Here is a 57,305-nt window from a genome sequence, read left to right as displayed (position 1 = left end):
CGTAGCCGCCGTTTTTCAGCTTGTCGGCATTGAGCAGCACCTTCGACTGCCAGGCGCCCTTGCTGAAATCGAAACGCAGCGCTTCGAGGGCGCCGAAGAAAGGCTGGTAGCCGAACGACAGGAAGTCGGCCTTGACGGCGATGCTGTGCCCCTCGGGCGCGGCGCTGTCGAGATGGAACTGCGCATGAAAGACGTTCTGCCTGGCCGGCTCCGGCGCCAGCAGGCTGGCCACGGTTTTCTCGGCCGTGCCATCGCCATCCTTGCCGTCGGCACCGCCATACAGCATGCCGGGATGGGACAGGATGACCAGGCGCTGGCCGTGCGCGGCAAACAGCAAGGTGCGCTGGTAAGCGTAATTGAGCGCATACACGGGCACCTGGCCGCCATCGACGCGCAAGCTGCCGGCCACGCGCATCTGCGTGTCCTTCAAGGCGATCTTGCCCGCTTCCTCGAGCAGGCGCGTCAACTGGCTGCGCGATACGGCGATGGCGAAATGCTTGAGCGAGCCGTCGGCGTCGCGCCACAAGGCCACTTCCGCCGGCTGGTCCAGCACCATGCGCAGCAGCTGGTCGCCCCATCCCAGCTCATGTTCGTAGGCGATGCGGCGCAGGCTGCCCTTGAGCCCCAGCCGGTCTTCGCTTTGCTCGTAGTAGAACAGGAAATCCTCGCGCAGCACGTCGCGCGCCAGCGGCACCGTCAGCAGGTCGCGCGGCAAGGTCGACAGGCTTGGCGTCCGGACCAGCGCGTCGGGCCTGGATAAATCCAGCTTCAGGCTGTTGACCGGCCCCATCGCGCCCCAGCCAAACACCCGGTAGCCGACCAGCGCGGCAGCCACCAGCGCCACCCCGGCAAGCGCCCCGATCAGGACTTTTTTAGTGAGTACTTTTTTCGCCAGCACCGTGTATCCCTTTTCACCTGCCATAGCATTGCCAAGTTAGTAATTATTGACAAATGGTAACATGGCGTACCCGGCCGCGACGCACCGGTGACGCGACAGCGTAAAATAGCGGTTTCGCCGTTTCAATCGCCTCTCATGACCATCCTGCTCTCCACCCTGAACGCCCGCTACACCCACGCTTCGCTGGGATTGCGCTATTTGCTGGCCAACATGGGCCCGCTGCAGGCGCAAACGCGGCTGCAGGAATTCGTCATCGGCACCAAGACAACGGAACTGGTCGAGCGCATCCTCGTCAACAAGCCGCGCATCATCGGTTTTGGCGTATATATATGGAACGTCGAGGAAACGACGAAGCTGGTCGCCATGCTCAAGCGCGTGGCGCCCGAGGTCATCATCGTGCTGGGCGGGCCGGAAGTGTCGCATGAGGCGGGCGAGCAGGAAATCGTCAAGCTGGCCGACTACCTGATCACGGGCTGGGGCGACGTCACCTTCCCCAAGCTGTGCGGCGAGATCCTCAACGGCCCGAAACCGCTGATGAAGATCCACGCAGGCGTGCAGGCGCCGCTGGCGGAACTGCAGCTGCCCTACTCTTTGTATACGGACGACGATATCCGCCACCGCACCATCTACGTGGAAGCGTCGCGCGGCTGCCCGTTCAAATGCGAATTCTGCCTGTCGGCGCTGGACAAGACGGCCTGGCCCTTCGCGCTGGAGAACTTCCTGGCCGAGATGGAGTCCTTGCATGCCCGCGGCGCGCGCCTGTTCAAGTTCGTCGACCGCACCTTCAACCTGAACATCAAGACCAGTTTGAAGATCATGCAGTTCTTTTTGGACAAGATCGAGGCGAATCCGGACGATCCGATCTACGCCCACTTCGAACTGGTGCCCGACCACCTGCCCGATGCCCTGAAAGAAGGCATCAGCAAATTCCCGCCCGGCGCGCTGCAGTTCGAGATCGGCATCCAGAGTTTCAATCCGGACGTGCAGTCGCTGGTCAGCCGCAAGCAGGATAATCAAAAGGCGGCCGATAACATCCGCTGGCTGTGCGAGGAATCGAACGCCCACCTGCACGTGGACCTGATCGCCGGCTTGCCGGGCGAGGATGAAGCCAGTTTCGCGGCCGGCTTCAACAAGCTGGTGGCATTGAAGCCGCATGAAATCCAGTTCGGCATCTTGAAACGGCTGCGCGGCACGCCGATCATCCGCCACACGGAGAATTTCGGCATGGTGTTCGATCCGCACCCGCCCTACACCATCCTGGCGAACAAGCAGCTCGATTTCATGAGCATGCAGCGCCTCGTGCGCTTCGCCCGCTACTGGGACCTGGTGGCCAACTCGGGCCGCTTCGCCAATACCGTGCAATGGATGCTGGGCGATGCGCCATTTGAAAACTTCATGGACTTTTCGAACTGGCTGTACGCCCATACGGACGCCACCCACCGCATCGCCATGGAGCGCCTGGCCAAGCTGGTGGCGCAATGGCTGCAAACGCGGGGCATGAGCGCGGTCGAGGCCAATGCCCTCGTGGCCAGCGACTATGCGGGCGGGGCGCAGGCCACCGCGCATGCCAAGCCAGCCGAAGTGAGCACTAGCAGCGCCAAGGTGCGCCCGGACATCGCCTTGCCCCAACGGCAGGCGCGCCACCTGGCGTCCTGACGGGCCGGTGATCGAACATCGGTGGCGGTCTGCGCCATTCTCCCTTAAACTGACACGATGCCGACTGTACAATCGCCGAAACTGACCCTCTCCCAGACCAGCTCCCAACAGGGAGCCATCGTGACCGCCAGCGGCACCTGGCAGGTGCACGCCCTGGCGCATGACAATGCGATCAAGGCCATCGATGCCCAGCTTAAGCCGCTGCAGGGCGACGCCGGCACCCGCTGGGACCTGTCGCAGATCGACAGCATGGACCATATCGGCGCCCAGCTGTTCTGGAATGCCTGGGGCAGGCAGCGCCCGGCGCAGCTGACCCTGGCGCCATCCCAGGAAGAGTTTTTCAAGCGCATCGAAGAAACGGGGCCGCTGCAAACGCCGCCCTCGCGCGCCAACCGCTTGACGCCCGTGATGAAGCTGGGCATGGCGATCCTGCTGTTTTTCGAACATTTAAAAGGCTTCATCGCCCTCGTGGGCCAGGTGACGCAGGATATCGGCCGCTTCGCGCGCCATCCGCTGCGCGGGCCGTGGCGCGAAATTTCCGCCAATATCTTCCACGCGGGCTTCCAGGCGCTGGGCATCACGGCGCTGGTCGGCTTCCTGATCGGCGTGGTGCTGTCCTACCTGTCGGCGCAGCAGCTGCGCGCCTTTGGCGGCGACATCTACCTGGTCAACCTGCTGGGCATGAGCATCATCCGCGAACTGGGGCCGCTCTTGGCGGCCATCCTCGTGGCCGGGCGCTCCGGCTCCTCCATCACGGCCCAGCTGGGCGTCATGCGCGTCACGGAAGAGCTCGATGCCATGCTGGTGATGGGCATTTCGCACGGTTTCCGCCTGATCATGCCGAAAGTGCTGGCCCTGGCCATTTCCATGCCCCTGCTCGTCATCTGGACGGATACGGCCGCGCTGATCGGCGGCATGGTGGCGGCCAAGGTGGAACTGAATCTGTCGGCGCGCTATTTCATCCAAAAGCTGCCGGACGCCGTGCCGCTGGCCAACTACATGATCGGCCTGGGCAAGGGCGTCATCTTCGGCATGCTGATCGCCCTCGTTTCCTGCCACTTCGGCCTGCGCATCAAGGCCAATACGGAAAGCCTGGGACGCGGCACCACCACCGCCGTCGTCACGGCCATCACCGTGGTGATCCTGGCCGACGCCGTGTTTGCCATCGTCTTCAATGGAGTGGGCTACTGATGGCGGACGACAACGATATCGCCTGCAAGGTGAGCGGCGGCCAGGACGGCCAGTTCAACCTGCATGGCAGCGCGCCCGTGGTGGAAATCACCAATCTGTGGACCAAGTTCGGCCGCACCGTCGTGCACCAGGACTTGAACCTGGAAATCGAACGCGGCGAAATCCTGTCCATCGTGGGCGGCTCCGGCACGGGCAAGACGGTGCTGCTGCGCCAGATGCTGGGCCTCGAACACCCGGCGCGCGGCTGCGTCAAAGTCTTCGGCGAAGATATCAACAAGGCAAGTTCCGACCAGTTGCAGCAATTGCGCAACCACTGGGGCATGCTGTTCCAGCAAGGCGCGCTGTATTCGGCGCTGACCGTGTTCGACAATGTGGCCCAGCCGATGCGCGAACTGCGCGTGCTGCCCGAGGCTCTGATCCACGACGCGGTATTATTAAAGATGAATATGGTGGGCCTGGGGCCGGAACATGCGCTGAAGATGCCGTCGGACTTGTCGGGCGGCATGATCAAGCGCGTGGCCTTGGCGCGCGCCCTGGCCCTGGAGCCCAAGCTATTATTCCTCGACGAGCCCACGGCTGGCCTGGACCCGGACTTGTCGGAAAGTTTTGTAGCGCTGATCCAGTCGCTGCACCGCGAGCTGGGCTTGACGGTGGTGATGGTCACGCATGACCTCGACACCCTGTTTGCCCTGTCCACGCGCATCGCCGTGCTGGCGGAAAAGCACGTGATCGCCCTCGGCCCCACGCGCGAGGTGATCGAAGTCGATCACCCGTTCATCAAACAATTTTTCCTCGGCGACCGCGGCAGGCGCGCGCTGGCCGTCCTCGATGAAAAACAGGCGGCAGACCAGGCCGCGCAGCCAGGCGCCAGCGCCGGCACCGACAAGAAAGCGGAGAATTAATGGAAAACAGATCACATGCCCTGATGACGGGGTTTTTCACGCTCACCCTGCTGGTGGCCGCCATCCTGTTCGGCGTCTGGTTCAACCGCGACCGCGTGGAACGGGTGCCCTACCTGCTGGCCACCACCCTCTCCGTGCCGGGCCTGAACCCGCAGGCGACCGTGCGCTACCGTGGCCTGGAAGTGGGCAAGGTCGACGCCATCGACTTCGACACGCAAAAAGCGGGGCAAATCCTCGTGCACATCAGCGTGGCGCCCGATACGCCCGTCACGAATACCACGTTCGCCACCCTCGGCTACCAGGGCGTGACAGGCATCGCCTATATCCAGCTCGACGACGAGCACGTCGGTTCCAAATTATTAGGCACCAGCAAGGACAAGCCGTCGCTGATCCCCCTGCGCGCCGGCTTGCTCGACCAGCTGGAAAAGCGCGGCAAGCGCATCCTCGACCAGGCCGAGCAGATCACCAACAAGGTCAACAATCTGCTCAGCCCCGACAACCAGGCGGCCATGCTGGGCGCCTTCAATGAAGTGGGCAAGGCAGCCAAGGCTTTCGGCGCCATTCCGCAGCAGCTGGAACCGACCCTGACGCAATTGCCGCAACTGACGGAACAAACGCGGCAAACCTTGACGGCCGTCAGTACGGCCAGCAAGAATGTGTCCGACCTGACGGCAACGTGGAAAAAGCTGGGCAATGACATCCAGGCGCCCGGTGGCGTGCTCGACAAGGTCAATGGCACGGTCGACAGGGTCGGCAACTCGGTGGAAACGGTGGCCAACGGCGTGTCGCTGGAAGTCTTGCCACAAGTCATAGAACTGAGCGGCGAAGCGCGTTCCTCGATGCGCGCCCTGAAAACCACCATGAGCACGCTCAATGAACAGCCGCAGAGCATCCTGTTCGGCGCCCCAGACATCCCGCCCGGACCGGGCGAACCCGGTTTTTCGGCGCCGGGCAAATAAGGAGAACACAGCATGCAGATTTCACGCAATGTCAGCGTAGTGGCCCTGGCCACGGTATTCCTGCTCGGCGGCTGCGCCAGCCGTGGCCCCGTCCCCACGTTCTATGACTTCGGCCCGGCGGCGCCGCTGGCGGCCATGCCGCCCGGCACGCCGCCCGTGCCCGTACTGGTGATTGCCGACGCGAATGGCCCTTCCTGGCTGGACAGCCAGCGCATGTATTACCGCCTGCTGTACGCCGATGCGCAGCAATCGCGGCCGTATGCCTACAACCGCTGGAACACGCCGCCGCTGCAACTGCTGAGCCAACGCCTGAAAACCCGCGTCGCCCAGAGCGGCGTGAAAGTGCTGTCGACCACGGATGCGGCCGCCGGCGTGCCCCTGCTGCGCATCGACGTCGATGATTTTTCGCAAAACTTCGACACGCAGACGCAAAGCAGCGGCCACGTCTCGCTGCGCGCCTCGCTGTTCCGCGGCCACCGCCTGCTCGACCAGAAAACCTTCAGCCGCAGCGGCCAGGCCGCCAGCGCCGACGCGCAAGGCGGGGCGCAGGCACTGGCGTCGGCATCGGACGCCGTCGCCGCCGACCTGCTGGCCTGGCTGGGCACGCTGAACTTGCCGAAAGAATGACGGCACCCGCAGCCCCCGCCAGCCCGCCAGCGCCGCGGCCCCCGGCACGCTCTTCGCCCGTCTCGCGCGCGACCCTGCTCGCCTACGTCTTCCTGATCGTGTATGCGAGCTGGTTCCCGTTCACGGGCTGGCACAGCAATGGTCTGTCGCCGCTGACCTTTCTGGAAAACACGCGCATGCCCCGCTACTGGACGGGCTTTGACGTGGGCATCAACGTCGTCGGCTATATTCCGCTGGGCGCCCTGCTCGTATATTCGCTGTTTCCCCGCATCACCGGTTTCCTGGCCGTCGTCGTCGCCAGCCTGTGCGGCGTGTTCATATCCGGCAGCATGGAAGCCGTGCAAACCTACCTGCCCAGCCGCGTCTCGTCGAATCTCGACTTTTACACGAATACGGCCGGCTGCTGCCTCGGCGCCATCATCGGCGCCTTGACGGCGCGCAAGCTGCTCGACCATAGCCATTTGTACCGGTTGCGCCAGCGCTGGTTTGCCCAGCACGCCAGCCAGGGCCTCGTGCTGGTGGCGCTGTGGCCACTGGCGCAAATCTACCCGCAAGGCTATCTGTTCGGCCTGGGCCAGCTGCTGCCCATCCTGTCGGACTGGTTTTCCACCCTGATGGGCATGGATATCGACCTGGCGTCGTACCTGCGTCCCGACGCGATATTAACAGTTGAACAATATTGGCTATCGGAAACCATCATCACGGCGTGCGGCATGACGGGCGCCGTGCTCACCTTGCTGTGCCTGCTACGCCGCGCCGCGCCCCGCGCCGTGCTGATGCTGGCCCTGATCGCCGCCGCGCTCGTGGTGCGTTCGATGGCCAGCGCGCTGCTGTTCTCGCCGGAAAACGCCTTCGTCTGGATCACGCCGGGCGCCCAGGGCGGCTTCTTGATCGGCCTGATCATGCTGGGCGGCCTGGCGTTCGCACCGCACGTGGCGCAGCGCCGCATCGCGGCCGCCACCTTGATGCTGAGCCTGGTCATGGTGAACACGACGCCGATCAACCCATATTTCATGTCGACCTTGCAAGGTTGGGTGCAGGGAAAGTTCCTCAACTTTAATGGCGCGGCGCAATTCCTGGCCCTGCTGTGGCCCTTCATGGCCCTGTGGTTCCTGTGCCTGCCCTCGCACCGCCTGAACCGGCAGGACGATGCGCAGCGCCAGCGTCGCGAAGACCACTCATAAGCGCTATCATGGCGCATTGATGAATCAGCAGGAGAATAGTATGAGCGACGCACCGTATTTTGAACGCCACGTTTTTTTCTGCATGAATAAACGTGAAGACGGCCGCAACAGCTGCGGCGACCATGGCGCGGAAGCGGCGCAAAAGCATTGCAAGCGCCGCATCAAGGAACTCGACATGAATGGCGCGGGCAAGATCCGCATCAACCAGGCCGGCTGCATGGACCGCTGCGAAGAAGGCCCGCTGCTGGTCATCTACCCCGAAGCGACCTGGTACACCTATGTCGACACCAGCGATATCGATGAAATCATCGATACGCACCTGGTGGGCGGAAAGATCGTCGAGCGCCTGAAAATCTGAGCCCCATCTTTAATCTTAATTTAAGCCTACGCCACCAGTATGAGCATCATGAACAGAAACTCGGAAAAATTTACCCTCGCCGGCCATGCAGGCAGCATGGAAGGCTTGCTCGATTTCCCGGCAGACACCCCGCGCGGCATCGCCCTGGTGGCCCATCCGCACCCGCTGTATGGCGGCACGATGGATAACAAGGTCACGCAAACCCTGGCGCGCGCCTTCGTCGCCCTCGGCTATGTGGTGGCGCGCATCAACTTCCGCGGCGTCGGCGCCTCGGAAGGCGTGCACGACCATGGCGCGGGCGAGACGGATGACATGCAATTGCTGTATGAACACATGCGCGGCCTGTACCCTGGCTTGCCCGTGGCCCTGTCCGGTTTCTCGTTCGGCACCTTCGTGCAATCGAAACTGCAGGAACGCCTGGCCGCCGCCGGCACGCCGGCCGAGCGCCTGGCGCTGATCGGCAGCGCGGCCGGCAAGTGGGCGATGGCCGATATTCCCGCCGACACCATCTTGATCCACGGCGAACTGGACGACACTATCCCCCTGTCCGCCGTCTTCGACTGGGCCCGTCCACAAGACATTCCCGTGATCGTGATCCCTGGCGCCGACCACTTTTTTCACCGCAAGCTCAATCACATCAAGAACCTCGTGATTGCGCTGTGGCATGGTGACAAACCCGCAATCGCAGCGGATGATCATTGAAGTGTGGGCTTACTCCCGCCTCCACGGCTATAATTGATCCGTTTTTTCCACGCGGCCATGCATGCAGCAACGGCATGGCCCTCAGCCTTCATCTTTTTCGCAGACCAGCCTCCATGAAAAAACTTTTAGCGGCACTGGCCTCCAGTGTATTTTTCCTATCCGCCGCCCACGCCCAGAGCGTCCCCGCACCGACCATCGCCGCCAAATCCTGGCTGTTGCTTGACGCCACCAGTGGCCAGATCATTGCCTCGCAAGATCCGGACGCCCGCATCGAGCCGGCGTCGCTGACCAAGATCATGACGGCTTACCTGACGTTTGCCGCCATCCGCGAAAAGAAACTGGCGCTGGACCAAAAAGTGAATGTGTCCGTGCGCGCATGGAAAGTCGACTCGAGCAGCTCGAAGATGTTCATCGACCCGGCCACGCCCGTGTCGATCGACGACTTGCTGCATGGCCTGATGATTCAATCGGGTAACGACGCCGCCGTGGCGCTGGCTGAAGCCGTTGCTGGCGATGAAGGCACGTTCGTCGTGCTGATGAACCGCGAAGCGCAGCGCATGGGGATGAAAAACACGCGTTTTGCCAATCCGCATGGCTTGCCTAGCCCCGATAATTTTTCCACGGCGCAAGACCTGTCCGTGCTGGCCCAGCGCGTGATCGCAGACTATCCGGAATTCTACAAAATCGATTCGATCAAGAGTTTCACCTACAACAAGATCACCCAGCCTAACCGCAACCGCCTGCTGTGGCTGGACCCAACCGTGGACGGCATGAAGACGGGCCACACGGAAGCGGCTGGCTATTGCATGATCGCCTCGGCCCGCCGTCCGGGCGGCACCGGCGAGCGCCGCCTGATCTCCGTGATGCTGGGCACCTCGTCCGACCAGGCCCGTACGCAGGAAAGCCAGAAACTGCTGAACTGGGGCTTCCAGAACTTCGATACGGTCAAGCTGTACTCGAAAGGCCAGGCCGTAGCCACGCCGGAAGTATGGAAAGGCTCGAAAGGCACCGTGAAAATCGGTTTCGCGCGCGATGTGCTCGTCACCGTACCGAAAGGCACGGCCGCCAAGATGAAACCGGTACTGGAACGCAAGGACCCGCTGGTCGCTCCGCTGGCCGAGAACGCCCCTGTCGGCAAACTGAAAATGATGGTCGACGACAAGGTTCTGCTGGAACTGCCTGTCGTGGCGCTGGAAACCATCAACCAGGCCACCATCTTCGGCCGCGCCTGGGATTCCATGCGCCTGTGGATGAAGTAATGTTCACTCAGTAATTCGCAACATACAAAAATGCCCGCAGATGCTGCGGGCATTTTTTTCGTCTTGCGCTACGTCAAATTACTTCAGCGGTGCATCCTTCAAATGCGGCTTGCGCGCCACGGGCGGGAAGGTGCCCGGGCGGCCGGCGGCAAACGTCGCTTCCGTCTGCGACGCTGCCACCGGCACGGACAGCTTGCGCACCTTGGCCACCTGCGCCGCCGTCACGGGCGTGCCGCGGTTGCCCCAGCTGGTCTGGATGAAGGTCACCACCTGCGCGGTCTGCTCGTCATTGAAAATGTCCGCATACGGCGCCATCGTCAGCGCCGACGGCGCCGTGCGCGTGGCGGGCACGGCGCCGCCCGACAGCACGATGTTGATGGCCGAGGTCGGATCATTCGTCTGCAGCACGGCATTGCCGGCCAGCGCAGGGAATGCCTTGTCGTAGCCCTTGCCGTCGGAACGGTGGCAGCCGGCGCAGCGGTCCAGGTACAACTGCGCGCCTTTCGAGTCGACGATACCGCTGAACAACTGCTTGCCCAATTTTTCATCCGCGACAAACGCGGGCGTGGCCGGATTCGATGGCGGCAGGGATTTCAGGTATGTCGCCATGGCCGCCAGGTCGCCATCCGTCATGTGCTGCATGGAATGGGCCACCACGTCGTTCATGGCGCCAAACGAGGCCGTATGGCTGTTGCGGCCCGTCTTCAGGAATTCGGCGATCTCCGCCGCGCTCCAGCGCGCCAGGCCGCCGCCATGCTCATTGCGCAGCGAGGGCACGGACCAGCCGTCGATCACGCCGCCGCCGGCCAGGAAGGTGGTGTTGCCCTCGTCCGTCAGCGATTTTTCCTGCATGCCCACGCCGCGCGCCGTATGGCAGGCGCCGCAGTGGCCCAGGCCCTGCACCAGGTAGGCGCCGCGCAGCAATTGCGCGTCGCCCGTGGCGGGCGCCTTGTATGGCTGCGGCGTGGGCGCGAAGGCCCAGCGCCAGATGGTCAAAGGGAAACGCATCGACAGCGGCCACGGAATGTCGGTCGCCTTGTTCGGCGTCGGATCCGCCTTCACGCCATGCATGAAGTAGGCGTACAGCGCCTGCATGTCGGCCTCGCTCAGGCGCGAGTACGACGGATACGGCATGGCCGGATACACGGTGTAGCCGTGCTTGGTCACGCCGGTGCGCATCAGCTTGTCGAAATCGGCAAAGCTCCAGTCGCCGATGCCGGCCTTTTTATCGGGCGTGATATTGGTGGAATACACCTTGCCGATCGGCGTTTCCATGCCCAGGCCGCCCGCGAACGGCTTGCCTTTCGTGCCGGCCGTATGGCAGGCGATGCAGTCGCCGGCGCGGGCCAGGTATTCGCCCTGGCGTATCAGCTGGGCGTTCGGGGTGGCGGTGGCGGTGCCAGCTGCGCTGGCGGACCAGGCGGCGCTGGGGGCACTGGCGGCGAGCGCCAGCAGCAGCGCGCCCACGGTATGGGTGAATGTGTTGTTCATCTTCTTGTTCTTTATCAAGCGACCAGGGGACGGGGATCTTTCAGGTATTGCTCGCGGATGGCCTTGGCCGACCAGTAGGTCAGCGCGCAAGCGAGGCCCGTCGGGTTGTAGCCGATGCCGACCGGGAACACGCTGGAACCGACGGCAAACACGTTGTGCACGTCCCAGCTCTGCAGGTAGCGGTTGACGACGCTGGTCTTGCGATCCGCGCCCATGGCCGTGCCGCCCGCCCAGTGCGTGGTCTGGTAATTGCGCAAGTCGAGGTGGTCGCCCACGTTCTTGACGGACACCTTGATCGATTCCGGATTCATGGCCTCGGCCACCTTCATCATCTTGTCGGTGACGAAACGGCTCATCTTGATGTCGTTTTCCTTCCAGTCGAAGGTAAAGCGCAGCAATTGCTGGCCATACTTGTCCGTGTAGGTCGGGTCGAGGTCGACATAGCAGTCGCGATACGTCATGTTGGCGCCGTGGCAGTCGAACGAGACCGTGTTCAGGTAGCTCTTCTTGACGGCCTTTTTCCAGGCCGAACCCCAGGCGGGCGTGCCGTCCGGCGTGGCGATACCCGAGATCGGCTTCGAGCCGGCCGGGTTGCACCAGGCAGGCGAACCGCCGACAAAGCCCAGCGGGCCATGGTCGAAATTGTCGCCATTCCAGTCGTCGAGCGCGACGCCGGTGCCGCCGGCGCCGATGAACGGGTTGGTATTCGTGTCTTCCTTGAAGAAGGTCTGGATGGTCGACATCATCTGGTAGGCGATATTGCGTCCCACCACGCCTTCATTGCTGACGGGGTCATACGGCTTGCCGATGCCCGACAGCAGGAACAGGTGCGCATTGTTGTAGGCAAACGCACTGGCAATCACCAGGTCCGCCGTCTGCTCGACGGCCTTGCCGTCCGCATTGATGTAGGTCACGCCCGTCGCGCGTTTTTTGCTGCCATCGAGGTTGATGCGCACGACGTTGCAGTTGGCGCGCAATTCGAAGTTGGCCACCATGCGCAGGGCCGGCATGATGTTGACGTTGGGCGAAGCCTTGGAATAGTTGTAGCAGGCGTAGCCGGAGCAGAAACCGCAGAAGTTGCACGGCCCCATCTGGCAGCCATACGGATTCGTGTACGGGCCGGACGCGTTCGACGAAGCATTGACGAACGGGTGGTAGCCGACGGCCTTGGCCGCGCGGCGGAACAATTCCGCCGTGTACGGCACTTTTTGCGGCGCCAGCGCGTAATTGTCGGAGCGGTCGCCCTCGAACACATTGCCGTCGCCGACGACGATGCCGTTCACTTTATACGCCTGGCCCGAGGTACCGAAGACTTTCTCGACGAAATCGAAGTGCGGCTCCAGTTCGGCGTAGGTCACGCCAAAGTCCTGGATCGTCATGCCTTCGGGAATGAATTTCTTGCCATAGCGGCGTTCGTAATGGCTGCGGATCTGCAGTTCTTCCGGCAGGACGCGCCAGTGCATGCCCGACCAGTGCAGACCGGCGCCGCCCACGCCCGTGCCGGGCTTGAACGCGCCGATCTGGCGGTAGGGCACGGCCACGCCCGTGATGCTGTGGCGGAAGGTGAACGTGCTTTTCGACATGTCCTGGAACAGCTTGCTGCGCTGGATGTAGGTGAGCTCGTCGAGGGTCTTCGGATAGGCGCCGTCCGGATAGGTGTCGCGGTACTCGCCGCGTTCCAGCGCGACCACGTTCAGGCCCGCTTCCGTCAATTCCTTGGCCATGATGGCGCCGGTCCAGCCGAAGCCCACGATCACGGCATCGACATGCTGCATTTTCAAATCGGGTTTGATATCACTCATGATGGTTTTTCTTTTTCTTTGATCGGGTACTGATGATTGAAAAGGTTCAGGGCAAGGCGCATTGCCGCAGGCAGTACGCTAGTACGACCGGGCAGTGCCACGCCGCATGGACTTTTTCAGGCGATGGAGACTGGCGGAAGAGGATATTTTTTCCCGTACTGTTCCACCCAGTCCATGTAATCGGCGCGCGCGCCAGGAAAGCCCACCATCTTCCAGGCCAGCATGTCCTTGTTGCCGCCATGCACGGGGTCGCAAAAATAGCCTTCGCGCGTGTTTTGCAGCAGCTGGTTGAAGAAGACCTTGGCTGGCACTTCGCCGATATCCAGGGTGCCCTTTTGCAATTGCGTGATGACGGCATCGCGCTCGGCCGTGCTCAGCTGCACGAAAGGCTTGCCGGACTGCTGCTTGACGGCCGTGTTCACGCCAGCCAGGGCGCTCTTGTACAGCTCGCGCGGCGCCATGTGGAACTGGTAGCCGAACTGTTCGATCGATGGCACGAACGGTGCCTGCATGTACCACAGCGCGCCATACGCGTAGGGCGTGTTCATCTGCAAGTCGATGAATTCATGCGCACCGGACTCCAGCGCGCCCGGCCCTTCGCCGTCGGCGGGGATCAGACGGTCGACCAGCGCCGTCAGCGTCGCCCATTCGGTGGCGTCAAAAAAGCGGGGCTTGTAGGCAGGCTGGTCCTTGGAGACGGCCAGGGCCAGGCCGCCGCCGGCGCCGGCCAGCAAGGCCACGGCAGGCGCAGCGCCGACGGCCTTGCGCAAGAAATTACGCCGGTGCGGCGAAATCCCGATGGTTTTCATAGGTTTTCCTCAGGCGGCGCGAACCGCCACAGTGATGGATGTGGGATCAGACAGAAAATGCGGGCATGCGCCGCGGAAAGTGCAGAGTTCACGTTGGACAGACTGGGATATCGCGGCGCTCATCTGTCAATCTCTTGGTTAGTTGACCAGCGTGATTGACAAGCAGTTGCTTTGCATTTACGGTGCGCATCGTACCATAATTAAAAGAAACATTCAGAGACAGGCTCAACATGCTTAAAAATGCGGCAGCGCCGCGTGGACGCCCGCGCAAGGTGGGCGTGGAAGATGCGGTGCTGGAAGCGATCGTCATGCTGGTGCGCCAGCATGGGCTCGACGCGGTGACGATACAGATGGTGGCCGACGCGGCCGGCGTAGGGCGCCAGACGATATACCGGCGCTGGCCGCGCCGTGAAGAGATGCTGCTCGACGCGCTCGTCAAGCGCACGGCGGAAAAGCTGCAGCGCGCGCTCGACATGCCGGAAGGCCAGGAAATCGAAGCCATCTGCGCGCGCATCTTCGACAACCTGAACGCCGATGGCCGTTTCACCTGCGATTTGCTGGTGCTGATTCACAACGATGCGGCGGCGCAACTGCGCTTTCGCGAACAGATCGTCGCGCCGTGGATCACCCTGGTGGTGCAACGTCTGCTGGGCATCGGCGTGCGCGCCGACCTCGACCTGCGCCTGTTCGCCTTCATGCTGCAATCGGCGCTCGTATACCAGATGCAGCTGGGCGGCCAGCTCGACGCGGCCTTGCAGGAGCGGTGCTGCCGCTTCATCCGCAGCATGCTGTAGCGTAGCTGGCTATAATCGTGGCGAGTCCTTCCTCGCCACCATCAGAAAGCCAGCCCATGAGCCATGTATTTCCCGCCAGCCTGCAAGCACCGCGCAGCCGTTTGAGCAGCAACGGTCCCGAACTGTCGCGCATCGTCGCCGGCATGTGGCGCATCGGCGAGTGGAATATGTCGGCGCAGCAAAGGCTGGCCTTCATCGAGCAATGCCTGGCCCTGGGCGTGTCGAGCTTCGACCATGCCGATATCTATGGCGACTACAGCGCCGAAGGCCTGTTCGGCGAAGCGCTGGCCCTGCAGCCGGGCTTGCGCGACAAGATGGAGCTGGTCAGCAAGTGCGGCATCAAGCTGCTGTCGCCGCACCGTCCCGGCCATGCCATCCAGCACTACGACACGAGCGCGGCGCACATCACCAGTTCCGTGGAGCACACCTTGCGCCAGCTGCAGACGGACCGCCTGGACTTGCTGCTGATCCACCGTCCCGATCCGCTGATGGATTTCGACGAGATCGCCGGCGCCTTCACGCAATTGAAAACGGCCGGCAAGGTGCTGCACTTCGGCGTATCGAATTTCAGCCGCCACCAGTTCGAATGCCTGCACCGGCGCTTCCCGCTGGTGACGAACCAGGTCGAATTTTCGCCGCTGCATGTCACACCGCTGTTCGACGAAACCTTCGACGGCTTGCAGGATGTGGGGGTGGCGCCGATGATCTGGTCGCCGCTGGCCGGCGGCCGGCTGTTCCAGGGAGGCGATGCGAATGTGGAGAATTTGCGCAATGTCATCAAGCAGATCGCCGACCAGCTGCAGCGTCCGTTTGCCAGCGTCGTCTTCGCGTGGATCATGCAACTGCCTTGCCGCCCCCTGCCGCTGACGGGCACGGGCCGCATCGAGGCCGTGGGCGTGGCCGTGGAAGGCACGCAGTTCACGCTCAGCCGCAGCGACTGGTTCGCCATCCTGCGCGCCGCCCGCGGGCACGAGGTGGCCTAGGATTTAATCGATCTCGTCCGGATCGTTGAAGACCTGCGGTAGCGCAATACCGCGCCAGCCCAGGTACCAGGCCAGGTTCAGCGCCAGGGTGGCGCCGATGTAGACGGCAAAGAAAAGCGCAAAGAAACTGGTCTTCAGCCACACCAGCAGGGCGATGGCGACGATCAGCACCAGCAGCGCGGCCAGGCTTTTCTTTTGCTTGGAGCTGGGGAAGCGCAAGGTCGACACCATCAGGCTGCCCACGCCGACCAGCAGCAGCATCAGCAGATAGCTGTGCAAGGTGGAATCGATGGGCGCCGGCCACGCCACCACCACGGCCGCCACGCAGGCGGCGCCGGCCGTGATCGGCATGCCGACAAAGTACATGGGGTCGGTACGCCCCACGTTCACATTGAAGCGCGCCAGGCGCATGGCGCCGCAGGCAACAAAGAAGAAGCTGGCCATGCCGCCAAAACGCAGCAGCAGCGGATCATGCACGCCCATCTGCACGAAACCATAGCAATACAACAATACCGCCGGGGCGCAGCCGAAATTCATCACGTCGGCGATGGAATCGAGCTGCACGCCGAACTGCGAGCTGGTGCCCGTGGCGCGCGCCACATAGCCGTCGAGCGCGTCAAAGACGCCGGCCAGCACCAGCAGCGCCGCCGCCAGCCGGTAGTCGGCCGGATCGCCGATGCCGGCGTTATCGACGGAAATGACGATGCTGGCAAAGCCGCACGCTATCGAAAGCAAAGTCACCATGCTGGGCAAGGCGTATTTGGCGCGCTGCAGGCGCGACTTGGGCAATGTGTTCAAATTATCGGCAATCAAAGAAATCGGGAATACAACAGCGGGATGGCAAACCATGCACTATGCTCATTCTACCCTGCGCCGCCACGGCAGCGTCCAGACACGAGCGCGCGACTTATCTTTTCATTGATGCTCTACGGCATATAAAAATGCCTTAGAATCGTTTCACAGGGTAGCCCGGCGGCCCCCACCCACTTATACAGGAGTCAGCTTGATTGCCTCGTCCCCGCGTTGGAAACACCGTATCCCGGCCCTCCTGATCGCAGCACTGCTGAGCGCCTGCGGCGGCGGTGGCGATAGCGGCGGCACCACTTCGTTAGCCACCTCGACACCAGCCGGGCAGCTGACACAGGAACCAGGCGCCCCGCTCGTCAGCAACAATATCGCCACCGATGGCTACAACTGGTTCAATTACCGGCGCAGCCAGACCGGCCTGTCGGTACTGTCGCGCAATGGCTTGATCGACAATGCGGCGCAAGGCCATTCCGCCTATCTGAACACCAACAATACAGTGGCCCATGAGCAAGTGCTGGGCAAGTCCGGCTTTACCGGCGTCAAGCTGGGCGACCGTCTGGCCAAGGCCGGCTACGTCGTCACTTCGCTGCAGGGCGAAGTCATCGCCGGCGCGGCCAACACCTCCGGCTTTTATCTGGCCGAAGAGCTGATCACGGCCATCTATCACCGCTTCGTGATTTTTGAACCGCTGTTCAAGGAGGGCGGCGCGGGCGCGGCCGTCAATACCAGCGGCTACGCGTATTTCACCACGGACCTGGCCGGCAACAGCAGCTACGGCCCCGGCTTGCCTGCAGGACAGATCGTCACCTACCCGTTCAGCGGCCAGCTGAAGGTCGCCACCAGCTTTTCCAGCAATAACGAATCGCCCGATCCCGTACCGAACCAGGACATCGTCGGCTATCCGATCAGCGTGCATGCCAACTACGGCGCGCGCATCAGCGTGACCGCCTTCAGCGTGCGCCAGCGCGGCAGCACCACGGACCTGGCGGTGCGCCTGCTGAAAAGCGACAACGATGCGCATACGCCCGTGTCGGCCGCCGCCATCATCCCGCTGGCGTCCCTGAACGCGAACACGGCCTATGACGTGAGTTTCATCGGCAAAGTCAATGGCGCGGACGTCACGCGCAACTGGTCATTCACGACGCGCTAGTCTGGCGGCGCATGGCAAGCGGACACGCTGTCGAGGGCGACTGGATGTAAAATAAGGGATATTGCATGAATGCAATTGACAAGTTTTGGGGCCCTCTGCACACCAGGCATGATGAAACCACACGCCACTTGCGAAGATGATGCCGCCCTCGCGGCGTCCGACATGGTCCGCATTCTCGATGTCGAGAACGGACTGGGCCGCATCATGGGCGACCGCATCCTGTACCTGAAAATCCTGCGCCGTTTCCTGCACGACCATGGCACCACGCCGTGCCAGATCCGCACCGAGTTCGACGCGGGCAATTATGCGTGCGCGCGCCTGAAGGCGCATACCCTGAAAGGCGCGGCCGGCATGATAGGCGCGCGCCACGTGCACAGCCTGTCGGAAACGCTGGAAGCGGCGCTGCGGGCGCAGGCGCCCGACCTGGAACGGCAAATGCTGCAACTGGAACTGGCGCAAGACCAGTTATTGAAAGCCGTCAGCAGCATGCTGGGCACGCCGGAAGACACGCATACGGCGGCGCAGGATGTGGCCCCCGATCCGGCCGCGCCCGCCATCCAGCTGCTGCTGGCGCGCCTGGCCAGCCATCTGCGCGAAGGCGACGGCGCCGCCATCGACATCCTGGAAAACTCGGCCAGCCTGCTCGCCGCCAGCCTGGGCGTGAACGTCTACCAGGAAGTGGCGGCCGCCGCGCACGAGTTCGATTTTGACGGCGCCCTGGCGGCCCTGCTGCGGCGCCGCTAGCGCGGCCCAGCCTCTGCTCAGCGGTTGTACTGCGCCTCTTCCGCATACGCCACGCCACAGCTCTTGCCGCAGAAGCGGCGCACGGCGTCGAGCGGCTTGTCGCAGTACCAACACGCGCCTTTCGGCGGCAAGGCCGCGATCAGCTCCGGCATGGCGGGCAGCGCCACCATCACCTCCCCCTCGCGTTGCACGACTTCCGGCTGTTTGCTGTCCATGGCGCTTCCTTTCCTAGCGGCACTGCAAGGCCGCTCAGCAAGATTACGTCAGCGCAGTTTTGAGCACATGACATTTCTCAACGGCGGCCACGCTTGCCCCTCATCGGCCATCTGAAATTTCCACACGACAACGTTGTCACTTAACACTACAATCGTCATTCCGTTCACTTGCCGCGTGCCCGCCATGAAACATCTTCCCCTGCTGTTCTCTTGCCTGCTGCTCACCGCCTGCGCCACGCGCGCGCCCACCGACTACACCCTCGCTTCGGGCGCCGAGCGCACGCCGGAACAATTGGCGGTGGTGTTCGAACACGCCGACCTGACCTTGCGCATCGAACCGCCCAGCCGCAGCATCGCCGGCGATGCCCGCCTGACCTTCCTGGCGACGCAGCCGATCACGCGTTTCGCGCTGGACCTGGACCGCAACCTGCCCATCGATGCCGTCGAGGTCGACGGCAAGGCGCTGCGCGCACAGGACTATGCCAACCCGCAAGGACGGCTCAACATCACCTTGCCCGCCACCATCGCGGCAGGCGCCCGCACCACCATCCGCGTCGTCTACCACGGCGTGCCGCACGTCGCCGTGAAGGCGCCATGGGATGGCGGCATGGTGTGGTCGAAGACGGCCGATGGCGCGCCGTGGATTGCCAGCGCCGTGCAAGGCGAAGGCTGCGACCTGTTCTGGCCCTGCATCGACCATCCGATGGGCAAGGCCCAGCTGATCGACCAGCACATCCAGGTGCCGGCGCCGCTGGTAGCCGCCGGCAATGGCATCGCGCTCGGCATGGATGAGGCCGACGGCTGGCGCACTTACCACTGGCGCGCCAAGCATCCGAGCACCTATGGCATCGCCCTCAACGTGGCGCCCTACCGCAGCCTGCAGGGCGAGTATGCTAGCCGCTACGGCAACCGCATCCCCCTGCAATTCTGGTACCTGCCGGAAAGCGAAGCCAAGGCGGGCGCCCTGTTCGCCGAACTGCCGCCCATGCTCGATTTCTTCGAAAGCGTCATCGGCCCCTACCCGTTTGGCGACGAAAAGGTCGGCATCGCCGAAACGCCGCACAAGGGCATGGAACACCAGACCATCAATGCCTATGGCAACAAGTTCGCCAAGACCAGCTATGGCTACGATGAATTGCTGCAGCATGAGTTTGCCCATGAATGGTTCGGCAACCAGCTGACCAACAGCAACTGGGACGATATGTGGCTGCACGAAGGCTTCGGCACGTACATGCAGCCGCTGTACATGCAATACCTGCGGGGCGAGCAGGAATATTTTGCTGCGTTGCAGCAGATGCGCGCCGGCATCGCCAACAAGGCGCCCATGGTCTCGGGCAAGCCGAAAAGCGAGGAAGAAGTCTACGACCCGAAGAAGGGCGGGCCGGGCGGCGACATTTATGTGAAAGGAGCGCTGGTGCTGCACACCTTGCGCGGACTGATCGGCGAGGACGCCTTCTTCCGCGCCGTGCGCCTGCTCGTCTACGGCACGGAACAGCCGCAGCCAGGCCAGTTCCAGCCCCGCTACGGCAGCACGCAGGAATTCATGGCCATCGTCAACAAAGTCACGGGCAGCAATTACGACTGGTTTTTCCAGGCTTATCTGTACCAGGCGGCATTGCCCGAGTTGTCCGCCACGCGTGACGGCGACACCCTGCGCCTGCTATGGAAGACGCCTGCCGACATCGCCTTCCCGATGCCGGTGGAAGTGCGTATCGGCAAGGAAATCCATAGCGTTTCCATGTCGCTGGGCTTTGGCGAACTGCCGCTGCCGGCTGGCGCCACTTACACACTCGACCCGCGCTCACGCGTGCTGCGCCGGGCCGAGCACATCGAAACGTTCCAGAAATTCAGGGAAGAACAGGCCAAGGGCAAGAAGAGCTGAAGCAGCGCCGACCAGGGCGGCCGCTATTTCCGGAAACTGCGCACCGCGTCATTGGCATTCTCGGCAATGACTTGTTGCAGCTTGGGCTGTCGCGCATACTTGGCCGACAGCCGCTTCCATTGCCGCTGCGCCTGGCCGCAGGAGCTGGCCACGGCTTGCGTGATCTCGCGCTGGCGCGCCTTGTCGTGATCGTCCCATTCGCCGGCAAAATGCTCGCACATTTGCGCATTCTCAATGAATTGCGCCACGTCGCGCGGCAGCTTGTCCTGTGCCGTCACCAGCAGCGGCAGACAGCACAGTGCGGCAGCGATCCATGTTTTCATCATCGCTCCTCGCTTACTTGCCGATGCAGAAACGGCTGAAGATCACGCCCAGCAGATCGTCAGGCGAAAACTCGCCCGTGATGCTCGACAGCTGCACCTGCGCCAGGCGCAGCTCTTCGGCGAACAGGTCCAGCGACTGGTCGTCCTGCGCCGCGTGCTCGGCGGCGACATGCAAGTGCTTGCCGGCCGACTTGAGCGCGATCAAATGGCGTTCGCGCGCCAGGTACAGCGATTCGCCCGTCTGCTGCCAGCCGGCGATGCGCAACAGCTCCGTGCGCAGCAGGTCGATGCCGATGTGCTCGTGCGCCGACAGATACACGTGCGTGGCGTCGGGCAGGCTGTCGACGCTGGGCTTGTGGCCGGAGAGATCGATCTTGTTCCACACGCGCACCACGGGCACGCCTTCGGGGAAGGCTGCGACGATGGTTTCGTCGGCCAGCGTTGGGCCGTGGTCGGCGTCGAGCAGGTGCAGGATCACGTCGGCCTTGCCGATTTCACCCCACGTGCGCTCGATGCCGATGCGCTCGACGGCGTCGATGGTGTCGCCCGCGCTGCGGATGCCGGCCGTATCGATGATGTTGAGCGGTATGCCCTCGATCTGGATGGTTTCGCTCACCTTGTCGCGCGTGGTGCCGGCGATCGGCGTAACGATCGCCACGTCGGCGCCTGCCAGCGCGTTCAGCAGCGACGATTTGCCGACGTTCGGCTGGCCGGCCAGCACGACATTGAGACCTTCGCGCAGCAGCGCGCCCTGCGCCGCCTGCGCAAACACCTTGTTCAGCGCCTCGATGACGGCCTTCAACTGGCCGCGCGCATTCGATTTTTCCAGGAAGTCGATTTCCTCTTCCGGGAAATCCAGGGTCGCCTCGACCAGCATGCGCAAGCCCGTCACCTGTTCCACCAGCGCGTGAATCGTGTTGGAGAACGCGCCCGACAGCGATTGCGAAGCGGACTTGGCCGCCGCTTCCGTGGAAGCGTCGATGAGGTCGGCCACGGCTTCGGCTTGCGCCAGGTCAAGCTTGTCGTTCAGGAATGCGCGGCGCGTGAATTCGCCGGGCTCGGCCAGGCGCAGACCGCTGTCCTTGCCCGCCGCCAGCACGCGCGCCAGCAGCAGCTGCAGCACCACGGGGCCGCCATGGCCCTGCAATTCCAGCACGTCTTCGCCCGTGTACGAATGCGGACCCTTGAAGTGGATGGCGATGCCCTGGTCGATGATGCTGCCATCGGCTTCCGTGAACGGCAAATAGGTGGCGTAGCGCGGTTTCAGCTGCTGCGCGCCGAACAGGGCGGTCATCAAGGGGGCGAGGTTTTTGCCGGAGGCGCGTACCACGCCGATGCCGCCGCGTCCGGGAGCGGTGGCGATGGCGGCGATAGGGGAAGAGTCGAGTTTCATGGGGTAATTGTAGTGTATTCGGGAAGGCTGCAGGAGCCGCGATATTTTCAGCGACAAACCCCGTGCACATGAAGGGGGAGGTCAGTGGAGAACCGGTAAAACCCACTTTTTTTGACATGTACGATGTCAAAAAAAAGCCCGCGCGAGGCGGGCTTTCTGGTCGCTGGCCGGACTTACTTGACGGCAGGCGCGTATTTCTTGGTGATCACCCATTGCTGGCCGATCGACAGGACGTTGTTGACGACCCAGTAGAGTACCAAGCCCGACGGGAAGAAGAAGAACATCACCGAGAATGCCAGTGGCATGAACAGCATCATCTTCGCTTGCATCGGATCGGCCGGAGCCGGGTTCAGCTTGGTCGTGATGTACATCGAGATCGCGTACAGCACGGGCAGGATGCACCATGGGTCATGCTGGGCCAGGTCGGTGATCCAGCCGATCCATGGCGCGCCGCGGATTTCCACGGACGCGTTCAGCACCCAGTACAGGGCAATAAAGACGGGCATCTGGATCAGGATCGGCAGGCAGCCGCCCAACGGATTGATCTTTTCCGTCTTGTACAGCTCCATCGTGGCCTGGTTCATCTTTTGCGGATCGCCCTTGTAGCGTTCGCGGATCGCCTGCATCTTCGGCGTGACCAGTTTCATCTTCGCCATGCTGCGGTAGCCGGCGGCCGACAGCGGGAAGAATGCCAGCTTGATCAGGATCGTGAAGGCGATGATGGTCCAGCCCCAGTTGCCGAGCACGCTGTGGATCTGTTCCATGACCCAGAACATCGGCTTGGCGATGATGGTCAGCCAGCCATAGTCCTTCACCAGCTCCAGGCCAGGCGAGACGGGCTCGAGCAGGTGGGCGATTTGCGGACCCGAGTACAGCTTGCTGTCCATGCTGGCCGAAGCGCCTGGCGCCAGGGTCGGCAGCGGCAGCACGTTGCCGATGGCGTACAGGTTGGTGCCGACCTTCTTCGTGAAGATGTCGCGCTTGGCGTTCTCAGGCGGAACAAAGGCGGACACGAAGAAGTGTTGCGAAATCGCAAACCAGCCGCCATTCGCCGTCGCCGGGTGCAGGCCCTTCATGGCATTGTCGTTGCCCTTCTTCTCGTCTTCCACGGCCGCTTTTTCGATTTTCTCGAACGTCAGCTTCTGGTACTTGTCCTGTGGCGTGTACAGGGTCGGACCGGTGAAGCTGCTGTTGAAGAAGGAGTCGCCGACAGGCTTGTTGCCATCGTGCGTCAGTTGCAGATACAGCTGCGGCGTGACCGGGGCTGCGCCCACGTTGGCCACGTCATGGCGCACGTCGATGACGTAATCGCCGCGCTTGAAGGTAAACGTCTTGGTCAGCTTGACGCCGCCTTCGACGGCTTCCATCACCAGTTGTACTTGCTTGCCGTCACCCAGGGTGCGCACGCCAGGCTGCACGGTGAAGCCGCTCGCATGGGTGGGGAAAGGACCGCCGACCAGGCCCGACTGCGCCAGATAGGTACGGTTCGCGCCTTCGTCGAACAGCACTTCGTTTTGCTTGCCGTCGTCAGGCTGGCACCATTTGAACAGGCCGAAGCAGCCGCCAAACCAGCCCGGATTGCCCGCGCCCTTGAATTTCAGCAATTCCAGACGCTTGACCTGGCCGCCCAGGGTGTCGATATCGACCTTGATGACGTCGGTGGTGATGGTAATCACTTCGCGCTTGAACGCGGCGGGATCGGCAGCGTCACCAGGCACGGCGCTCGCGCCGGCAGCCGCGCTGGCAGCCAGGGCGGCCGTCGCGGCCGGGGTGGCAGGCGCCTTGGCGGTTTGTTCCGTGTTCGCGGAGAACATCGACGGCTTGCCGTTCGAGATCATCCATTCGTTCCAGAGAATTACCAGCGAGACGGAAAACACGATCCACAGGATGGTACGTTTATTGATATCCATTAGGGTATTTGTCAGGAGTGGTTGCAACCGCAAGCGGTCGTTGAAGATTGTTTGCAATCGGCCGGCGGCACCGGGTCGACGCCCCCTTCATTCCAGGGGTGGCAACGGCACACGCGCTTGGCAGCCAGCAGGCTGCCCTTGGCGGTGCCGTGCACGCGCAACGCTTCCATCGCGTAATGCGAACAGCTCGGATAGAAACGGCAATTCTGTCCCAGCATGGGGCTGATCAGCAACTGATAAGCTCGCAGCAGAAACAGCAGCAGGGTTTTCATGGCGCGGACGGTGGTGGCGCAGCAACAGAACGGGCCTGGGCGGCGATTTGCGCCGCGAACAGGCGGCTCAATTCTTCACGCAGCTCGGCTTTGAGCCGGGTCGTGGTGGCCGGGCCATCCTTGCTGTTGACGGCGCGCGACAGGCGCACCACGCAGTCGACCGGCGGCAGCGCGCTGTTGCGAAACAGCTCGCGCGTAACGCGCTTGATCGTGTTGCGGGTCGCCGCGCGTGGCGCGAAACGCTTGGCCACAACGACGCCCAGCCGCGCATGCGGCAATTGATTGTGTCGGGTGTACAGCACAAAATGCGCTGTTTTTTGCGAAGGGCGCAAACGAAAAACGGATGAAAATTCATCCGTTTTAACGATACGCCGAACGCGCGCGAAGTCGTGTGAACCTTCGCGTTGATTGCCGACTGCAGTACAGCTAGCCACGCGATCAGCTGTCAACGACAAGCCTAGACGGCCAGACGTTTGCGGCCCTTTGCGCGACGTGCGTTGAGCACATCACGGCCACCACGGGTAGCCATACGAGCGCGGAAGCCGTGCGTACGCTTGCGGCGAACGACGGAAGGTTGGTAAGTACGTTTCATGTTGGTCTCGCTAAAAACAAAAAAAATGCAAAATCGGGTCTGACGTCCCGTCAGTTTTTGGTGCCAATGACAATCGCGCACTTATGCCAAGGCACAAGCTGGCCAATCTCATCGCCCGCTTAATCCACGCTTAGTCCATATTGTCGTTCCAAATGAATAAACACGGAATACGGGCGGGGAACCCTGAATTATTCAGCATATGCCCCCCTCTTGTCAAGGATTGCCGTGATCGCCTGGAAATTTGCGCGCCGCGCCCCATCTGCCGGCAAGGCCCCGCCACAGGCCGCGCCAGCACTGCCTGAGGCGGGATAACCGGGGGATAAGTCGCTTCTTATGCACATGGCACCCCACCCCGCCACACAAAAATAACAGCCGCGCCTGTGGATAACTTTCGCAGTCGGGAGTAGAATAGCGCGTTACGTGTGGCGAGCCCTCGCGCGACGCCGGCCTTGCAACACGGTGAACGCAGGGCAGAATCGATACGCCCTCCCACACCTTTTCACATAGACATACATGGATAATTTCTGGCAGGCCTGTTCCGCGCAGTTGGAACTGGAGCTGACACCGCAACAATTCAGTGCGTGGATCAAACCGCTTATCCCTCTCGATTACGAAGAGGGCAAGCTGCGCATTGCTGCGCCCAATCGCTTCAAGCTCGATTGGGTCAAGACCCAGTTCGCCAGCCGCATCACGGCCCTGGCCATTCAATACTTTGAAGCGCCGACGGACGTGCAATTCGTGCTCGACCCGCGCCTGGCCCTGCCGAAGAAGCCCGTGACCGCCAGCACGCCGGCCAGCGATCCGAATGGCGGCGCGCCCAGCGCGCGCGCTGCGGAACCGCAACCCAGCGTGCCGGAACTGAGCATCGGCGCCGCGCCGCGCCGCGAGCAGAGCCGCATCAACACCGACCTGACCTTCGACAGCTTCGTGACCGGCAAGGCCAACCAGCTGGCGCGCGCCGCCGCCATCCAGGTGGCGAACAATCCGGGCGTGTCGTATAACCCGCTGTTCTTCTACGGCGGCGTCGGCCTCGGCAAGACCCACTTGATCCACGCCATCGGCAATCAGGTGATGGCCGACAATCCGGGCGCGAAGATCCGCTACATCCACGCAGAACAGTATGTTCGCGACGTAGTGACCGCTTACCAGCGCAAGGGTTTCGACGACTTCAAGCATTACTATCACTCGCTCGACATGCTGCTGATCGATGATATCCAGTTCTTTGGCGGCAAGAGCCGCACGCAGGAAGAGTTCTTCTATGCGTTCGAGGCATTAATTGCCGCGAAGAAACAGATCATCATCACCTCGGATACGTATCCGAAGGAAATCACGGGCATGGACGACCGCCTGATCTCGCGCTTCGACTCGGGCCTGACGGTGGCCATCGAACCGCCGGAACTGGAAATGCGCGTGGCCATTCTGCTGAAAAAAGCCAAGCAGGAAGGCGTGACCTTCTCCGACGACGTGGCCTTCTTTGTCGCCAAGCACTTGCGCTCGAACGTGCGCGAGCTTGAAGGCGCGCTGCGCAAGATCCTCGCCTATTCGCGCTTCCATGGCAAAGACATCACCATCGATATCGTCAAGGAAGCCCTGAAGGACTTGCTGTCGGTGCAGAACCGCCAGATTTCCGTGGAAAACATCCAGAAAACGGTGGCCGACTTCTTCAATATCAAGGTGGCCGACATGTATTCGAAGCGCCGCCCCGCGAATATCGCCCGGCCGCGCCAGATCGCCATGTACCTGGCCAAGGAATTGACACAGAAGAGTCTGCCGGAAATCGGCGAGCTGTTCGGCGGCCGCGACCACACCACGGTGCTGCATGCCGTGCGCAAGATCGCGCTGGACCGCACCAAGAACCCGGAATGCAACCATGAGCTGCATGTGCTGGAGCAAACGCTGAAGGGCTAAGCACGGCTTGGGCAAGACTGGCTCAAAACGTGCTTTACCCTTATTATCTGGGAGGGCGCCGCAGCCGGTCTGTCGGGGCTCCCCATGGCAATAATTGTTAAATTAATACGTTAAACTTAGTACTGTTCAACCTATACATTGAGGATAAATATGCAATTGGTCAAAACCACCCGAGATACCCTTCTCCGGCCACTGCAGATCGTGAGCGGTATTGTCGAGCGTCGGCACACTATGCCGATTCTGGCCAATATCCTCATCCGCAAAGACGGTGAAAATGTCTCCTTCCTGTCGACCGACACCGAAGTACAGATCACCACGCACGCGGAAATCGGCTCCGGCGCGGACGTCACGGGCACCACCGTGGCCGCGCGCAAGCTGCTCGACATCTTGCGCGCGCTGCCCGAATCGGGCGACGTCACGATGACCCTGCTCAACAAGCGCCTGACCGTGCAGACGGGCAAGTCGCGTTTCGCGCTGCAAACCCTGGCGGCGGAAGAGTTTCCTACCGTGCAACAAGCGGAAAGCTACAACGCCTCCGTCACCCTGCCCCAGAAAACGCTGAAACACCTGTTCAACATGGTGCATTTCTCGATGGCGCAGCAAGACATCCGCTATTACCTGAACGGCTTGCTGCTGGTTCTGGATGGCAATAATGTCATCGCCGTGGCCACCGACGGCCACCGCCTGGCGTTTTGCCAGGTCGCCACCGAGCAGACGTTTGCACGCCAGGAAGTCATCATCCCGCGCAAGACCATCATCGAACTGCAGCGCTTGCTGGAAGAGAACGATGAGCCGGTGCAACTGGATATCGCCGCCAACCAGGTGAAACTGACCTTTGCCGACATCGAGCTGATCTCGAAGCTGGTGGAAGGCAAGTTCCCCGACTACACGCGCGTGATTCCTAAAGGCTACAAAAACGACTTCACGATCGGCCGCGATGAACTGCTGCGCTCGCTGCAACGCGCCGCCATCATGACCAGCGACAAGTTCAAGGGCGTGCGCTGCATCATCACCCCGGGCAGCATGAAGATCAGCTCGACCAATGCGGACCAGGAAGAAGCCGTCGAAGAGCTGGAAATCGACTACGGCGGCGATTCCGTCGACATCGGCTTCAACGTGACCTATCTGCTGGACGTGCTGAACAACCTGAAGTGCGAATATGTCAACATCGCGCTGGGCGACTCGAACTCGTCCGCCCTGATCTCCATCCCGGACAATGCCGACTTCAAGTATGTCGTCATGCCGATGCGCATCTAAAGACCACAGCAGTGACGTAGGTCGGATTAGCGCAGCGTAATCCGACATGCTGAATCGCCGTCTGTCGGGTTACGCCGTTCCGGCTAACCCGACCTACGGTCATCAGCCAGCAGCCCCGAATCAATCAGCAATCGTTATTTGAGAAAGCAGTCCATGTCCGAGAATCCACAAGACACCCCGATCCAGGCCAAAACGGAAGAATACGGCGCCGCCTCCATCCAGATCCTGGAAGGCCTGGAAGCCGTACGCAAACGCCCGGGCATGTACATTGGCGACACCTCGGACGGCACCGGCTTGCACCATCTGGTATTCGAAGTGCTGGACAACTCGATCGATGAATCGCTGGCCGGCCACTGCACGGAAATCCACGTCACCATCCACAGCGACAATTCGATCTCGATCACCGACAATGGCCGCGGCGTGCCGACCGGCCTGAAAATGGACGACAAGCACGATCCGAAGCGTTCGGCGGCGGAAATCGTCATGACCGAATTGCACGCGGGCGGCAAGTTCGACCAGAACTCGTACAAAGTATCGGGCGGTTTGCACGGCGTCGGTGTGTCCTGCGTCAATGGCCTGTCGAAATTGCTGAAGCTGACCATCCGCCGCGACGGCAAAGTGCATCACATGGAATTCGTGCGCGGCGTGCCGCAAGACCGCCAGATCGTCATGGTCGGCGACATCGCGACGTCGCCGATCAAGGTCATCGGCGAAACGGACAAGCGCGGCACCGACGTGCATTTCTGGGCCGACGAAGAAATCTTCACGCACGTGGAATTCCACTACGAAATCCTGGCCAAGCGCATCCGCGAACTGTCCTTCCTGAACAATGGCGTCAACATCAAGCTGTCGGACCAGCGCACGGGCAAGGAAGAAATCTTCGCCTTCGAAGGCGGCACGCGCGGTTTCGTCGAGTACATCAACAAGGCCAAGTCGGTCTTGCACCCGACCATTTTCCAGGCCACGGGCGAGCGCATGTCGGACCAGGGCACGAACATCTCGGTCGACGTGTCGATGCAGTGGAACGATGCCTACAACGAACAGGTGCTGTGCTTTACGAATAACATCCCGCAACGCGACGGCGGCACCCACCTGACGGGCTTGCGCGCGGCCATGACGCGCGTGATCAACAAATACATCGATGAACACGAGTTCGCCAAGAAGGCGAAAGTGGAAATCAGCGGCGACGACATGCGCGAAGGCCTGACCTGCGTGCTGTCCGTGAAAGTGCCGGAACCGAAATTCTCGTCGCAGACGAAAGACAAGCTGGTGTCCTCGGAAGTGCGCGGCCCGGTCGAAGAGATCGTCGCCAAGACCCTGGCCGATTACCTGCAAGAAAAACCGAACGATGCCAAGATCATTTGCGGCAAGATCGTCGAAGCGGCGCGCGCGCGCGAAGCGGCCCGCAAGGCCCGCGACCTGACCCGCCGCAAGGGCATCATGGACGGCCTGGGCCTGTCGGCCAAGCTGGCCGACTGCCAGGAAAAAGACCCCGCCCTGTGCGAACTGTACATCGTCGAGGGTGACTCGGCAGGTGGCTCGGCAAAACAGGGGCGCGACCGCAAGTTCCAGGCCATCCTGCCGCTGCGCGGCAAGGTCCTGAACGTGGAAAAAGCCCGTTTCGAGAAAATGCTGTCGTCGGAGCAGATCACCACCCTGATCGCCACCCTGGGCACCTCGATCGGTCCGGACGAATTCAACGTCGAGAAATTGCGCTACCACCGCATCATCATCATGACCGATGCGGACGTCGACGGCGCCCACATCCGCACCCTGCTGCTGACCCTGTTCTACCGCCAGATGCCGCAACTGGTCGAACGCGGCCACATCTACATCGCGCAACCGCCGCTGTACAAGGTGAAGGCCGGCCGCGACGAGCGCTATCTGAAAGATGATGCCGAGGAAGCAAGCTACATGATGACGGTGGCCCTGAACACGGCCGTGCTGGTGCCAAAGGAAGGCGCGGACGGCATTTCCGGCGAAACCCTGGCCGAACTGGTGCGCAAGTTCAACCTGTCGAACACCATCATGACGCGTTTGACGCGCGTCATCGACCGTGCCGCCCTGACGGCCATCATGACGGGCGTGCAGCTGGACCTGTCGACCCTGGACCTGGCGGAAGCATCGGCGCTGGCCCTGCAAACGGCCATCAATGACAGCGCCGTGCAAGTGCGCGTGCGCTCCGACGACCTGTCGGAAAAACACATGCTGCGCATCGAGCGCATGCATCACGGCAACGTGAAAGTCAGCGCCATCGACGCCGAATTCGTGCAAGGCCCCGACTACGCCGTGCTGAGCAACGGCGCCGCCACCTTCGAAGGCTTGATCGGCGAAGGCGCCTTCGTGCGCCGCGGCGAAGGCGAGCGCGTCAAGGAAATCGCCGTCGTCGACTTCCACCAGGCCATGCAATGGCTGCGCGACGAAGCCGAACGCACGGTCTCGAAACAGCGCTACAAGGGTCTGGGCGAGATGAATCCGGACCAGCTGTGGGAAACCACGATGGACCCCACCGTGCGCCGCCTGCTGAAGGTACAGATCGAAGACGCCATTGCGGCAGATCAAATCTTCACGACCTTGATGGGCGACGACGTGGAACCGCGCAGAGCGTTTATTGAAAATAATGCGCTGCGGGCGGGGAATATTGACGTTTAAGCCAACTGTAGCGGGAGCCATGACTTGATGTTTTGCAAAGCATCCATTGAGGCATTTATTGTTGAATGCACCTTGATAGTTCGGCTTTCCACAATTAGACGGGCTAGCACAGATACTGATTGACGGTAACGTCCCAAATAGTGCGTCCCGCCCCAGAGGTTTAAATGGGTCTCCACACTCCTGCCAAGCCACATCGGTGGCCAGGTACTTCGGATCAAGTAAGCGCTCGAATGGCGAGGGTGCGGGTAAAGGGTACGGAGCCAGAACAACGTCTTAGCCGGTTCCTTATCGGCCAAGGTTTCGAGTTTTCCGCAAACGTTTCATCTCTTCCCGGAAGTCCAGATGTCGTATTTGCGAATCAAAAAGTTGTTGTCTTTGTGCACGGATGCTTCTGGCATGGCCATGCCGGATGCCGGCGCGCGACAATTCCGCAGAATAACCGTGAGAAATGGGTTGCAAAGATTCAAGCCAACGTCAGGCGAGACCGTAGGGTAAGCAGAGCACTTCGTAATGCGGGATGGAGCGTGCTGATAATTTGGGAATGTCAACGATCTGAGAGGGACTTACATAAGTTCCTTCGAAGACTACTCAGGAAGATGTAATTGCTAGGCAACGGTTCGAGCGTGCGCTTGGACCAATGCGTCAAAAATATGTGCAAGTCAAACTTAGGAGGAACGGATGTTTATCGCCCAACCGACGTATGGTTTTGGTCACCTCATTTGTGATGAGATGTTCTCCGAGCAATCTGGCCACCTCCGATGGCACACCGTAGAGTTTGCTGTTGCATGGGCCAACTACTCCGGTATGAATAGATTATTTGACTCCATGCAGACGTTCCTCTCTAAAGGTGGTCGTATACGTGTGACGGTTGGCCTTGACTTTGGGAGTACAACCTACGAGGGTTTAGGACGTCTCTTGGAGCTGGAGCATGATGACAACATCATTACACACGTGTTCTTTGACGAAAATCAAGCGCGCACCTTCCATCCAAAAGTGTTCCTCTTCAGCAACGATGAGGAAGCATACTTACTGGTCGGCTCCAACAATATGACGAGTGGGGGATTAGAAACAAACATCGAGGCTGCGCTGGGTTTCTCGGGCGCTTTACGCGATAAGACAATTTCGGATGCCCATCATGCATTGGTTGCTTGGCGTGATGAAGGAAGAGATTCAAGGATTCGACGGTTGACACGAGAACTTCGTGAGCAGCTTCGGGACCGTCGGTATGTCCTAACAGAAGAGGAAATCCGTACTCGTCGCAGGTCCGAGGACGGGCTTAGGGGAAAGGCGGAGTTACCGCTCTTTGGGATGAGCCCAATACATCCGCTGAGAGCCGAGCAACGGACAAATGGGTACGTAGAACGTGTTGGACGTACAACTGGTTCCGCTCTCGGGGAAGTGCTGCTCATGCGTTTGAGACCGCGTCGCGATGGAAAGCAGGTCCAAATCTCCATGAAGGTTCTTGCGGCCCCGTTTATGAACGGCGTCAAGGAAGTCGTTTCGGTCGATGGCATTATGCAAGAAATCGGCTTCAACATGACGAATGGGGTTCGGAACACTGCGCGATTCGAAGCCCCGGAGATGAAGGACATGCAAAATCCTGTCGCTCGATTTCAATGGGTGAATGCTGGCCCCCCTGAGGGCGAACAAACTAGAGTCTTGCAGTTCGAGATTTTCGATGCGGAGAATGACGAAGAGGGCCTCACCATCCTCAGAAAGCTTGAGGAAGGAATTGCGACTCCCCCCTTGACCAATCTAGAGGAATTGAGTAAAGAGGAGACCGTCCTCTCGAAGTCAAATCGGGCCATTGCCCAGTGGTATCGGCTGGACTCAGCTTGAGGGGAGACGAATTGTCTTGCTGACGGTTTGAAAGTTGAATGCCCAGGCTTTCAGTGATTTCACTATCGTCGGATTCACCTGGCGTGTCAGAACAGATGGGCGGTCTGCTCTGACTTCAGGCGGTCTCAGCTTAGGCTGAATTCGACCACGCTTTCATGGCGCCTTTTTCGTCACTGATGAGGCGGCAACCATCATTCTGCAAATTTTCTCAATCAAGTATGGAGGCACCGACTCCCCGATAACTTCGGCTATTTTGGCGGTGCTAATATTCTTGCCGTTGATTTGGAATGCGTACTCGTAGCGATTAATAGTCTGAAGCACCATTGCTTCGTAGACCGAGAGAACGCGATTTTGCTCTGGGTGAATTTTGTTGTCGGAAGCCTCGTAGATGAAGTTCTGTGTAAGCGTACGGGCTGGCTCATCCCACTTCATTCGTCGATAGGCGGAGTGAAAGCCACGCATCAGCCTCGCTTTGCCCGCTTCTACTACGTGAGGGCGGGGAAGAAGGTGCCCACACTCGTGGCAATGGATGGGAATCTCTTTTGACGAGACCCACTTTCCGTTAACTTGTACGTCTCTGTGGCCAGGGTTGGTTGTACTTCCACAGTCGACGTTGATACACTGGTTATTAAACGCAGTATTGCCCTCTTTGGTGTGTTTAACCCAGTGATATTTCAAGTCCGTCATCACCGAGACATAGTGATACGGGTGGAACCAGCCTGCCTCGTTATGCCCAGCCTTAGCATCGAGTGGAGGAGCGGACCCGATGGCGTCTCTGAGCGTTACGAGCGATTCTTTCATGTCGGGCGAGAAGAAGCTTCCGCCGTTACTCTCGTAGAACTTCTTGCCGATAACATCCCGGGTAAAGATTGTTATTAGTCGCTTGCGACGCTGAGGCACTCCAAAGTCGTCGCAGGCGATGACTTGGGCGCCCCCCATGTAGTCCGGACCGAGGCACCTTCGTACGTAGGAGATGATGTTTTCCGACCGATCGCCATTGGTGCGAATCTCGGTCGCTTCCATTCCAGGAACGTTCTCGAGCAGAAGCCACCGAGGCCTCAAAGCAACTGCAACATCTATCGCGGGAATTACGAGCCGGTTACGCTGGTCCTCGTGATTGCGTCGGCCAGAAGCCACTTCAGACTTGAGCTTACCCATCCCATTGCTTGACATACCTTGACAAGGTGGCGTCGCATACAGGAGGAAGAGCTCCTCTGCACCCAATTGAGTGCGAGTCCGCTCGATGAATTCGTTCTTCTTTTCGGAGATGTCGCCTTCGAGCATCTCGTGGGCGAAGTTGGCCCTGTAAAGCGCCGCGCGCGCAGGAAGTAATTCGTTTGCGAGAACGATGTCTAATCCGGCAGCTTCAATACCAAGTTCGCCAATGCCAGCAGACGAAAAAAGGCTTGCCGCTTTTAAGCGCGATGTGCAGTGTTTGACAGACATATCAATATTCGCCGATTCCTTGTGCATCCAGCAACCGCTCGATGATGGGAGCAAACGCCTCCCCGAAAAGAGGGGGAACAGCGTTGCCAATCTGGGAAGCAATATCGGTCTTGCTCCCAGCGAAAAGAAACGAATCGTCGAAGGACTGGAGCCGAGCGGCTTCTCTAGGGGTGATTGCTCTGTCGTCGATTGGATGAATACACTTGCTTGATGCTGGCGAGGTGAACTTGACCGTGATAGTCGTGGATGGCTCATCCGATGCCAGGCGCGAGTAGCATGAACTATAACCGCTGCTGACAAGCCCCTTCGGCAGCGCGTGAATGCTCGAGCCAGCGTGCTTAATGACCTCGAGCATCTTCGTGTTATGAGATGCGGCTTGGTGAAGCGTAAGGACGGAGCTATTGTCTCGGCGTCGAGCCGCTTGGTAGCTGTTTAGTGCGACCGTCCGGTACGAGGTACATGACTCCCCAGACTTCAGGGTTGGTAGGTCAGAGATGGCGTCCCAAACGGTTACGGGTGGGAGCCCTGAATTTTGGTTGACCACGTACCGGTCTTTCATTCTCGTCCCGATAACTTTTCCTGCAAACCGATGCGTCGGCACAGGAAACTCCGGCAAGACTCGGGCTCCAAGACTTTTCCGAACACCGAGAAGAAAAAAGCGCTCGCGCTTCTGGGGGATTCCAAAGTTGGCGGCGTTCAAGATTCTCCACTCGACCTCGTAGCCGGCGCGCTGAAATCCAGCGAGCATTTCGGCGACCAGTATCCCTTCGCCCGCAGTCAGCATTCCAACCACGTTCTCCAAGAGGAAGACACGCGGCCTCAGCCTATGTACGTACTTCACGAATTCCATGTAGAGGGAGTTCCTAGGGTCATCAAGGCCAGCCCCGCGACTTGGGCGTAGCGAGGAGAAACCTTGGCATGGTGGGCCACCGACGATGACATCGATGGTGCCCACTCCTGAAAGCGCGAGCATCTCCTCCGGCAGAATAGTTTCTATTCGCGCGCACCTTATTTTCGCATTGGGATGATTAAGGGCTGCCGTTCGCGCAGCCGCTTGGTCAGCATCAATTCCGCCAACCGTTCTCAATCGTTGAGAGGCAGTTTCAAGTCCGTACGACAACGCACCTGTGCCACAGAACAGGTCAAGCATGTTGTACGTCGACTTCACTAGTGAACTCGGCACTCCTGTGGGCTGTTCGCTAGTGGACGAAGGAGAGGCAGCCCGCACTAAAGCAGTCGTATCTGTGGAGCTTTCGTTGAGTTTCATCATGTTTGTATCAGCTGTGCAGTGAGGCGTCGGCGGCGCCCTCAGATTCGTGTTCCGGGAAGAGCCCATGCTCCTCGCAATACCCCAGAACCAAGTGCTCGACCATGTTCGCCATACTTCGGTGTTCTCGGCGAGCCGCCGCCTGCAAGGCCGCCTTGAGCTTGGGGGAGACCCGGAGGTTCAACGTCTGACTCTTCTGCTTTACATCAGTCATGCTGGCTCGACATACTGAGTTTGCGATGCCTTTCATTATACATTGCATAGACAGATGCGTTACATTTACTTCGCACCGATGCATCGGGGACGGGGTCACAGGGACAGGGTCAGCTCCGCCATTACGACAGGATCTCAGCCATGCCGATATCCAAGCCTCTGCGCAATCTCAGCGCCAATGCATCATCGCGCAGCATGTCGCTGGGGTTCCAGAGTTTCTGGACAATATCGTTGTTGTTCATTAGCTTGTTTCCTGATTCAAAATATTGATGTAAGCACCGTAGGCATACACGCGGTTGCGTTTTTGGCCGGTCACTTCCTGCACCATGCCCAGCGTACCTGCCATGGCATCGAGTGCCTTGCCCACCGTCGCGGCGGTCAAGCCGGTGGTCTTGCTCAGGGTGACAATATTCAAAATGAGGTGCGCAAACAGCGCATCGAAGATTTTCCTGGTCGACCCCGCCAAGCGACCCAGTTCCGCCAGCCGTGCATTGTCTTGCGCCAGCAACTGCGCCAGCGCCTGGGCCGTGCTGACGGCCTGATTGGCGGTGGCGGCGATGGCATCGGCAAAGAACAGCAGCCATGCTTCGCAGTTGCCGCTGATGCGTACCTGTTGCAGCAAGCTGTAGCAGGTTTCACGATGCTGTTTGAAAAACACGGAAAGATACAGCAGCGGTTCCTGCAAAATACGGGCTTCCACCAGTATCATCGGTATCAGTATGCGGCCGAGGCGGCCATTACCAACCAGGAAGGGATGGATGGTTTCAAATTGCACATGCGAAAGTGCCACCTTAATGATGGCGACAGTCGGCTGCGGCACGTCGTTGATGAGTTTTCCAGTGCCGTCCAGCAGTCAGCGGGCTGGTTGGCAGGCGGCGGCACGAACGTTGCCTCGTCGGCGCGATGGCCGCCGATCCACACCTGATTGCGACGAAATTCGTCAGGACTGCGCTGTATGCCCCTGCCCAACGTCATCAGCGCTTGATGCACTTCCGTCAGCAATCGAAAACTGATGGGCTGCCCTTGCCGTATCCGTTCTCCGTGAGTCCACGTTGCATAGATTCGCTGAAGTTAACATGAATGGAAGCCTTATTTTAACTTGGGGTGAAAAATGAAATAACGAGATCCTTATTTTATGTTGAAGCTATCAAGCCGCCTGCGGCAGCAGCACTTCCCCAAAGGTTTGCAACACTTGTTCCAACTTGCCGCCCAACATCGTGTCAAGACGCCGACGATGCTGGCGGCGATATCCTGATTGGTCTTGCTGCGCCAGACGGTTTGCAGCACGGCCTCGATATAGCTATGTTAATCGAGCAATAAGCACCCTTCCTTCATACTGTGGCGGCGGCAGGACAGTGTCAGCCGTTTTCCTCGCCACTCTCCCCACTGCACCCAAGAAACCAGTACACTAGTTCCTGAGCGCAACTAATTTGCGCGCGCACCATGTCGCCTGCCGTTGCCGGGAGGCGCCCCTGCCGCAAGGCTTGTTGTCTGCCAGGACGAATGCAATGTGGACTACGCGCAGCCTGTCGCCTGCCTTCTATTACCTGTTCTTTTCAGGAGAACGGGAGCAACAGCAACGCTTTTTCAGGGAACTGCATTTCATTTCGATAGCCATCCTGACCTTTGGCCTGGCTTGCTGGATCGTCACCTTCAGCGTCACGCAGCACCGCGCTTCGCTCGATTATGCGAACGCGGCGCTGGCCGGAACGGGCATGCTGATCGGCCTGGTACTGACCAGATATGCGAAGTCGCTGCAAGCCATCATCGTCAGCGGCACCATCAGCGTGCTGTTCATCAGTTTCGGCTTTCGCGTGCTGATGCTGGGCACGGAAGACCCCGCCTTCTGGGTGCTGCCGCTGGGCGTGATGATCACTTTGACGACGGCGCCCATCTTCAGCGGCATCGCGTATTACCTGGGCGTATCGCTGTGCGTGTGGGCCATGCTGGGATTGGGGCAGTTTCCCGTGCATGCGGGCCAGGCTGACCAGCATTGGCCCGTGCTGGCCGTCACCATCAGCGTGATCATCGGCCTGGCGCTGAATATCTATTTTCTCGTCTTGCGCATCCACAACTACCGGTCCCAGCGCGAACTGGCGACGATGGCCTACAAGGATGGCTTGACCGGGCTCAACAACCGCCGCATGTTTACGCAAAGCGCACGCGTGCTGCAGCATACGGCGCGCACGCCCGCGTACTTCCTGATGATCGACATCGACGACTTCAAGCAGATCAACGATGTGTACGGCCACGACGTGGGCGATGAAGTGCTGAAAAAGATCGCCGGCGTGATCGCGGAACTGTCCGGCGAGCACTTGTGCGGCCGCCTCGGCGGCGAGGAGTTCGCCGTCATTTACCAGGGGGAAAAGAATGCGGCCTGCGCCTTTGCCGCGCAACTGGTCGACAGCGTCGAGGCGGCTTTCGTACCCGAGCGCAAGGTGTCCGTGAGCATCGGCGTCGCCGAGCTGCTCAAGGAAGTCGACTTGTCGCACAGCTACCGGCGCGCCGACGAATCGCTGTACCTGGCCAAGAAGAATGGCAAGAACCGCTACGTGCTAAACGCTGCCTAGGCGCCGCCGTCCGGCGTGGCATCGAGCAGCGCCAGCAAGGCTTGCGGCGAAATCTTCCATGGATCGCGCCGCTCTGGATCGACCTCATACCAGCTGTCCTGGGCGCCGATCTTGAGGATGGTCAAAGGAATCGCCTTGGCCTCAAAGAATGCCAGCATGCGGCGGATCAAGCGGCTGAGCTTCACGTGCTCGTCCGTATACAAAGGACAGGTATAGAAACAACCAGTCTCCCCCATGCGCAACATCCTGGCCGTGCTGATGCGCGACCGGCCCACGAGCTTGTGCAGAAATTCGCTAACGTCGGCAACATCGTCATCGGGGACGGGAATACTGCAAGAGATGGTGATCTGGGCCATGGCAACGCGGGACGGTGATTCAATAGCCAAGCTTAGCAGAAAGCATTTCATTCCTGAAATGCTAAGATCGCGCCGCGCGCATGCCGGCATACGGACCAGCATGGCGACTCGACAAGGACCGCCATTGAACGCCCCCGTAAACACCATCATTACCCTGCTGTCGCTGTGCGCCGCCCTGGGCTCGCCTGCGCTGGCGCACACGCAGGCGGCCGAGGATGCCGCCTTCGTGGCCGCCACCGTGCCCGTGCCATCGCCGCCGCTGCCGCTGAACGCGCATCCCGAGATCCGCGCCGACGTCTTCAAACTGCTCGGCTATGCGCGTGGCAACTATACGCAGGGCGATACCCTGATCGCGCTGCAGGTGCTCGACAGCATGCGTTCCTTGCATGATATCCAGCGCACCATGCTGCCCGACGGGCGTTCGGTGCTGGCATCCATCAATCCCGGCGCGCTCGGCGCGCAGCGCGCCGCCATGCTGTTCGACCCGCAACGCAAGCTGTTGGCGCTGGGCTTGGTCAACGGGCATTGCCAGGCCGATACCGGCAATGCGGCGCCCGCCTGCCTGCCATCCACGCATGCCGTGCTGACGCTGTTCGTGCCGCCGGGTGCGGAGGATGAGATGGCCGCACCGCTGCTGGTGTGGGCACGGCAGCTGCCGCCCATGCTGGCCCAAGCCCAAGCCGCAGGGGAGCCACGGCAAATGATTGCTGCGGTGGAATACATCACCACGCGCCCCGGCCAGCCCGGCTGGGAGCCACGCGACGTGCCGCCCGGCTTTCCCGCCAGCCTGCTGCATTTGCTGCTGCCAGCCGCCGAGTTCAACAGCAGCTCCAGCGGCGGCAAGATCGTCGCCCCGGCAAGCCTGACCGGTTTGCCCATGCGCACGCTCACGGAGGCTGCCGCAGCCGGCGACGAGCCCATGCCCGACGCCGACATCACCGTGCGCAGCTATGCCGATTTCCACTGGGTGCTCAACACCTACGCCAGGCTGGCCAAGGGCGCGCACGTGCAGGGCCATGACGAAAAAGTGGTGTTCAGCGGCAACGATGCCAGCGGCCGCTACACGGTGACCCTGCGCGAACCGGACAAGGAGAACGGCGTCTACATCACCGTGGCCAGCTGGCGCGGAAAATAGGCCGGCGGCGGGTACGGACAGGGGAAAGCATTGCCATCGCGCACAGGAACATGGCATTTTGGCATTTTGCGGTATGATTTCCCACCGTGCGGCGCTGCCCGATCCCTGCCCTGCCCACCTCCCCCATCAAGCAAAGCCACGCTTGAGTAGCATTCTGTCTGAAGGAACTCCTATGTTCGGTTTTAACTTGCGCGTCGCCAAGATGGTGTGGACGGCCTTCCTCATCCTCCTCTTGCTGTTCATCACCTACCAGGTGTCGTCGACCCTGATCGTGGTGGTGTTTGCGATTTTCTTCAGCTACCTCGTGTATCCGCTGATCGAGTTGCTGGAGCGCTACGGACCGAAGCGCTTGCCGCGCACGGCCGCCATCGGCATCGTCTTCCTCGTGGTGGTATTGCTGGTGGCCATTTTGGGCTCGATTTTCGGCGCCCGCATCGAGGAAGAAGCCACCAAGCTCAGCGCACAATTGCCAACTCTGCTCAAAGGCAATAACTTTGCCGAACGCATCCCGCTGCCCGAGTTCATGGAACCGTTGCGCGCCCGCATTTTGTCCTTCATGCAGGAGCAGCTGAGCAGCGGTACGGGGCAAGCGATGCCGCTGGCGAAGGAAATCAGCCTGGGCGTGATGCACGCGGCCAGCAACCTGATCTACCTGGTGCTGGTGCCCGTGCTGAGCTTTTTGCTGATCAAGGAAGGTCCGGACATGCGCGATGGCTTGCTCTCGCTGCTGAACCGCCCGAACAAGAAACTGTGGGGCGCCATCATCGACGACCTCGATGTGCTGCTGTCGCGCTATGTGCGCGCCCTGCTGCTGCTGTCGATCGCCACCTTCGTGTCCTACAGCATCGCCTTTTCGCTGATGGGCGTGCCATACGGCCTGTTGCTGGCCGGCGCCGCTGCCTTGCTGGAATTCATCCCGTTTGCCGGCCCGCTGGCGGCCGCCATCATCGCCGTCGTCGTGGCCGGTTTCAGCGGCTTCGAGCACGTGTTCTGGCTGATCGGCTTTATCGCCGCCTACCGCCTGTTCCAGGATTACGTGGTCAACCCGTATCTGATGAGCGAAGGCGTGGAAGTGAGCCCGCTGATGGTGATCGTCGGCTTGCTGGCCGGCGACCAGCTCGGCGGCGTGGTGGGCATCTTCCTGTCCGTGCCCGTGATGGCGGCCATCAAGATCGTCTTCGTGCGCGCCCGGGCGGCCTTGCAGGCGCGCCACGATGCCTTCGAGAAAGCCGAACAGGCGGCGGAAGAAGCGCGCGCCCAGGCCCTGGCCGAGGCGGCGCTCTTGCAGGAACAGGGCAGCAAGGTCACCTTGGAACAACAATGATTTAAAGTCAACAATACCTAACAAACCGTGGCGGGCGGCAGCAAGTCGTGGCCGAGAAGCGCACGGTGCCAGAGCACAGTACGCATCGCAGGCCGCAAGTTGCGACGCGCAGCAGGTTTTTAGGTGTTGTTAAAACTCTTCCCATTCGCCGCTGCTATCCGCGGCGGGCTTGGCGGGACGCGGTTTTGCAGCAGCGACAGGTGCTGCCGCGGCGCGGGCCGTCGCCAGGCGCAGGGCCGGGCGCGGTGCGGCCGGGCTGGCCGCGGCCGCCACGGCCGGCTTGCGCAAGGCGGGTTTGGCCGCGGCCGGACCGCTGTGCGCGGCGTCCAGCGTGAAGATGCTGACCATCTCGGCCAGCGCGGCCGCCTGCTCCTGCATCGATTCCGATGCGGCCGCCGCTTCCTCCACCAGCGCCGCATTCTGCTGCGTCACAGTATCCATCTCTGCCACGGCCTGGTTGATCTGGCCGATGCCCAGTTCCTGTTCGCGGCCGGCGGCGCTGATTTCGCCCATGATGTCCGTCACGCGGCGGATGCTGGAGACGATCTCGTCCATCGTCGTGCCCGTCTGACTGACCAGCTCGCTACCGGCGCCCACATTCTGCACCGACGCTTCGATCAGCATCTTGATGTCCTTGGCCGCGCTGGCCGAACGGTGCGCCAGGTTGCGCACTTCCGTGGCGACGACGGCAAAGCCACGCCCCTGCTCGCCGGCGCGCGCCGCTTCCACGGCCGCGTTCAAGGCCAGGATGTTGGTCTGGAAGGCGATGCCGTCGATGACGCCGATGATGTCGGCAATCTTTTTCGACGATTCGCTGATGGAACCCATGGTGTCGACCACTTGCGCCACCAGCGCGCCGCCCTTCACGGCCACCTCGGAGGCGGAGACGGCCAGCTGGTTCGCCTGGCGCGCATTGTCCGAGTTCTGCTTGACGGTCGACGTCAGCTCTTCCAGCGAGGACGCCGTTTCTTCCAGGCTCGAAGCCTGCTGTTCCGTGCGGCTCGACAGGTCCAGGTTGCCCGAAGCGATTTCATTGCTGGCCGTGGCGATGGCGCCGCTGCCGTCGCGCACGCCGCGCACGGTAGTCGACAGGCGTTCCTGCATCTGTTTCAAGCCCGTCAGCAAGGCGCCCATCTCGTCGTGGCGCGCGATAACGATGTCATTGGCCAGGTTGCCGTCGGAAATGGCGCCGAAGTGGCGCAAGGCCTGGTCCAGCGGGCCGAAGATGGCGCGCAGCAAGAGAATGCTGGAAATGACGATCAGCAAGCCGCCCACCACGATGCCGATGATGGCCATCGTCACTTGCGTATGGTAGCTGGCCTGGCTGTCGGCGTACATCTTGGCAGCCGAGCTTGCTTGGTATTGCGTCAAGGTTTCGGCCGCCTGATCCAGGCTACGGTACAGGGGCGACAAGCCCGTCATCATCAGGCTGTCCGCCTGCGCGATATTGCCCTCGCGCAAAGCCTTGCCCATTGCCAGCACGCCATTGTTGATATAGTCGCTGCGCTTCTTGTCCATGTCGTCGGACAGGCGCTTCTCTTCCGTGCTTTGCGGCAAGCCCAGATACAGTTTCCAGGCCTTGTTCGACGCTTCCAGGAATTGTTCGGAACGGGCCAGGGTATCCTTGGCGTCGGCGGCATCGGGATGCACCATCACGCGGTCCATCGTGAAACGGGCGCGGCCCAGGGAAATCTGCGATTCGCCGATGGCCTGCGTCGATGCCAGCTGGTTGCTGTACACCTCGTTGAGGCTATTGTTGGCCGATTTCAGCCCGATCATGCTCATGGCGCCCAGTACGGCGATCAGCAGGCCCAGCACACTCATGGTGGCAATCAGGCGCATCTTTATTGTTATGTTCGACAACATGCTCTTCCTCGGTAAGGGCGCAACCATCCACACGCTTGCCAACGATGATCGCGGCAAACGCCAGATAGGCGGGTCAGGTGAATTGTTCAGGACAGGTCGATACGGCGTGTGCGGCAGCAGGGGGAAAGGCGGCCAGCGCATATCGTCAGGAGTGCAATACAGAGCAACAGGGTTGAGGTTTTCTGTATTTTTAATTTCCTGACTGCAAGATACAGAAAAAGATTACCAGTAGCAATATCCAGTATGGATTTTCACGCTTTGTAACAAGGAGATGATGTTTTTTGCGCAGAACTGGCGTTCCGGCGACGCATGAGGTCGCGCCGGCATGCCATTTATGTTAGTCAACAAGTTAATACATGGTTTCTTCGATGAGCTGGCCATCGTCGCGGAAATATTGCTGCCGCCCCGTTTTCTTGCCCATGTTGTAACTGCCTATCTGCTTCGGCTTGCCGTTCTGGAAATTCTCGATGCTGACGCCGTGCAACACGCCCTGCTTCCAGTGGCGGTGAAATTGCGGCGATTCGCCGTCCGCATAAAACAGGGTTTCCGCGCCATCGCGCTTGCCGTCGGTAAACGTGCCCTGGTAACGCCGCTTGCCGTCCGGATAAAAACTTTCCATCGGGCCGTCGAGCACCCCCAGGCGATAATGTTCGACCAGCTGCAGCCGGCCATCGGCCGCGTATTGCTCCAGCTTGCCGTCCGGTTCGCCATCGTGCATGGTCAGCACTTGCCAGCCGCCATCCGGCGTCGCCTGCTTCCATGGCCCCTGTTTCACGTCATCGACGTAATTGCCGCCACCGCCAGGTTGGAGCCACTGGCCCTGCTTCTTGCCATTCACATAGTTGCCCTGCCAGTGCACCACCGCGCCGATGCGGCGCTCGCTGGGGCCGTCCAGCCTGTCCCTGGCAAAGGTATCGAAGCCCTGGTAATTGCCCTTGCCCTCGTCTCGCCACTCGGCCACGCCTTCGCTCACTTGCCAGCGCCCCGTGCGCTGGCCGTTGAGCATCTGGCCCGTCGTGGTTTCCTCGCCGCTTTCATACGTCCACTGGCCTTGCGCCTTGTCGTCGACAAAGGCGCCAGACGAACGGATGGTGAGCGGCTCCTCGTAGTGCCACTGCCCCGTGCGCTTACCCTGCGCATATTGTCCACGCGCAAACACGCTGCCCGTGCAGCAATTCACCTCGTATTCGATGAATAGTCCATCCTGGCTGGCGGCAAAACGCTGGGGCTGCGTTTCCCAGCTGATCCACCTGACGTGATAACTGGGCGCGCGGCCCCCTTCCCACCCCTTGCCCAGCAGATAGGTGACCGTGAGGAAATGGCCCGCCTTTTCCTGAAACGTTTTTTTATAGGCAAACGCGGGCGCTGCCGTCGGCTTGCCGGGCAATAACTCGCCATCGATATTGAAATAGCCGACCAGCTTGCCATGGCCATGCTCGATGGCGTCGAATTCGGCCACGCCCGCGGGCGCATACGCAATGCTGTAATCGATCAGCTGCAGCGATGCCAGCGCGGCGCGCAGCCGCGCCTCGTCCATGGACCTGGCCCCGCGCACGATGGCGTCCAGGGTCGGCTGCAGGGCGGCAACCTTGAACATCCTGCCGCCGCTGCGCTCGTAGCGGTAGGCATGCAAGCCATAGGCACGGTTACCGGCGCTGCGGCTGAGGACGAAGGTGGTTTCGCCTTCGCTGTCGAGGTCCAGCTGGAACACGGCTTCGATGCTGGCCTGGCCGTACTTGTCCAGGTTCATGCGTTTTTCGCTGTCGCCATTGCACTGGCAGTAGTAACCGTTAACCTCGCCATTTTCGCGCAGGAACGCCAGCACCACGCCACCGTCGCGGCGCTCGACAACACTGGCGGTGGCCATGGGCTGGCCTGCATAAAACCGCGCCGCCTGGACCGGCGCCAGGGCGCTCAGCGCCAGCAGCGCCGCCATCGTGCTCATCAATACTGTTTGCCGCATGCCAGCTCCGCTACCGAAAACCGCCATTATGCATGGCCATTCAGGCAAGGCCCGACACCCGAGCACGCCGGCCGAACAGGGGCCGCTGCACCGTTTGCGCCAGCAGCACGCCCAGCAGCGAGATGCCGCCGCCGACCAGGTGGTAAATACGCATGCTTTCATGCAACCAGACGATCGCCAGCAGCGCCGTCAGGATCGGCAGCAGGTTGACATAGATGCTGCAGCGGTTCGGCCCCAGCAGTTTGACGCCCTCGATCCACAGGTAGGACAGGACGATGGAGGAACCGATGCCCGCATAGCCGATCAGGGGCAGGGTGGTGGCGTCGAGCCTGGCGCTGCCCGCTGGCAACAGCAGGAAAAACGGCAGCATGCAGGCCAGGGCCGCCAGCGCCTGGCAATAAATGGCTTGCCAGGCGGGAACCGATAAGCGCCAGCGGCGCAGCAGCACGCCGTACAGGGCAAAGATCAGGCAAGCGAGCAGCATCAAGGCGTCGCCCGCATGCACGCCCTCGTGCAGCAGGGCCAGCACGTCGCCGCGCCCCACCAGGTACAGCAAGCCGCCGAACGACAGCACGCCGCCGGCCGCCATGCCCAGGGTCAATCGCTCGCCCAGCAGCAACACGCTGAGGATGGCCGTCATCAGGGGCGCCAGTGCCGTGACGATGGCCATGTTGGTGGCCGTCGTCGATTCGGCGGCGCGGTAGGACAGGCTCTGGAACAGCGCCATCGACATCAGGCCGCACAGCGCCAGCTGCCACCACTGGCGCCGCAGCGCCGCACGGTTGCGCCACAGGGGACGGGCAATAAACGGCGTCATCACGAGCAGCACCAGCACCAGGCGGTAAAAGGTGATGGCCGTGGGGGCGATGCTGGACGCGGCCAGCTTGGACACGACGACGTTGCCGGCCCACAGCAGCATGGCCAGGAAGGGATACAGATAGGCGCGCACAGGCATGCGAGGCTCCATAAATAATTGCGGGTATTCATCATGCCGCAGGCGCGCCGCGCCTTCTCGCGCTAATATGTCTGCACCTATCGTAAAACTGACGCTCATAGACATGGAATGTAGCTCGCCCGCCTTTCAGGAATTGCTGCCCGTCACCGCGCGCGCCATGGCGCTGGCCGTCGACTATGCGCATGGCCACGTCATTTCCGTGCACCGCCACACGCATGCACAGTTGCTGTACGCCATAGAAGGCGTGATGACCATCGAGACGCAGGGCGGGCGCTGGGTGGTGCCGCCCACGCGCGGCGTCTGGCTGCAGCCGGGCGTCGCGCACCAGGTGCGCATGAGCGGCGACGTCAAGATGCGCACGGTGTTTGTCGACTGCGCCAACTCGCCGCTGCTGCCGCGCCACAGTTGCGTGCTCGACATCAGTCCCCTGCTGCGCCAGCTGGTCGTGGCGGCCGTCGATATCGCGCCCGATTTCACGGAAGGCAGCCGCGACTGGCATTTGCTGCAATTGCTGCTGCATGAACTCGACAGCCTGCCCGTGCTGCCCCTGTATCTGCCGTTACCCGTGGATGCGCGCCTGCGCGGCATCTGCGCGCGGCTGATGGCCGCGCCCGGCGAGCAGGTGACGGTGGCCGCCTGGGCACAGGACCTGGCCATTACCGAGCGCAGCCTGCACCGCCTGTTCCAGAAACAGACGGGCATGCGCTTTGGCCAGTGGCGCCAGCAAGCACGGCTGCTGCGCGCGCTGGAACAGCTGGCGCGCGGCGGCAAGGTGATCGACGTGGCCATGGACAACGGCTACACGAGCCAGAGCGCGTTTACGGCCATGTTCAGGAAGCATTTCGGCACCACGCCAACGGCGTTTTACCAGGCAAAGGCAAGCGCGGCGTAAATAAATGCTGCTATGCATCAATAATCATGGGCGATTGCCGACAGGCTTGTTATCATCGCAAGCCTTAATGAAACCGCGCCCATCCTGGCAGCGGTTTTGACCCTTTTCAGCCATCACCATGACACAGAATTTCTTCCAGACATTTATCCTGCTCTTGCTCGTCACCGATCCGTTCGGCAATGTTTCCCTGTTCGTCAACGCCCTGAAACGGGTGCCCGTCGAGCGGCGCTGGAAAGTCGTGGTGCGCGAATGCATGATCGCCTTCGGCATCTTGCTGCTGTTCATGTTCTTCGGCCGCCATTTCCTGAACGCCTTGCAATTGTCGGAAGTGGCGCTGCGCATCGGCGGCGGCGTGATCCTGTTCCTGATCGCCATGCGCATGGTGTTTCCACAACCGAGCGCCGGCAATAGCGACCACGAGATGGGCGGCGAACCGTTCATCGTGCCGCTGGCCATCCCCGCGCTGGCCGGCCCGTCCGCGCTGGCCACCGTGCTGCTGTTTTCCTCGCATGAAATGAACGAAGTCATCGCCCACGTGGCGGGTCTGACGGCCGTGGCCGTCGTCTGGCTGGCCGTCTTCCTGTGCGCCGAACGCCTGCAGCGGGCGCTGGGTCCAAGAGTCATGACGGCGTTCGAGCGCCTGATGGGCTTGATCTTGACGGCGATGGCCATTGAAATGTTGCTCGCTGGCATACGCGCGTTCCTGAAATCCGTTTAAGCTTATTTTTCATCCACTTGAAGGAGTCGTCATGTCTCGTTGTGCCCACATTTGCCTGATGGCCGATTACAACCAGTGGATGAACGCCAAGGTCTACGCGACGGCGGCCGGCCTGCCGCCCGCAGAGCTGCAGCGCGAGCGGGGCGCTTATTTTGGTTCCCTGCTGGCGACCCTGAACCACGTGATGGTGGGCGACACCCTGTGGCTGCAGCGCTACGCGCAGCACCCGGCCGGCTTTCCCCTGCTCGATCCCATCCGCGCCATCACGCCGCCCAGCTCGCTGACGCAGCCGCTGTTCGCGGCCGACGATTTTGCCGCCATGCACGCGCACCGGCGATGGCTGGACCAGCTCATCGTCGACTGGGCCGCCTCCATCGCGGAAGCCGACCTCGACCATCTGCTCGATTACCGCAACAGCAAGGGACCGAACCGGCGCGAATTTTTCAGCCTGCTCATGCATTTCTTCAACCACCAGACGCATCACCGGGGCCAGGCCAGCACCCTGCTGTCGCAAGCGGGCGTGGACATCGGCGACACGGATTTACTGTTTCGCATCCCCAACCATATCTAGCTGCCGCACGGGCAAGCGATACAGCCACGCCTTGAGCGCGATCAATGCCAGCGCCAGCGCGCCGAGCAGCACGCCGCAGCCGAGCGCCGCCTGCAAGCCGTGGCGGGCGATGGCCACGCCGCCCGCCAGCGCCCCCAGCGTCACGCCCAGGTTGATGGCGGCGATATACACGCCGATGGCGAACGCGGGCGCCTCGCGCGCTTCGCTGCTCAGCCACACTTGCGTGACGATCAGGCCGCTCGTGTGCGCCGCGCCCCAGAACAGCAGCAACACCATCCAGGCGGGCCAGCCGGTGTCCGCGCCCGTATAACGGTACAGCAGGCAGTACGCCAGCCCCAGCAGCACGGGCTGCAGCAAGACCGTGCGCAGCACGTGCGTGCCCAGCTGGCGCCCCGCGCACAGATTGCCCGCCACGCCGCCGACGCCAAACACCACCAACGCCAGCCCCGTCTGGCGCGCCGTCAACAGCGCCACCTGTTGCAAATACGCGGCCGCATACGCATACACGGCAAACATGGCGGCAAACACCAGCACGGCGGCGGCAATCGTCAGCCATAGCGCAGGCTTGCGCAGCACGGCCAATTGACGGCCATACGCCAGCGGCGCTTCCCGCGGCGTCTCGGGCAAGAACAGGAGCACACCCAGCGCCGCCAGCGCATTGACGAGGGCGCAGGCGAGAAACGATGCCTCATAGCCATATTGCGCGGCGATCCAGGTGGTCAGCGGGATGCCCAGCACCATGCCCATGCTGGTGCCCGTGAACGCATGCGCGCCGGCCCGCGCCGATTGCTGCGGCGGATACAGGGCGGCGGCGGCCACCATGGCCAGCGAGAAATACACGGGGTGGAACAGGGCCGGCACCATGCGCAGCGCCAGCAGCAGCTCGAAACGCGGCGCATGCGCCGACGCCACGCTGGCCAACGCGAACACCAGCAGCGACACCACCAGCACGCGCTTGCGGCGCCAGCGCGTGGCCAGCAGGACGAGGAAGGGACCGCCCACGGCGATCACCAGCGCGAACAGGCTCACCAGCGCCCCCGCGCGCGCCGCCGTCACATCGAAACGCTGCATGATCATCGGCAAGATGCCGACGATGCCAAACTCGATGCAGTACACGCCAAACAGGCCCAGTGCGAGAAAGACGACGGGATGCGGGCGCGTCATCGCAACGCTCCAACGCCAGCGTCATTACCGCCATAAATGGCCTGGCACAGCGCATCGACAAACGGTCCCGCCATGCCTTCCAGTGCCGTGTTCGTGAACGCCACCACCGACAATTCACGGGCCGGGTCGACAAACCAGGAATGGCCATACGTGCCGCCCATGCGCCAGCTGCCCGCCGCTTCCGGCGTGGCGGCCAGGTGCGCATCGTTGAGCACCGTAAACCCCAGGCCGAAGCCGCGCCCGGGCCAGAACGGCAAGTCGAAACCGCCCGTCTGGCTTTCTCCCATCTGGCGCGCCAGCTCAGGCGGCAACAGCGGCGCGCCGCCCTGGCGCAAGGTTTCCAGCAGGCGCATGAAGTCGGGCGCCGACCCCACCATGCCGGCGCCGCCCGATGGATACGCGTGCGCGTCGCGGGCGCGCGCCGGCGACAGGGTAAAACCGGCCATGCCGTCGAGAAACGGCAAATGCTCTTCCCCCGCGTCCAGCAAGCGGCGCGGCTGCGTTTCTCCCGCCGCGCGGTCCGCATACGCCACGGCCAGGCGCGCCGGCTCCGTGGCATGGAAACCCGTGTCGCGCATGGCCAGCGGCGCCGTCACCAGCGTTGCCACCGCCTGCGCCAGCGGCATGCCGGCCGCCTGCTCGATCACGGCGCCCAGCACGTCGGTGGCGATCGAATACGCCCAGCGTTCGCCCGGCGCATATGCGAGCGGCAGCGTGGCCAGGCGGCGCAGGTTCTCCTCCAGTGAAATAGCGGACGCATCCATGCCATCCGAGACGCCCGCCCGCGCATACGCACCGCCCGGCGGCTGGAAGAAGCCATAGTCGAGCCCTGCCGTATGCGTGAGCAAGTGCCGCACGGTGATCGCCGCCACCATGCCATCCGGCTGGCGCGGCGCAAAATACGGCAGCCAGCGCACCACCCGGTCGTCCAGCCCCAGGCGATGCTGTCCCACCAGCGCCAGCGCGGCCGTCGAAACGATGGGCTTGCTGACGGACGCCAGGCGGAACAGCGCGTCCTCGCGCATGGGCGTGCCCGCCTCGCGGTCCAGCTGGCCGGCGGCGCGCCGATAGATTTCCTGGCCACGGTGGCGCACCAGCAGCACGGCGCCCACCAGGCGCTGCTGGCACAACACGGCATCCAGCAAGGGATCGATACGGGCGGACAGCGCCGCGCAAGAGAAGTCGGGAGTCATACGGCAGCCTTTCAAATGATCAGGCCTCCAGCGTAAGATGGCCTAGATAAAAGAAAAACAGGCTATAGTTTCTGTCTGAGCGGACTCTGACATCCGCAATCAAGGGTGAAAATGGATAATCTGGCGGGATTCACGGCCTTCGTGCAGGCGGCCGAAACGCGCAGTTTTGTGGCGGCGGGCCGCGTGCTCGGCATTTCCGCCTCGGCCATCGGCAAGAGCATCGCGCGGCTGGAAGAGCGCCTCGGCGTGCGCCTGTTTCACCGCAGCACGCGCAGCATCGCGCTGACCAGCGAAGGCACGGTATTTCTCGAACGCTGCCGGCGCATCCTGGGCGAGATCGAGGCAGCCGAGCAGGAATTGTCGAATAGCAAGAGTGCGCCCCGGGGCCGCCTGCGCGTCAGCCTGCCGCAGGTGGGCAGCCTGCTCAACCCCGTGCTGGCCGCGTTCGCGCGCGCCTATCCGCAGGTGGAACTAGACCTCGATTTCAGCGACCGCCGGGTCGATGTGATCGAGGAAGGCTATGACGCCGTCGTGCGCGCGGGCGAGAGCGCCGACAGCCGCCTGATGAGCCGCCAGCTGGGCCAGTTCCAGCTGCAACTGGTGGCCGCACCCGCCTATCTGGCGCAGCACGGCACGCCGGCCGTGCCCGCCGAGCTGGCCCGTCACACGTGCCTGCTGTACAAATTTCCCAGCAGCGGCAAGGTCGAGGCCTGGCCCCTGGCCGAATGGCCGGCCCTGCACGCGGCCGGCTTGCCGGTGCTGCTGAACTGCAACAATGTCGATACCCTGCTGCACTTTGCCGAAAGCGGCCTGGGCATCGCCGCCCTGCCCGACTTTGCCGTGCGCGCGGCACTCGGCGCGGGCCGCCTGCATGCCGTGCTGGACGCCCACCACCAGCACGACGGCGCCTTCCGCATCCTGTGGCCCAGCAGCCGCCACCTGACGCCAAAGCTGCGCGCCTTCATCGATTTCCTCGCCACCCGCGTGTTTCCAGACGCCTGACTGGCCGCCAGCCGGCGCGCTCGTTGTTTCCACACGACAACTTATTTCATTTGCTGCCAATTCTTTAATTTTTCGCTAACTTGATACAATTATTTGTATTGCCGTGTGGAATTTTGAGGAACAATTACAGGCTCGCCGTCTTACGTATAAACCCGTAGCCTTGGCCTGTCCGACGTTTCCTCTTACTTCAGAAACACGAAAGCAATCATGTCACTCACACACTATAAAATCGGCACCCGGCTCGGGATCGGGTTTGCTGTCGTCCTCGGCTTGCTGGTAGCCGTCTTGCTCGTCGGCCTGTATTCGATGGCGCAACTGAGCGAGCGCACGCATGACATCGTTGCCGACAAAAACGTCAAGATGGCGGCGGCCAATACCATGAGCGACAACGTGCGCAACATTACCCTCGCCATCACCAGCGTCGTGGTGGCGCCGACGGAAGCGCTGGTGCAGGCGGAACTGGCGAAGATCGGCGAAGCGCGCAAGAAATACGGTGCCGCCAAGGAAACCCTGCAAAAGAAAATTGCGACGGACAAGGAAACGGCGCTGATGGCCGAACTGGACGCGGCCCTGAAATCGGGCGCGCCGCTGAACAACAAGGTCATCGAGCTGCGCAATGCGGGCCAGACGGAAGAAGCGATCGCCGCGCTGACGCAGCAGGCGGCGCCCAGCCTGAAACGCGTGCTGTCGGCGCTCGACAGCCTCGTCGCGTACGAGGGCGAGCAGGCGGCGCAGGCGGCGGCCGACGCGGAAGCGCTGAGCGTCAGCGCACGCGCCTTCATGATCACCCTGGGCAGCGTGGCCGTGCTGCTGGGCGCCTTTGTCGCCTGGATCATCACGCGCTCGATCACCCGTCCCATCAATGCGGCAGTGGCCGTGGCCGAAACCGTGGCCTCGGGCGACCTGTCGTCGCACATCGTCGTCAATTCCACCGATGAAACGGGCCGCCTGCTGGGCGCCCTGAAAGCCATGAACGACAGCCTGCTGGGCGTGGTGGCGCAAGTGCGCCATGGCACGGACGCCATCGCCACGGCGTCGAGCGAAATTGCCGCCGGCAACCTCGACCTGTCTTCCCGCACGGAAGAGCAAGCCAGTTCGCTGGAAGAAACGGCATCGTCGATGGAAGAACTGACTTCGACCGTGAAACAGAATGCGGACAATGCGCGCCAGGCCAACCAGCTGGCGAAAAGTGCGTCGGAAGTGGCCGTGCGCGGCGGCAGCATCGTATCCCAAGTGGTCGACACCATGGGCACCATCAACGAGTCGTCGCGCAAGATCGTCGACATCATCGCCGTCATCGACGGCATCGCCTTCCAGACCAACATCCTGGCCTTGAACGCGGCCGTCGAAGCGGCGCGCGCCGGCGAACAGGGCCGTGGCTTCGCCGTCGTCGCCACCGAGGTGCGCAACCTGGCGCACCGCTCGGCCTCGGCCGCCAAGGAAATCAAGGAACTGATCGCCGCTTCCGTCGCCAACGTGGACACGGGTTCGCGCCTCGTCAATGAAGCGGGCCAGACCATGGGCGACATCGTCGACAGCATCGTGCGCGTGACCGACATCATGGGCGAAATCACGTCCGCCACGCACGAACAGACGATAGGCATCGAACAGATCAACATGGCCATCGCCCAGATGGATGAAGTGACGCAGCAAAACGCCGCCCTCGTGGAAGAAGCGGCCGCCGCTTCGCAAAGCATGCAGGAACAGGCGGGCGAACTGGCGCACGTGGTGGGCTTCTTTAAAACGGGCAACCATGTCGCCAGCGTAAGCAAGCTCAGCCCTGTGCGCACAGCTGCGGCAGCGGCAAAAATCGCGCCGCCGGCGGCCAGGCCCGCGCCCGCGCGCAAGGCGATCCCGGCCGCGCCAGCGCGCCGCAGCAATGCCGCCGCCGAGAGCGAATGGGAAGAGTTTTAACGAGTAGCAACATCCTCGCTACGGGAAAGCCAGGCAGGAAGTTGCTGCCTGGCTTTTTTTCGTCTGCCAATACCACTTTTTTTGCGGCAAAGGCCGCGCAATAGGCAAAAGTGCAAAACGTGCACCGCGCATACGCTTTACAATCCTCGCTCGCTTTACAAAATATTGGTCATCATGAATCAGGCAGAACAGCAGCGCCTCCTGGCTATCCTGGAGTATTGGCACAAGATCGAATTCTTTATCCCGTTTGACCTGAATCAAATCACGGAAGTTGAAGACCAGTCCACCGTGCGTCTCCTTCACCGCGAACAGCTGGCGCAGTTGCCGCCGCAGTTCGCCACGCAATGGCAAGTGCCGTCCGACCGCGAAATCGACGGCTTCCAGCTCTTCCTCGGCGTGTTCGACAAGGCGGAAATCAACAAGGCCTGTCCGCCTTCGGGCGGTCCGGAAAATATCGCCGAAACGGAAAAAACAGAGCTGAACGGACGCTCGTGCTTTGCCCGCCTGAGCCTCAATGCGCTGGGCGAGCCGCAGTTCGACCCCGTCTCCATTTCCACGCTGCCGTGGGCGCTGGGGCGCGCCCGCACGCCGGACTGGGCCGGTCTGAGCCTGGACGCCTTCAGCGACAGCCAGCTGGCGCTGCAAGACCGCCTGCGCAACTTCGCGGCCAGCCGCGCCTCGCAGGCCGTAACGGACGAGGCCGGCAATGTATCGTCGCCGCTGTCCGGCATGGACATCGCGGCGCTGGCCGACCTGCTGATGGACTGGGCCAACTTCCACCCATCCGCCGCCCAGCCCTTGGCCGTGCTGCAAGTGCGCACGCGCAAGAAACGCCCCGCCGCCGACGCGCTCGACGCCACGGAAGCGAGCGCCAACCGCACCCTGGACTTTGGCGACGCGGTGGAGCCGTCCCTCGATATCCTCAACAGTTTTTACCTCGATGACCTCGAGCACATCATCCGCACCTTGCGCGGCGGCAAGCTGCCTGCCACCGTGGCCGCCTACCTGACGCCGCTGGCGCAGGACGAGCGCATCGACCTGTACAGCCCGGCCGGACGCGAGGCGCTGGCCGCCATGCTCAATCCGGCCAATATGAACCGCGGCCACTGGCTGGAAGACGCCAGCTACGCCATGAGCCTGATGCAGCAGTTCGCCATCCACGGCGCGCGCACGGGCTTGAGCGAACGCGGCATCTTTTCCGTCAACGGCCCGCCGGGCACGGGCAAGACGACCTTGCTGCGCGAATTGTTCGCCGACAACATCGTGCGCCGCGCCAGCGTGCTGTCCTGCCTGGACCGCGCCGCCGACGCCTTCATCGGCAAGGTGGCCGTGGCCTTCGAAGGCGTGCGCGATCCGATCACCATCGCCCGCTTGCGGCCGGAACTGACGGGCTTTGAAATGGTCGTCGCCTCGTCGAACAATGCGGCCGTGGAAAACATTTCCGGCGACTTGCCGAAACCGAAACAGCTGGGCAAGGAATGGGCGCGCACGCGTTACTTTGAAAGCGTGGCGCGCCGCGTCGTGGCCGACGGCAATGGCGCCAATCGCCCCCTGACCGAGGAAGAAGCGCCGTGGGGCTTGATGTCGTGTGCGCTGGGCAATAGCGCGAATCGCCGCCGCTTCGTCAGCAATTTCTATGACGACGACTGGGACAAGAATACGCCGCGCAAGACGCCGAATGCGCAGAATATCCGCCAGTGGCTGGCCAGCTACCAGGGCGTCAGCTTCGCCCAGGCGGCGCGCGAATTTCGCGAGACGGAACACGTGGTGGAAAAGGCACTGGCCGAGCACGCCCAGTACGCGGCCCTGTGGCAAGCCGTGGGCACGTGCACGGAAGCGCAATTCATCGACAGCAGCCAGCAGGCGCTGATTGCGGCAGAGCAAGAGATGGATGGGGCGAATGGCGCCCTGGCCACCGCGCTGGCGCAGCAGGACACCTTGCTCGCCAGCAAGAAGGAATTGCTGGAAGAGGAACGCCTCGTGGCCCTGACGCAGCCGGGCTTTTTCGCCCGCTTGTTCCGTACGGCACCGGCGCGCGCCTACAAGGAGGCCGTCGTCGCCAACGCCGAGGCGCAGCGCCAGGCCGCGCGCGACGTCTCCGCCATCAAGCTGCTGCTGAAAGGCGAACTGGAGCCGCGCTGCGAGCGCGCCCGCAACAGCCTGCATATCGCCCTGCGCACGGCGCAGTCGCGCCAGCGCGAATGGGACGACAGCACGGAACTGCTGCGCCGCGCGCGCATGCGCTTCCCCACCATCGTCGCGCCCGCTACCCTGGAGGAGCTCGATGGCGAGGCACTGCAAATTGGCGGCCTGTGGCATGAACCGGCGCTGGCCCGCTTGCGCTCGCGCCTGTTCGCCAAGGCCCTGGCCCTGCATGAGGCATGGCTGGCGGAAGTGGCGAAGAAGGGCGGACCTGGCTTTGGCGGCAACTTGCTGGCCGTGTCGAAATTGCTGAAAAACAAGCGCGCCTATGAGCAGTCGCACATCGCCATGGTATGGCACAGCCTGTTCATGGTCGTGCCCGTCGTATCGACGACGTTCGCCTCGTTCGCGCGTCAGTTCCAGGGCATGGGTCCCGAATCACTGGGCTGGCTGTTCATCGATGAAGCGGGCCAGGCGCCGCCACAGGCGGCGCTGGGCAGCCTGTGGCGCGCCAAGCGTGCCGTCGTCGTCGGCGACCCGCTGCAGATCGAACCCATCTTCACGGTGCCGGGCCGCCTGGTGCAGACCTTGTCCGCCCTGTCGCCGCATACGCAGGACGGCAGTTACGCGCCGACCTCCGCTTCCGTGCAAACCCTGGCCGACCGCGCCAACCGCTATGGCGCGACGGTGGCAGCCAGCAGCGCACAACCGTTGTGGATAGGCAGCCCCCTGCGCGTGCACCGCCGCTGCGTGGAACCGATGTTCTCGCTGGCCAACGGCATCGCCTATGAAGACAAGATGGTCTATGGCTTGAGCGAACGCACGCCGCCAGCCGGCGCGCGCGGACTCACGCGTGGTCCCAGCCGCTGGATCGATGCCGCCGGTCCCGTCAGCTACAAGCAGGTGGTGCCCGTGCAGCTCGATTTCGTGCTGGAAGTGCTGCTGAAACTGTATCGCCGCGACGGCAAGCTGCCCGAGATGTATGTCATTACGCCCTTCAAGGCCGTGCGCAACGAATTGCGTTCGCGCATCATGGACCTGGACTGGGACCGCCGCCTCGGCTACGGCAAGGCGCCCACGGCGCGCGAACTGCGCCAGTGGAGCAGCCAGATGGTGGGCACCGTGCACACCTTCCAGGGCAAGGAACAAAGCGTGGTGATGCTGGTCCTCGGCGCCGATGACAGCACGGCCGGCGCCGCGCAGTGGGCGGCCGCCACGCCGAATTTGCTCAACGTGGCCCTGACGCGCGCCCGGCATCATGTGTACATCGTCGGCAACCCCTTGCTGTGGGGACAGTTGCCGCATTTCGCGCCCGCCTGCGCGCAATTGCCGCATACGGGCATGCATGAGTTTTTGGTGGAGATGGGTTGACGTCACCTGGCCATGCCTTCCTGCGTAGGTCCGATTAGCGCGGCAACGCTGCGCGTAATCCGATATCTGCGCTACCGCCAACACTGCGTCGGATGACGGCCCTTGGCCTCATCCGACCTGAGCGCTGCACTGCTGGAGCGGGAAATCCAAGGTAAACGTCGTGGCCGCCGCGTCCGACGCCACCGTCGCGCTGCCGCCATGCAACTGCATGATGGCCGTGACGATGGCCAGGCCCAGGCCCGTGGAAGCGGCCGAATCGCTGCGGGCCGGGTCGGCGCGGTAAAAGCGTTCGAACAGGTGCGGCAGGTGGCGCGCGGGGATGGCGGGACCGAGATTGCTCACGCTCAGCTCCACGCCCTCGCGCGTCGCGTGCGAACGCAGCAAGATCGTGCTGCCCGGCGCCGCGTGGCGGATCGCGTTCGACAGCAAGTTGCCCAGCGCGCGGCGCAGCAGTTGCGGCTCCGCCGTCACCGTGCCGCTGCCGTGGCAAGCCAGCGCCAGCCCCCGCTCCTCGGCCAGGCCTTCAAAGAAATCGGCCAGGCGCAGGAACTCGTCCTGCACCGGCAAGGCTTGCTTGACCAGCACCACCTCTTCCTGCTGCGCGCGCGCCAGGAACAGCATGCTGTCGATCATGCGCGACAGCCGTTCCAGTTCTTCCACATTCGACGACACCAGCTGTTCATA

51 protein-coding genes (2 of these 51 running past the window's edge) are annotated in these 57,305 nt (G+C 62.0%); 28 read left to right on the top strand and 23 right to left on the bottom strand.

Annotated features, from left to right (window positions below; all coding sequences use genetic code 11):
• Positions 1-922, bottom strand: partial view of a DUF2138 family protein gene (locus O0880_RS27905; RefSeq protein WP_289889690.1) — the 5' portion only. Its footprint begins 710 nt before the window's first position; 922 of the gene's 1,632 nt are visible here — the first part of the coding sequence; the start codon lies at positions 920-922; the stop codon falls past the left edge of the window.
• A 111-nt stretch (positions 923-1,033) separates the two neighbouring features.
• Here O0880_RS27905 and O0880_RS27900 point away from each other — a divergent pair, with 111 nt between their 5' ends.
• From O0880_RS27900 to O0880_RS27860, 9 genes are all read left to right on the top strand, one after another.
• The gene (locus tag O0880_RS27900) at positions 1,034-2,554 is read left to right on the top strand and encodes a radical SAM protein (protein WP_289889689.1); all 1,521 of its coding nucleotides are present in this window, start codon (positions 1,034-1,036) and stop codon (positions 2,552-2,554) included.
• A 57-nt stretch (positions 2,555-2,611) separates the two neighbouring features.
• Positions 2,612-3,745 (top strand): ABC transporter permease, encoded by a 1,134-nt coding sequence (locus tag O0880_RS27895; protein ID WP_289889688.1) that lies wholly within the window; start codon positions 2,612-2,614, stop codon positions 3,743-3,745.
• The gene (locus O0880_RS27890; protein WP_289889687.1) at positions 3,745-4,647 is read left to right on the top strand and encodes an ATP-binding cassette domain-containing protein; all 903 of its coding nucleotides are present in this window, start codon (positions 3,745-3,747) and stop codon (positions 4,645-4,647) included. Before O0880_RS27895 ends, O0880_RS27890 begins: the two co-directional genes overlap by 1 nt.
• On the top strand, positions 4,647-5,606 hold the full coding sequence (locus O0880_RS27885; protein ID WP_071321645.1) for an MlaD family protein: 960 nt from the start codon (positions 4,647-4,649) through the stop codon (positions 5,604-5,606). The genes O0880_RS27890 and O0880_RS27885 overlap by 1 nt, the downstream gene beginning before the upstream one ends.
• 12 nt (positions 5,607-5,618) lie before the next feature.
• Positions 5,619-6,233: an ABC-type transport auxiliary lipoprotein family protein gene (locus O0880_RS27880; protein WP_289889686.1), complete on the top strand. Its 615-nt coding sequence runs from the start codon at positions 5,619-5,621 to the stop codon at positions 6,231-6,233.
• Positions 6,230-7,417: a VanZ family protein gene (locus tag O0880_RS27875; RefSeq protein ID WP_289889685.1), complete on the top strand. Its 1,188-nt coding sequence runs from the start codon at positions 6,230-6,232 to the stop codon at positions 7,415-7,417. The genes O0880_RS27880 and O0880_RS27875 overlap by 4 nt, the downstream gene beginning before the upstream one ends.
• A gap of 40 nt (positions 7,418-7,457) precedes the next feature.
• Entirely contained in the window at positions 7,458-7,775 is a 318-nt protein-coding gene (locus O0880_RS27870) for a ferredoxin (RefSeq protein WP_034781335.1), read from the top strand.
• Between the two features lie 48 nt (positions 7,776-7,823).
• A complete protein-coding gene (locus O0880_RS27865; RefSeq protein ID WP_070280179.1) occupies positions 7,824-8,477 on the top strand; it encodes an alpha/beta hydrolase in 654 nt (217 codons plus the stop codon).
• A gap of 113 nt (positions 8,478-8,590) precedes the next feature.
• Positions 8,591-9,736: a D-alanyl-D-alanine carboxypeptidase family protein gene (locus O0880_RS27860; protein WP_071321642.1), complete on the top strand. Its 1,146-nt coding sequence runs from the start codon at positions 8,591-8,593 to the stop codon at positions 9,734-9,736.
• A 78-nt stretch (positions 9,737-9,814) separates the two neighbouring features.
• Here O0880_RS27860 and O0880_RS27855 read toward each other — a convergent pair whose 3' ends face one another.
• From O0880_RS27855 to O0880_RS27845, 3 genes are all read right to left on the bottom strand, one after another.
• Positions 9,815-11,227, bottom strand: coding sequence for a cytochrome c (locus O0880_RS27855; protein ID WP_289889683.1), 1,413 nt, complete (start codon positions 11,225-11,227; stop codon positions 9,815-9,817).
• 14 nt (positions 11,228-11,241) lie between these two features.
• On the bottom strand, positions 11,242-13,029 hold the full coding sequence (locus tag O0880_RS27850) for a GMC family oxidoreductase (RefSeq protein ID WP_232251013.1): 1,788 nt from the start codon (positions 13,027-13,029) through the stop codon (positions 11,242-11,244).
• Positions 13,030-13,145: 116 nt separating this feature from the next.
• Positions 13,146-13,838: a gluconate 2-dehydrogenase subunit 3 family protein gene (locus O0880_RS27845; protein WP_289889682.1), complete on the bottom strand. Its 693-nt coding sequence runs from the start codon at positions 13,836-13,838 to the stop codon at positions 13,146-13,148.
• Between the two features lie 230 nt (positions 13,839-14,068).
• Between O0880_RS27845 and O0880_RS27840 the strand changes: the two genes are divergently transcribed.
• Together O0880_RS27840 and O0880_RS27835 are read left to right on the top strand one after the other, a co-directional pair.
• Positions 14,069-14,632: a TetR/AcrR family transcriptional regulator gene (locus O0880_RS27840; RefSeq protein ID WP_289889681.1), complete on the top strand. Its 564-nt coding sequence runs from the start codon at positions 14,069-14,071 to the stop codon at positions 14,630-14,632.
• Positions 14,633-14,688: 56 nt separating this feature from the next.
• On the top strand, positions 14,689-15,615 hold the full coding sequence (locus tag O0880_RS27835; RefSeq protein WP_289889679.1) for an aldo/keto reductase: 927 nt from the start codon (positions 14,689-14,691) through the stop codon (positions 15,613-15,615).
• 3 nt (positions 15,616-15,618) lie between these two features.
• Here O0880_RS27835 and pssA read toward each other — a convergent pair whose 3' ends face one another.
• A complete protein-coding gene (gene pssA, locus O0880_RS27830; protein ID WP_289889701.1) occupies positions 15,619-16,389 on the bottom strand; it encodes a CDP-diacylglycerol--serine O-phosphatidyltransferase in 771 nt (256 codons plus the stop codon).
• A 229-nt stretch (positions 16,390-16,618) separates the two neighbouring features.
• On the opposite strand from pssA, the gene O0880_RS27825 reads away from it, so the two are divergent.
• Both O0880_RS27825 and O0880_RS27820 read left to right on the top strand, forming a co-directional pair.
• Positions 16,619-17,572, top strand: coding sequence for a CAP domain-containing protein (locus O0880_RS27825; protein ID WP_354669912.1), 954 nt, complete (start codon positions 16,619-16,621; stop codon positions 17,570-17,572).
• Between the two features lie 108 nt (positions 17,573-17,680).
• Complete coding sequence (locus tag O0880_RS27820) at positions 17,681-18,316, top strand: Hpt domain-containing protein (protein WP_289889678.1); 636 nt, start codon at positions 17,681-17,683, stop codon at positions 18,314-18,316.
• 17 nt (positions 18,317-18,333) lie between these two features.
• Here O0880_RS27820 and O0880_RS27815 read toward each other — a convergent pair whose 3' ends face one another.
• Complete coding sequence (locus tag O0880_RS27815) at positions 18,334-18,531, bottom strand: hypothetical protein (protein ID WP_071321636.1); 198 nt, start codon at positions 18,529-18,531, stop codon at positions 18,334-18,336.
• 184 nt (positions 18,532-18,715) lie between these two features.
• Here O0880_RS27815 and O0880_RS27810 point away from each other — a divergent pair, with 184 nt between their 5' ends.
• A complete protein-coding gene (locus O0880_RS27810) occupies positions 18,716-20,413 on the top strand; it encodes a M1 family metallopeptidase (protein WP_289889676.1) in 1,698 nt (565 codons plus the stop codon).
• 23 nt (positions 20,414-20,436) lie between these two features.
• On the opposite strand, the gene O0880_RS27805 is transcribed toward O0880_RS27810, so the two are convergent.
• The 6 genes from O0880_RS27805 to rpmH form a co-directional block, all read right to left on the bottom strand.
• Complete coding sequence (locus tag O0880_RS27805; RefSeq protein ID WP_071321634.1) at positions 20,437-20,739, bottom strand: hypothetical protein; 303 nt, start codon at positions 20,737-20,739, stop codon at positions 20,437-20,439.
• A gap of 10 nt (positions 20,740-20,749) precedes the next feature.
• Entirely contained in the window at positions 20,750-22,129 is a 1,380-nt protein-coding gene (mnmE, locus tag O0880_RS27800; RefSeq protein ID WP_289889673.1) for a tRNA uridine-5-carboxymethylaminomethyl(34) synthesis GTPase MnmE, read from the bottom strand.
• A 173-nt stretch (positions 22,130-22,302) separates the two neighbouring features.
• Complete coding sequence (gene yidC, locus O0880_RS27795) at positions 22,303-24,039, bottom strand: membrane protein insertase YidC (RefSeq protein WP_071321632.1); 1,737 nt, start codon at positions 24,037-24,039, stop codon at positions 22,303-22,305.
• An 11-nt stretch (positions 24,040-24,050) separates the two neighbouring features.
• On the bottom strand, positions 24,051-24,311 hold the full coding sequence (yidD, locus tag O0880_RS27790) for a membrane protein insertion efficiency factor YidD (protein ID WP_071321631.1): 261 nt from the start codon (positions 24,309-24,311) through the stop codon (positions 24,051-24,053).
• The gene (gene rnpA / locus O0880_RS27785) at positions 24,308-24,760 is read right to left on the bottom strand and encodes a ribonuclease P protein component (RefSeq protein WP_354669911.1); all 453 of its coding nucleotides are present in this window, start codon (positions 24,758-24,760) and stop codon (positions 24,308-24,310) included. Before rnpA ends, yidD begins: the two co-directional genes overlap by 4 nt.
• A gap of 8 nt (positions 24,761-24,768) precedes the next feature.
• Positions 24,769-24,903, bottom strand: a complete 135-nt coding sequence (gene rpmH, locus O0880_RS27780) for a 50S ribosomal protein L34 (protein ID WP_010401996.1) — start codon at positions 24,901-24,903, stop codon at positions 24,769-24,771.
• 513 nt (positions 24,904-25,416) lie between these two features.
• Here rpmH and dnaA point away from each other — a divergent pair.
• The 5 genes from dnaA to O0880_RS27755 all read left to right on the top strand — a co-directional run bounded on the left by dnaA (position 25,417) and on the right by O0880_RS27755 (position 32,559).
• Positions 25,417-26,811 (top strand): chromosomal replication initiator protein DnaA, encoded by a 1,395-nt coding sequence (dnaA, locus tag O0880_RS27775; RefSeq protein ID WP_071326150.1) that lies wholly within the window; start codon positions 25,417-25,419, stop codon positions 26,809-26,811.
• Between the two features lie 150 nt (positions 26,812-26,961).
• A complete protein-coding gene (gene dnaN, locus O0880_RS27770; protein WP_034754341.1) occupies positions 26,962-28,068 on the top strand; it encodes a DNA polymerase III subunit beta in 1,107 nt (368 codons plus the stop codon).
• 153 nt (positions 28,069-28,221) lie between these two features.
• Positions 28,222-30,720 carry a DNA topoisomerase (ATP-hydrolyzing) subunit B gene (gene gyrB / locus O0880_RS27765; RefSeq protein ID WP_289889658.1) on the top strand — a complete coding sequence of 833 codons (2,499 nt, stop codon included), beginning with the start codon at positions 28,222-28,224 and terminating at the stop codon, positions 30,718-30,720.
• A gap of 164 nt (positions 30,721-30,884) precedes the next feature.
• Complete coding sequence (locus tag O0880_RS27760) at positions 30,885-31,322, top strand: very short patch repair endonuclease (RefSeq protein WP_289889657.1); 438 nt, start codon at positions 30,885-30,887, stop codon at positions 31,320-31,322.
• A gap of 76 nt (positions 31,323-31,398) precedes the next feature.
• A complete protein-coding gene (locus tag O0880_RS27755) occupies positions 31,399-32,559 on the top strand; it encodes a phospholipase D family protein (protein WP_289889656.1) in 1,161 nt (386 codons plus the stop codon).
• Positions 32,560-32,712: 153 nt separating this feature from the next.
• Here the strand turns inward: O0880_RS27755 and O0880_RS27750 are convergent, their stop codons facing one another.
• The 3 genes from O0880_RS27750 to O0880_RS27740 all read right to left on the bottom strand — a co-directional run bounded on the left by O0880_RS27750 (position 32,713) and on the right by O0880_RS27740 (position 36,305).
• Positions 32,713-34,032, bottom strand: a complete 1,320-nt coding sequence (locus O0880_RS27750; protein WP_289889655.1) for a DNA cytosine methyltransferase — start codon at positions 34,030-34,032, stop codon at positions 32,713-32,715.
• Positions 34,007-35,275, bottom strand: a complete 1,269-nt coding sequence (locus O0880_RS27745; protein WP_289889654.1) for a DNA cytosine methyltransferase — start codon at positions 35,273-35,275, stop codon at positions 34,007-34,009. Before O0880_RS27745 ends, O0880_RS27750 begins: the two co-directional genes overlap by 26 nt.
• A gap of 451 nt (positions 35,276-35,726) precedes the next feature.
• Positions 35,727-36,305 carry a Fic family protein gene (locus tag O0880_RS27740; RefSeq protein WP_289889653.1) on the bottom strand — a complete coding sequence of 193 codons (579 nt, stop codon included), beginning with the start codon at positions 36,303-36,305 and terminating at the stop codon, positions 35,727-35,729.
• Positions 36,306-36,993: 688 nt separating this feature from the next.
• Between O0880_RS27740 and O0880_RS27735 the strand changes: the two genes are divergently transcribed.
• Positions 36,994-38,055, top strand: coding sequence for a GGDEF domain-containing protein (locus tag O0880_RS27735; protein WP_289889652.1), 1,062 nt, complete (start codon positions 36,994-36,996; stop codon positions 38,053-38,055).
• Here O0880_RS27735 and O0880_RS27730 read toward each other — a convergent pair.
• Entirely contained in the window at positions 38,052-38,411 is a 360-nt protein-coding gene (locus O0880_RS27730; RefSeq protein ID WP_289889651.1) for a hypothetical protein, read from the bottom strand. The two genes, O0880_RS27735 and O0880_RS27730, sit on opposite strands and share 4 nt — an antisense overlap.
• A gap of 124 nt (positions 38,412-38,535) precedes the next feature.
• Between O0880_RS27730 and O0880_RS27725 the strand changes: the two genes are divergently transcribed.
• Both O0880_RS27725 and O0880_RS27720 read left to right on the top strand, forming a co-directional pair.
• A complete protein-coding gene (locus O0880_RS27725; RefSeq protein WP_289889650.1) occupies positions 38,536-39,546 on the top strand; it encodes a hypothetical protein in 1,011 nt (336 codons plus the stop codon).
• 172 nt (positions 39,547-39,718) lie between these two features.
• Entirely contained in the window at positions 39,719-40,870 is a 1,152-nt protein-coding gene (locus O0880_RS27720; protein WP_289889649.1) for an AI-2E family transporter, read from the top strand.
• 129 nt (positions 40,871-40,999) lie between these two features.
• On the opposite strand, the gene O0880_RS27715 is transcribed toward O0880_RS27720, so the two are convergent.
• The 3 genes from O0880_RS27715 to O0880_RS27705 all read right to left on the bottom strand — a co-directional run bounded on the left by O0880_RS27715 (position 41,000) and on the right by O0880_RS27705 (position 45,654).
• Entirely contained in the window at positions 41,000-42,736 is a 1,737-nt protein-coding gene (locus O0880_RS27715) for a methyl-accepting chemotaxis protein (RefSeq protein WP_071326141.1), read from the bottom strand.
• Between the two features lie 349 nt (positions 42,737-43,085).
• Entirely contained in the window at positions 43,086-44,699 is a 1,614-nt protein-coding gene (locus tag O0880_RS27710; RefSeq protein ID WP_289889647.1) for a hypothetical protein, read from the bottom strand.
• Between the two features lie 40 nt (positions 44,700-44,739).
• A complete protein-coding gene (locus O0880_RS27705; RefSeq protein ID WP_071326139.1) occupies positions 44,740-45,654 on the bottom strand; it encodes a DMT family transporter in 915 nt (304 codons plus the stop codon).
• A 103-nt stretch (positions 45,655-45,757) separates the two neighbouring features.
• Here O0880_RS27705 and O0880_RS27700 point away from each other — a divergent pair, with 103 nt between their 5' ends.
• The 3 genes from O0880_RS27700 (at position 45,758) to O0880_RS27690 (ending at position 47,835) form a co-directional block, all read left to right on the top strand.
• The gene (locus tag O0880_RS27700) at positions 45,758-46,546 is read left to right on the top strand and encodes a helix-turn-helix transcriptional regulator (protein ID WP_289889645.1); all 789 of its coding nucleotides are present in this window, start codon (positions 45,758-45,760) and stop codon (positions 46,544-46,546) included.
• A gap of 118 nt (positions 46,547-46,664) precedes the next feature.
• On the top strand, positions 46,665-47,264 hold the full coding sequence (locus tag O0880_RS27695) for a MarC family protein (RefSeq protein ID WP_071326137.1): 600 nt from the start codon (positions 46,665-46,667) through the stop codon (positions 47,262-47,264).
• A 31-nt stretch (positions 47,265-47,295) separates the two neighbouring features.
• Positions 47,296-47,835, top strand: a complete 540-nt coding sequence (locus O0880_RS27690) for a DinB family protein (protein ID WP_289889644.1) — start codon at positions 47,296-47,298, stop codon at positions 47,833-47,835.
• Here the strand turns inward: O0880_RS27690 and O0880_RS27685 are convergent.
• Together O0880_RS27685 and O0880_RS27680 are read right to left on the bottom strand one after the other, a co-directional pair.
• Complete coding sequence (locus tag O0880_RS27685; protein ID WP_289889643.1) at positions 47,806-48,999, bottom strand: MFS transporter; 1,194 nt, start codon at positions 48,997-48,999, stop codon at positions 47,806-47,808. The genes O0880_RS27690 and O0880_RS27685 overlap by 30 nt on opposite strands.
• Positions 48,996-50,192 carry a serine hydrolase domain-containing protein gene (locus tag O0880_RS27680; protein ID WP_289889642.1) on the bottom strand — a complete coding sequence of 399 codons (1,197 nt, stop codon included), beginning with the start codon at positions 50,190-50,192 and terminating at the stop codon, positions 48,996-48,998. The genes O0880_RS27685 and O0880_RS27680 overlap by 4 nt, the downstream gene beginning before the upstream one ends.
• Before the next feature lie 111 nt (positions 50,193-50,303).
• Between O0880_RS27680 and O0880_RS27675 the strand changes: the two genes are divergently transcribed.
• Complete coding sequence (locus O0880_RS27675; protein WP_289889641.1) at positions 50,304-51,194, top strand: LysR family transcriptional regulator; 891 nt, start codon at positions 50,304-50,306, stop codon at positions 51,192-51,194.
• A gap of 207 nt (positions 51,195-51,401) precedes the next feature.
• Positions 51,402-53,108, top strand: coding sequence for a methyl-accepting chemotaxis protein (locus tag O0880_RS27670; protein WP_289889639.1), 1,707 nt, complete (start codon positions 51,402-51,404; stop codon positions 53,106-53,108).
• Positions 53,109-53,126: 18 nt separating this feature from the next.
• On the opposite strand, the gene O0880_RS27665 is transcribed toward O0880_RS27670, so the two are convergent.
• Positions 53,127-53,411, bottom strand: coding sequence for a hypothetical protein (locus tag O0880_RS27665; protein WP_289889638.1), 285 nt, complete (start codon positions 53,409-53,411; stop codon positions 53,127-53,129).
• On the opposite strand from O0880_RS27665, the gene O0880_RS27660 reads away from it, so the two are divergent.
• Positions 53,397-56,621 carry an AAA domain-containing protein gene (locus tag O0880_RS27660; RefSeq protein WP_289889636.1) on the top strand — a complete coding sequence of 1,075 codons (3,225 nt, stop codon included), beginning with the start codon at positions 53,397-53,399 and terminating at the stop codon, positions 56,619-56,621. The two genes, O0880_RS27665 and O0880_RS27660, sit on opposite strands and share 15 nt — an antisense overlap.
• Positions 56,622-56,729: 108 nt before the next feature.
• Here O0880_RS27660 and O0880_RS27655 read toward each other — a convergent pair whose 3' ends face one another.
• Positions 56,730-57,305: the 3' end of a heavy metal sensor histidine kinase gene (locus O0880_RS27655; protein WP_289889635.1), read on the bottom strand. Its footprint extends 849 nt past the window's final position; only the last 576 of its 1,425 coding nucleotides appear in the window; its start codon lies off the right edge, out of view; the stop codon is at positions 56,730-56,732.

This window comes from Janthinobacterium sp. SUN118, assembly GCF_030397695.1.
In the GTDB taxonomy this organism is placed as follows: Bacteria; Pseudomonadota; Gammaproteobacteria; order Burkholderiales; family Burkholderiaceae_D; genus Janthinobacterium.
The sequence above is the reverse complement of the archived record's forward strand: the minus strand, read 5'-3'. Positions and strand labels throughout refer to the sequence as shown.

What these genes read in the sequence shown, in the direction of transcription:
- O0880_RS27900 (WP_289889689.1), top strand. Translation starts at nt 1,034, where the DNA reads ATGACCATCCTGCTCTCCACCCTGAACGCCCGCTACACCCACGCTTCG.
- O0880_RS27895 (WP_289889688.1), top strand. Translation starts at nt 2,612, where the DNA reads ATGCCGACTGTACAATCGCCGAAACTGACCCTCTCCCAGACCAGCTCC.
- O0880_RS27890 (WP_289889687.1), top strand. Translation starts at nt 3,745, where the DNA reads ATGGCGGACGACAACGATATCGCCTGCAAGGTGAGCGGCGGCCAGGAC.
- O0880_RS27885 (WP_071321645.1), top strand. Translation starts at nt 4,647, where the DNA reads ATGGAAAACAGATCACATGCCCTGATGACGGGGTTTTTCACGCTCACC.
- O0880_RS27880 (WP_289889686.1), top strand. Translation starts at nt 5,619, where the DNA reads ATGCAGATTTCACGCAATGTCAGCGTAGTGGCCCTGGCCACGGTATTC.
- O0880_RS27875 (WP_289889685.1), top strand. Translation starts at nt 6,230, where the DNA reads ATGACGGCACCCGCAGCCCCCGCCAGCCCGCCAGCGCCGCGGCCCCCG.
- O0880_RS27870 (WP_034781335.1), top strand. Translation starts at nt 7,458, where the DNA reads ATGAGCGACGCACCGTATTTTGAACGCCACGTTTTTTTCTGCATGAAT.
- O0880_RS27865 (WP_070280179.1), top strand. Translation starts at nt 7,824, where the DNA reads ATGAACAGAAACTCGGAAAAATTTACCCTCGCCGGCCATGCAGGCAGC.
- O0880_RS27860 (WP_071321642.1), top strand. Translation starts at nt 8,591, where the DNA reads ATGAAAAAACTTTTAGCGGCACTGGCCTCCAGTGTATTTTTCCTATCC.
- O0880_RS27855 (WP_289889683.1), bottom strand. Translation starts at nt 11,227, where the DNA reads ATGAACAACACATTCACCCATACCGTGGGCGCGCTGCTGCTGGCGCTC.
- O0880_RS27850 (WP_232251013.1), bottom strand. Translation starts at nt 13,029, where the DNA reads ATGAGTGATATCAAACCCGATTTGAAAATGCAGCATGTCGATGCCGTG.
- O0880_RS27845 (WP_289889682.1), bottom strand. Translation starts at nt 13,838, where the DNA reads ATGAAAACCATCGGGATTTCGCCGCACCGGCGTAATTTCTTGCGCAAG.
- O0880_RS27840 (WP_289889681.1), top strand. Translation starts at nt 14,069, where the DNA reads ATGCTTAAAAATGCGGCAGCGCCGCGTGGACGCCCGCGCAAGGTGGGC.
- O0880_RS27835 (WP_289889679.1), top strand. Translation starts at nt 14,689, where the DNA reads ATGAGCCATGTATTTCCCGCCAGCCTGCAAGCACCGCGCAGCCGTTTG.
- O0880_RS27820 (WP_289889678.1), top strand. Translation starts at nt 17,681, where the DNA reads ATGATGAAACCACACGCCACTTGCGAAGATGATGCCGCCCTCGCGGCG.
- O0880_RS27815 (WP_071321636.1), bottom strand. Translation starts at nt 18,531, where the DNA reads ATGGACAGCAAACAGCCGGAAGTCGTGCAACGCGAGGGGGAGGTGATG.
- O0880_RS27810 (WP_289889676.1), top strand. Translation starts at nt 18,716, where the DNA reads ATGAAACATCTTCCCCTGCTGTTCTCTTGCCTGCTGCTCACCGCCTGC.
- O0880_RS27805 (WP_071321634.1), bottom strand. Translation starts at nt 20,739, where the DNA reads ATGATGAAAACATGGATCGCTGCCGCACTGTGCTGTCTGCCGCTGCTG.
- mnmE (WP_289889673.1), bottom strand. Translation starts at nt 22,129, where the DNA reads ATGAAACTCGACTCTTCCCCTATCGCCGCCATCGCCACCGCTCCCGGA.
- yidC (WP_071321632.1), bottom strand. Translation starts at nt 24,039, where the DNA reads ATGGATATCAATAAACGTACCATCCTGTGGATCGTGTTTTCCGTCTCG.
- yidD (WP_071321631.1), bottom strand. Translation starts at nt 24,311, where the DNA reads ATGAAAACCCTGCTGCTGTTTCTGCTGCGAGCTTATCAGTTGCTGATC.
- rpmH (WP_010401996.1), bottom strand. Translation starts at nt 24,903, where the DNA reads ATGAAACGTACTTACCAACCTTCCGTCGTTCGCCGCAAGCGTACGCAC.
- dnaA (WP_071326150.1), top strand. Translation starts at nt 25,417, where the DNA reads ATGGATAATTTCTGGCAGGCCTGTTCCGCGCAGTTGGAACTGGAGCTG.
- dnaN (WP_034754341.1), top strand. Translation starts at nt 26,962, where the DNA reads ATGCAATTGGTCAAAACCACCCGAGATACCCTTCTCCGGCCACTGCAG.
- gyrB (WP_289889658.1), top strand. Translation starts at nt 28,222, where the DNA reads ATGTCCGAGAATCCACAAGACACCCCGATCCAGGCCAAAACGGAAGAA.
- O0880_RS27760 (WP_289889657.1), top strand. Translation starts at nt 30,885, where the DNA reads ATGGGTCTCCACACTCCTGCCAAGCCACATCGGTGGCCAGGTACTTCG.
- O0880_RS27755 (WP_289889656.1), top strand. Translation starts at nt 31,399, where the DNA reads ATGTTTATCGCCCAACCGACGTATGGTTTTGGTCACCTCATTTGTGAT.
- O0880_RS27750 (WP_289889655.1), bottom strand. Translation starts at nt 34,032, where the DNA reads ATGCACAAGGAATCGGCGAATATTGATATGTCTGTCAAACACTGCACA.
- O0880_RS27745 (WP_289889654.1), bottom strand. Translation starts at nt 35,275, where the DNA reads ATGATGAAACTCAACGAAAGCTCCACAGATACGACTGCTTTAGTGCGG.
- O0880_RS27735 (WP_289889652.1), top strand. Translation starts at nt 36,994, where the DNA reads ATGTGGACTACGCGCAGCCTGTCGCCTGCCTTCTATTACCTGTTCTTT.
- O0880_RS27730 (WP_289889651.1), bottom strand. Translation starts at nt 38,411, where the DNA reads ATGGCCCAGATCACCATCTCTTGCAGTATTCCCGTCCCCGATGACGAT.
- O0880_RS27720 (WP_289889649.1), top strand. Translation starts at nt 39,719, where the DNA reads ATGTTCGGTTTTAACTTGCGCGTCGCCAAGATGGTGTGGACGGCCTTC.
- O0880_RS27715 (WP_071326141.1), bottom strand. Translation starts at nt 42,736, where the DNA reads ATGTTGTCGAACATAACAATAAAGATGCGCCTGATTGCCACCATGAGT.
- O0880_RS27710 (WP_289889647.1), bottom strand. Translation starts at nt 44,699, where the DNA reads ATGCGGCAAACAGTATTGATGAGCACGATGGCGGCGCTGCTGGCGCTG.
- O0880_RS27705 (WP_071326139.1), bottom strand. Translation starts at nt 45,654, where the DNA reads ATGCCTGTGCGCGCCTATCTGTATCCCTTCCTGGCCATGCTGCTGTGG.
- O0880_RS27700 (WP_289889645.1), top strand. Translation starts at nt 45,758, where the DNA reads ATGGAATGTAGCTCGCCCGCCTTTCAGGAATTGCTGCCCGTCACCGCG.
- O0880_RS27695 (WP_071326137.1), top strand. Translation starts at nt 46,665, where the DNA reads ATGACACAGAATTTCTTCCAGACATTTATCCTGCTCTTGCTCGTCACC.
- O0880_RS27690 (WP_289889644.1), top strand. Translation starts at nt 47,296, where the DNA reads ATGTCTCGTTGTGCCCACATTTGCCTGATGGCCGATTACAACCAGTGG.
- O0880_RS27685 (WP_289889643.1), bottom strand. Translation starts at nt 48,999, where the DNA reads ATGACGCGCCCGCATCCCGTCGTCTTTCTCGCACTGGGCCTGTTTGGC.
- O0880_RS27680 (WP_289889642.1), bottom strand. Translation starts at nt 50,192, where the DNA reads ATGACTCCCGACTTCTCTTGCGCGGCGCTGTCCGCCCGTATCGATCCC.
- O0880_RS27675 (WP_289889641.1), top strand. Translation starts at nt 50,304, where the DNA reads ATGGATAATCTGGCGGGATTCACGGCCTTCGTGCAGGCGGCCGAAACG.
- O0880_RS27670 (WP_289889639.1), top strand. Translation starts at nt 51,402, where the DNA reads ATGTCACTCACACACTATAAAATCGGCACCCGGCTCGGGATCGGGTTT.